Source organism: Peteryoungia algae (genome assembly GCF_030369675.1).
Classification (GTDB): Bacteria; Pseudomonadota; Alphaproteobacteria; order Rhizobiales; family Rhizobiaceae; genus Allorhizobium; species Allorhizobium algae.
Map to the genome: position 1 here is coordinate 1,637,620 of NZ_CP128477.1, position 55,267 is coordinate 1,692,886.

Annotated in this window: 58 protein-coding genes (2 of these 58 running past the window's edge); 30 read left to right on the forward strand and 28 right to left on the reverse strand. The window is 61.9% G+C overall.

Going from position 1 to position 55,267, the window contains the following annotated elements:
- Positions 1–349, reverse strand: the beginning of a protein-coding gene (locus QTL56_RS08020; RefSeq protein WP_229574223.1) for a coiled-coil domain-containing protein. Its footprint begins 740 nt before the window's first position; the window shows 349 of its 1,089 coding nt (coding positions 1–349); it begins with the start codon at positions 347–349; its stop codon lies beyond the left edge, outside the window.
- 200 nt (positions 350–549) lie between these two features.
- On the reverse strand, positions 550–936 hold the full coding sequence (locus QTL56_RS08025; protein WP_245136345.1) for a c-type cytochrome: 387 nt from the start codon (positions 934–936) through the stop codon (positions 550–552).
- 318 nt (positions 937–1,254) lie between these two features.
- Here QTL56_RS08025 and QTL56_RS08030 point away from each other — a divergent pair, with 318 nt between their 5' ends.
- From QTL56_RS08030 to QTL56_RS08065, 8 genes are all read left to right on the forward strand, one after another.
- Positions 1,255–2,145 (forward strand): choline ABC transporter substrate-binding protein, encoded by an 891-nt coding sequence (locus QTL56_RS08030; protein WP_229574936.1) that lies wholly within the window; start codon positions 1,255–1,257, stop codon positions 2,143–2,145.
- Positions 2,146–2,239: 94 nt separating this feature from the next.
- Positions 2,240–3,109: a choline ABC transporter permease subunit gene (gene choW, locus QTL56_RS08035; protein WP_229574227.1), complete on the forward strand. Its 870-nt coding sequence runs from the start codon at positions 2,240–2,242 to the stop codon at positions 3,107–3,109.
- Complete coding sequence (choV, locus tag QTL56_RS08040; protein ID WP_229574229.1) at positions 3,106–4,149, forward strand: choline ABC transporter ATP-binding protein; 1,044 nt, start codon at positions 3,106–3,108, stop codon at positions 4,147–4,149. The genes choW and choV overlap by 4 nt, the downstream gene beginning before the upstream one ends.
- 46 nt (positions 4,150–4,195) lie before the next feature.
- Positions 4,196–4,942 (forward strand): HugZ family pyridoxamine 5'-phosphate oxidase, encoded by a 747-nt coding sequence (locus tag QTL56_RS08045; RefSeq protein ID WP_245136344.1) that lies wholly within the window; start codon positions 4,196–4,198, stop codon positions 4,940–4,942.
- 116 nt (positions 4,943–5,058) lie between these two features.
- Positions 5,059–5,376, forward strand: a complete 318-nt coding sequence (locus QTL56_RS08050; protein ID WP_229574231.1) for an ArsR/SmtB family transcription factor — start codon at positions 5,059–5,061, stop codon at positions 5,374–5,376.
- Between the two features lie 341 nt (positions 5,377–5,717).
- A complete protein-coding gene (aptA, locus tag QTL56_RS08055) occupies positions 5,718–7,046 on the forward strand; it encodes an omega-aminotransferase AptA (protein ID WP_245136343.1) in 1,329 nt (442 codons plus the stop codon).
- A gap of 256 nt (positions 7,047–7,302) precedes the next feature.
- Positions 7,303–7,575: a hypothetical protein gene (locus tag QTL56_RS08060; protein ID WP_229574233.1), complete on the forward strand. Its 273-nt coding sequence runs from the start codon at positions 7,303–7,305 to the stop codon at positions 7,573–7,575.
- Between the two features lie 178 nt (positions 7,576–7,753).
- Positions 7,754–8,860 carry a branched-chain amino acid ABC transporter substrate-binding protein gene (locus QTL56_RS08065; protein WP_229574234.1) on the forward strand — a complete coding sequence of 369 codons (1,107 nt, stop codon included), beginning with the start codon at positions 7,754–7,756 and terminating at the stop codon, positions 8,858–8,860.
- Positions 8,861–9,076: 216 nt separating this feature from the next.
- Here the strand turns inward: QTL56_RS08065 and QTL56_RS08070 are convergent, their stop codons facing one another.
- Genes QTL56_RS08070 through QTL56_RS08080 form a run of 3 tightly spaced genes read right to left on the reverse strand, consistent with a single transcriptional unit; the run spans position 9,077 to position 10,079 of the window.
- Complete coding sequence (locus QTL56_RS08070) at positions 9,077–9,301, reverse strand: hypothetical protein (RefSeq protein WP_245136342.1); 225 nt, start codon at positions 9,299–9,301, stop codon at positions 9,077–9,079.
- A gap of 47 nt (positions 9,302–9,348) precedes the next feature.
- On the reverse strand, positions 9,349–9,759 hold the full coding sequence (locus QTL56_RS08075) for an SRPBCC family protein (protein WP_245136341.1): 411 nt from the start codon (positions 9,757–9,759) through the stop codon (positions 9,349–9,351).
- Positions 9,756–10,079: an ArsR/SmtB family transcription factor gene (locus QTL56_RS08080; protein ID WP_229574237.1), complete on the reverse strand. Its 324-nt coding sequence runs from the start codon at positions 10,077–10,079 to the stop codon at positions 9,756–9,758. The genes QTL56_RS08075 and QTL56_RS08080 overlap by 4 nt, the downstream gene beginning before the upstream one ends.
- 152 nt (positions 10,080–10,231) lie before the next feature.
- On the opposite strand from QTL56_RS08080, the gene QTL56_RS08085 reads away from it, so the two are divergent.
- The 3 genes from QTL56_RS08085 to QTL56_RS08095 all read left to right on the forward strand — a co-directional run bounded on the left by QTL56_RS08085 (position 10,232) and on the right by QTL56_RS08095 (position 12,225).
- The gene (locus tag QTL56_RS08085; protein WP_229574239.1) at positions 10,232–10,633 is read left to right on the forward strand and encodes a rhodanese-like domain-containing protein; all 402 of its coding nucleotides are present in this window, start codon (positions 10,232–10,234) and stop codon (positions 10,631–10,633) included.
- A 190-nt stretch (positions 10,634–10,823) separates the two neighbouring features.
- Positions 10,824–11,189 (forward strand): hypothetical protein, encoded by a 366-nt coding sequence (locus QTL56_RS08090; protein ID WP_245136340.1) that lies wholly within the window; start codon positions 10,824–10,826, stop codon positions 11,187–11,189.
- A 166-nt stretch (positions 11,190–11,355) separates the two neighbouring features.
- Positions 11,356–12,225, forward strand: coding sequence for an aldose 1-epimerase family protein (locus QTL56_RS08095; RefSeq protein ID WP_245136339.1), 870 nt, complete (start codon positions 11,356–11,358; stop codon positions 12,223–12,225).
- 26 nt (positions 12,226–12,251) lie between these two features.
- On the opposite strand, the gene QTL56_RS08100 is transcribed toward QTL56_RS08095, so the two are convergent.
- A complete protein-coding gene (locus QTL56_RS08100) occupies positions 12,252–12,878 on the reverse strand; it encodes a glutathione S-transferase family protein (RefSeq protein ID WP_245136638.1) in 627 nt (208 codons plus the stop codon).
- Between the two features lie 365 nt (positions 12,879–13,243).
- On the opposite strand from QTL56_RS08100, the gene ade reads away from it, so the two are divergent.
- Complete coding sequence (gene ade, locus QTL56_RS08110; RefSeq protein ID WP_245136338.1) at positions 13,244–14,938, forward strand: adenine deaminase; 1,695 nt, start codon at positions 13,244–13,246, stop codon at positions 14,936–14,938.
- A gap of 194 nt (positions 14,939–15,132) precedes the next feature.
- Positions 15,133–15,921, forward strand: coding sequence for a potassium channel family protein (locus QTL56_RS08120; protein WP_245136337.1), 789 nt, complete (start codon positions 15,133–15,135; stop codon positions 15,919–15,921).
- Between the two features lie 4 nt (positions 15,922–15,925).
- Here QTL56_RS08120 and aac(6') read toward each other — a convergent pair whose 3' ends face one another.
- Both aac(6') and bglA read right to left on the reverse strand, forming a co-directional pair.
- A complete protein-coding gene (gene aac(6') / locus QTL56_RS08125) occupies positions 15,926–16,363 on the reverse strand; it encodes an aminoglycoside 6'-N-acetyltransferase (RefSeq protein WP_370660354.1) in 438 nt (145 codons plus the stop codon).
- 11 nt (positions 16,364–16,374) lie between these two features.
- Positions 16,375–18,036, reverse strand: coding sequence for a beta-galactosidase BglA (gene bglA / locus QTL56_RS08130; protein ID WP_245136335.1), 1,662 nt, complete (start codon positions 18,034–18,036; stop codon positions 16,375–16,377).
- Positions 18,037–18,226: 190 nt separating this feature from the next.
- Between bglA and QTL56_RS08135 the strand changes: the two genes are divergently transcribed.
- Positions 18,227–19,321, forward strand: coding sequence for a glycosyltransferase family 4 protein (locus QTL56_RS08135; protein WP_245136334.1), 1,095 nt, complete (start codon positions 18,227–18,229; stop codon positions 19,319–19,321).
- Between the two features lie 9 nt (positions 19,322–19,330).
- Here QTL56_RS08135 and der read toward each other — a convergent pair whose 3' ends face one another.
- From der to QTL56_RS08150, 3 genes are all read right to left on the reverse strand, one after another.
- Entirely contained in the window at positions 19,331–20,758 is a 1,428-nt protein-coding gene (gene der, locus QTL56_RS08140; RefSeq protein ID WP_245136333.1) for a ribosome biogenesis GTPase Der, read from the reverse strand.
- A gap of 39 nt (positions 20,759–20,797) precedes the next feature.
- Positions 20,798–21,469 carry a tetratricopeptide repeat protein gene (locus tag QTL56_RS08145; RefSeq protein ID WP_229574253.1) on the reverse strand — a complete coding sequence of 224 codons (672 nt, stop codon included), beginning with the start codon at positions 21,467–21,469 and terminating at the stop codon, positions 20,798–20,800.
- Positions 21,470–21,578: 109 nt separating this feature from the next.
- Positions 21,579–22,157, reverse strand: coding sequence for an NnrU family protein (locus QTL56_RS08150; protein WP_245136332.1), 579 nt, complete (start codon positions 22,155–22,157; stop codon positions 21,579–21,581).
- A 130-nt stretch (positions 22,158–22,287) separates the two neighbouring features.
- Here QTL56_RS08150 and QTL56_RS08155 point away from each other — a divergent pair, with 130 nt between their 5' ends.
- Positions 22,288–23,304, forward strand: coding sequence for a polysaccharide deacetylase family protein (locus QTL56_RS08155; protein ID WP_245136331.1), 1,017 nt, complete (start codon positions 22,288–22,290; stop codon positions 23,302–23,304).
- A 203-nt stretch (positions 23,305–23,507) separates the two neighbouring features.
- Here QTL56_RS08155 and sbmA read toward each other — a convergent pair whose 3' ends face one another.
- Positions 23,508–24,788 (reverse strand): peptide antibiotic transporter SbmA, encoded by a 1,281-nt coding sequence (sbmA, locus tag QTL56_RS08160; RefSeq protein WP_229574256.1) that lies wholly within the window; start codon positions 24,786–24,788, stop codon positions 23,508–23,510.
- Positions 24,789–25,001: 213 nt separating this feature from the next.
- Between sbmA and QTL56_RS08165 the strand changes: the two genes are divergently transcribed.
- Positions 25,002–25,238 (forward strand): hypothetical protein, encoded by a 237-nt coding sequence (locus QTL56_RS08165; protein ID WP_229574257.1) that lies wholly within the window; start codon positions 25,002–25,004, stop codon positions 25,236–25,238.
- 30 nt (positions 25,239–25,268) lie between these two features.
- On the opposite strand, the gene map is transcribed toward QTL56_RS08165, so the two are convergent.
- On the reverse strand, positions 25,269–26,021 hold the full coding sequence (gene map, locus QTL56_RS08170; RefSeq protein ID WP_245136330.1) for a type I methionyl aminopeptidase: 753 nt from the start codon (positions 26,019–26,021) through the stop codon (positions 25,269–25,271).
- 39 nt (positions 26,022–26,060) lie between these two features.
- Positions 26,061–27,107, reverse strand: coding sequence for an LLM class flavin-dependent oxidoreductase (locus tag QTL56_RS08175; RefSeq protein WP_245136329.1), 1,047 nt, complete (start codon positions 27,105–27,107; stop codon positions 26,061–26,063).
- A gap of 233 nt (positions 27,108–27,340) precedes the next feature.
- Between QTL56_RS08175 and QTL56_RS08180 the strand changes: the two genes are divergently transcribed.
- Genes QTL56_RS08180 through xdhB form a run of 3 tightly spaced genes read left to right on the forward strand, consistent with a single transcriptional unit; the run spans position 27,341 to position 31,950 of the window.
- A complete protein-coding gene (locus QTL56_RS08180) occupies positions 27,341–28,114 on the forward strand; it encodes a 3-hydroxybutyrate dehydrogenase (RefSeq protein WP_245136328.1) in 774 nt (257 codons plus the stop codon).
- 27 nt (positions 28,115–28,141) lie between these two features.
- On the forward strand, positions 28,142–29,611 hold the full coding sequence (gene xdhA / locus QTL56_RS08185; RefSeq protein ID WP_245136327.1) for a xanthine dehydrogenase small subunit: 1,470 nt from the start codon (positions 28,142–28,144) through the stop codon (positions 29,609–29,611).
- Between the two features lie 2 nt (positions 29,612–29,613).
- Entirely contained in the window at positions 29,614–31,950 is a 2,337-nt protein-coding gene (xdhB, locus tag QTL56_RS08190; RefSeq protein WP_245136326.1) for a xanthine dehydrogenase molybdopterin binding subunit, read from the forward strand.
- A 5-nt stretch (positions 31,951–31,955) separates the two neighbouring features.
- Here xdhB and QTL56_RS08195 read toward each other — a convergent pair whose 3' ends face one another.
- Positions 31,956–32,834, reverse strand: coding sequence for a hypothetical protein (locus tag QTL56_RS08195; protein WP_245136325.1), 879 nt, complete (start codon positions 32,832–32,834; stop codon positions 31,956–31,958).
- A gap of 129 nt (positions 32,835–32,963) precedes the next feature.
- On the opposite strand from QTL56_RS08195, the gene xdhC reads away from it, so the two are divergent.
- From xdhC to QTL56_RS08230, 7 genes are all read left to right on the forward strand, one after another.
- Entirely contained in the window at positions 32,964–33,761 is a 798-nt protein-coding gene (gene xdhC, locus QTL56_RS08200; protein WP_245136324.1) for a xanthine dehydrogenase accessory protein XdhC, read from the forward strand.
- Between the two features lie 403 nt (positions 33,762–34,164).
- The gene (locus QTL56_RS08205; RefSeq protein WP_245136323.1) at positions 34,165–35,064 is read left to right on the forward strand and encodes a LysR substrate-binding domain-containing protein; all 900 of its coding nucleotides are present in this window, start codon (positions 34,165–34,167) and stop codon (positions 35,062–35,064) included.
- Positions 35,065–35,200: 136 nt separating this feature from the next.
- Positions 35,201–36,433 (forward strand): urate hydroxylase PuuD, encoded by a 1,233-nt coding sequence (puuD, locus tag QTL56_RS08210; RefSeq protein ID WP_245136322.1) that lies wholly within the window; start codon positions 35,201–35,203, stop codon positions 36,431–36,433.
- Entirely contained in the window at positions 36,433–37,749 is a 1,317-nt protein-coding gene (guaD, locus tag QTL56_RS08215) for a guanine deaminase (protein ID WP_245136321.1), read from the forward strand. The genes puuD and guaD overlap by 1 nt, the downstream gene beginning before the upstream one ends.
- A 7-nt stretch (positions 37,750–37,756) precedes the next feature.
- Complete coding sequence (locus QTL56_RS08220; protein WP_245136320.1) at positions 37,757–38,179, forward strand: hypothetical protein; 423 nt, start codon at positions 37,757–37,759, stop codon at positions 38,177–38,179.
- A 31-nt stretch (positions 38,180–38,210) separates the two neighbouring features.
- Complete coding sequence (locus QTL56_RS08225) at positions 38,211–38,642, forward strand: potassium channel family protein (protein ID WP_229574276.1); 432 nt, start codon at positions 38,211–38,213, stop codon at positions 38,640–38,642.
- A gap of 35 nt (positions 38,643–38,677) precedes the next feature.
- Positions 38,678–39,823: an alpha-hydroxy acid oxidase gene (locus tag QTL56_RS08230; RefSeq protein ID WP_245136319.1), complete on the forward strand. Its 1,146-nt coding sequence runs from the start codon at positions 38,678–38,680 to the stop codon at positions 39,821–39,823.
- A 6-nt stretch (positions 39,824–39,829) separates the two neighbouring features.
- Here the strand turns inward: QTL56_RS08230 and QTL56_RS08235 are convergent, their stop codons facing one another.
- The 6 genes from QTL56_RS08235 to QTL56_RS08260 all read right to left on the reverse strand — a co-directional run bounded on the left by QTL56_RS08235 (position 39,830) and on the right by QTL56_RS08260 (position 43,248).
- Positions 39,830–40,570, reverse strand: coding sequence for a metallophosphoesterase family protein (locus QTL56_RS08235; protein ID WP_245136318.1), 741 nt, complete (start codon positions 40,568–40,570; stop codon positions 39,830–39,832).
- On the reverse strand, positions 40,570–40,926 hold the full coding sequence (gene uraH, locus QTL56_RS08240; RefSeq protein WP_229574281.1) for a hydroxyisourate hydrolase: 357 nt from the start codon (positions 40,924–40,926) through the stop codon (positions 40,570–40,572). The genes QTL56_RS08235 and uraH overlap by 1 nt, the downstream gene beginning before the upstream one ends.
- On the reverse strand, positions 40,923–41,423 hold the full coding sequence (locus QTL56_RS08245; RefSeq protein ID WP_245136317.1) for an ureidoglycolate lyase: 501 nt from the start codon (positions 41,421–41,423) through the stop codon (positions 40,923–40,925). The genes uraH and QTL56_RS08245 overlap by 4 nt, the downstream gene beginning before the upstream one ends.
- Before the next feature lie 5 nt (positions 41,424–41,428).
- Entirely contained in the window at positions 41,429–41,794 is a 366-nt protein-coding gene (locus QTL56_RS08250; protein WP_229574285.1) for a HepT-like ribonuclease domain-containing protein, read from the reverse strand.
- A complete protein-coding gene (locus QTL56_RS08255; protein WP_245136316.1) occupies positions 41,791–42,081 on the reverse strand; it encodes a nucleotidyltransferase family protein in 291 nt (96 codons plus the stop codon). The genes QTL56_RS08250 and QTL56_RS08255 overlap by 4 nt, the downstream gene beginning before the upstream one ends.
- 126 nt (positions 42,082–42,207) lie before the next feature.
- Entirely contained in the window at positions 42,208–43,248 is a 1,041-nt protein-coding gene (locus tag QTL56_RS08260) for a glutamine synthetase beta-grasp domain-containing protein (RefSeq protein WP_245136315.1), read from the reverse strand.
- 394 nt (positions 43,249–43,642) lie between these two features.
- Between QTL56_RS08260 and QTL56_RS08265 the strand changes: the two genes are divergently transcribed.
- On the forward strand, positions 43,643–43,822 hold the full coding sequence (locus QTL56_RS08265) for a DUF2735 domain-containing protein (protein ID WP_229574291.1): 180 nt from the start codon (positions 43,643–43,645) through the stop codon (positions 43,820–43,822).
- Positions 43,823–44,069: 247 nt separating this feature from the next.
- On the opposite strand, the gene uraD is transcribed toward QTL56_RS08265, so the two are convergent.
- On the reverse strand, positions 44,070–44,567 hold the full coding sequence (gene uraD / locus QTL56_RS08270; protein ID WP_229574293.1) for a 2-oxo-4-hydroxy-4-carboxy-5-ureidoimidazoline decarboxylase: 498 nt from the start codon (positions 44,565–44,567) through the stop codon (positions 44,070–44,072).
- Between the two features lie 183 nt (positions 44,568–44,750).
- A complete protein-coding gene (locus tag QTL56_RS08275; RefSeq protein ID WP_245136314.1) occupies positions 44,751–45,239 on the reverse strand; it encodes a helix-turn-helix domain-containing protein in 489 nt (162 codons plus the stop codon).
- Between the two features lie 68 nt (positions 45,240–45,307).
- Here QTL56_RS08275 and QTL56_RS08280 point away from each other — a divergent pair, with 68 nt between their 5' ends.
- Positions 45,308–46,714 carry an MFS transporter gene (locus QTL56_RS08280; protein WP_245136313.1) on the forward strand — a complete coding sequence of 469 codons (1,407 nt, stop codon included), beginning with the start codon at positions 45,308–45,310 and terminating at the stop codon, positions 46,712–46,714.
- Between the two features lie 12 nt (positions 46,715–46,726).
- Here QTL56_RS08280 and QTL56_RS08285 read toward each other — a convergent pair whose 3' ends face one another.
- Complete coding sequence (locus tag QTL56_RS08285; protein ID WP_245136312.1) at positions 46,727–47,584, reverse strand: urea carboxylase-associated family protein; 858 nt, start codon at positions 47,582–47,584, stop codon at positions 46,727–46,729.
- Between the two features lie 115 nt (positions 47,585–47,699).
- On the opposite strand from QTL56_RS08285, the gene QTL56_RS08290 reads away from it, so the two are divergent.
- On the forward strand, positions 47,700–48,572 hold the full coding sequence (locus tag QTL56_RS08290) for a LysR substrate-binding domain-containing protein (protein ID WP_245136311.1): 873 nt from the start codon (positions 47,700–47,702) through the stop codon (positions 48,570–48,572).
- Between the two features lie 8 nt (positions 48,573–48,580).
- Here the strand turns inward: QTL56_RS08290 and puuE are convergent, their stop codons facing one another.
- The 3 genes from puuE to QTL56_RS08305 all read right to left on the reverse strand — a co-directional run bounded on the left by puuE (position 48,581) and on the right by QTL56_RS08305 (position 51,645).
- The gene (puuE, locus tag QTL56_RS08295) at positions 48,581–49,501 is read right to left on the reverse strand and encodes an allantoinase PuuE (protein ID WP_245136310.1); all 921 of its coding nucleotides are present in this window, start codon (positions 49,499–49,501) and stop codon (positions 48,581–48,583) included.
- Between the two features lie 91 nt (positions 49,502–49,592).
- On the reverse strand, positions 49,593–50,300 hold the full coding sequence (locus QTL56_RS08300) for a DUF1045 domain-containing protein (RefSeq protein ID WP_245136309.1): 708 nt from the start codon (positions 50,298–50,300) through the stop codon (positions 49,593–49,595).
- Between the two features lie 136 nt (positions 50,301–50,436).
- A complete protein-coding gene (locus QTL56_RS08305; RefSeq protein WP_245136308.1) occupies positions 50,437–51,645 on the reverse strand; it encodes an NAD(P)/FAD-dependent oxidoreductase in 1,209 nt (402 codons plus the stop codon).
- Here QTL56_RS08305 and mnmC2 point away from each other — a divergent pair.
- The gene (mnmC2, locus tag QTL56_RS08310) at positions 51,644–52,369 is read left to right on the forward strand and encodes a tRNA (5-methylaminomethyl-2-thiouridine)(34)-methyltransferase MnmC2 (protein WP_245136307.1); all 726 of its coding nucleotides are present in this window, start codon (positions 51,644–51,646) and stop codon (positions 52,367–52,369) included. The genes QTL56_RS08305 and mnmC2 overlap by 2 nt on opposite strands.
- Here the strand turns inward: mnmC2 and QTL56_RS08315 are convergent, their stop codons facing one another.
- Positions 52,370–55,267, reverse strand: the 3' portion of a protein-coding gene (locus QTL56_RS08315; protein WP_245136306.1) for a response regulator. It continues 1,086 nt past the right edge of the window; only the last 2,898 of its 3,984 coding nucleotides appear in the window; its start codon lies off the right edge, out of view; the stop codon is at positions 52,370–52,372.

A 55,267-nucleotide genomic window follows, 5' to 3' on the forward strand; every position in this document is an offset into this window, starting at 1 on the left:
TGCGGACGCGCTCGGTGCGCATGCGCTGCGCCTTCTGCTTGGAGAAGATCCCGATGAACTTTTCCATGCCGGAAAAGCTCTTCATGCTTTCGAACTCCGCACCGAAGACATTGGTCGCGTCTTCAAGCCCGATGATCAGGTCGGCGATGTTGGATTCCATCACCTTCTGCTGGCTGAGGACATCGGAAATCCGCGCATTCTCGATGTCGAAATCCTGACCCGTCAGCTTGGAATCGCTCTTGGCGAGCGTATCCAGCACCACCCCGGACTGCTCGATCTTGCCGCGCATCTCCGAGACGATCTTGCGCGTCTTCTCGATCTCGCTGTCGAACGATTGCAAAGTCGCCATGTCGTCTCCCCGTCCCTCATTCCGGCAGCGCGCCGGATTCGTTGCTACCATAGCGCGTTTCCCCGTGCAGGAAAGTATCGCATCGCACAGGGACCGTTGCCTTCACCCGATATGGATGGCCGCAGCGGCCACACAAGAGGCGCCAGCAGAGAAATGCGACAGCCGCGAAACGGCTGCCGCATCGGGGTCTTCGACTTGGGTCACTGCCCGCCGGCAGCGGGATCCTTGAGATAGGCGATGATGTTGACGAGATCCTCGTCCTTCTTGACGCCGGCATAGGCCATCTTGGTGCCCTTCACGACGGCCTTTGGCGCCTTGAGATATTGAGACAGTGTGGCCTCGTCCCAGACCTTGCCCTGGCCGAATTCGGTCATGGCCGGCGAATATTTGTAGCCCGCGATCGAGGCGATCGGGCGGCCGACGACACCTTGCAGATGCGGGCCGACCTTGTTCTTTGCCTCGGTCGCGACGTGACAGGCCTGGCAGGCCTTGAACGCCTTGGCGCCGGCGACCGGATCACCGTCGGCAAAAGCGGGCAACGGTGTTGCCGTCAGTGCGAGCAGCACGATCAGTGAAGACGTCTTCATCGAAACTCCTATCTCCCAAAAAGGCGCGTAGGCGCCGCGCCCATCGCATCACCTGTTCGCATGAGATGCAAGGCGACGCTTTGACGCCCATCAAGTCCCGAACTTTTTTTTGCAGTGCCGCAGCGCCCTGCCCGCCAAGGCGCTCAAGTCGCAAACAGGGCCGGTGCCGCGGCGCAAACGCACGGGCATCCTTGCAATTCTCTGGTATTGAATGTTGACTTGGGAACATTAAAAAAAAACGGGAGTCTTTCAATGACGCATCTCTCCACCTACCGCCGCACACTCGTGGCCGCCGTTTCACTCTTCGCCGTCTCGGCGATGCCGCTTTCGGCTCAGGAAGCCGCAAGCTGCTCCAGCGTCCGCTTCTCGGATGTCGGCTGGACCGACATCACCGCGACGACCGCAACGGCCTCCGTTGTCCTGAAGGCACTCGGTTACGAGCCGACCACGACGGTCCTCTCCGTCCCGGTGACCTATTCCTCGCTGAAGAACAAGGACATCGACGTTTTCCTCGGCAACTGGATGCCGACCATGGAAGGCGACATCGCCCCCTATCGCGAAGACAAGTCGGTCGAGATTTTCGGGCCGAACCTCGAAGGCGCGAAATACACGCTCGCCACCAATGCCAAGGGCGCTGAACTCGGGATCAAGGACTTCGCCGACATTGCGAAGAACAAGGATGCCCTGGATGGCAAGATCTACGGCATCGAGCCCGGCAATGACGGCAACCGCCTGATCCTCGACATGATCGACGGCAACAAGTTCGAACTCGGTGACTTCGAAGTCGTCGAATCCTCCGAACAGGGCATGTTGGCCCAGGTCGCCCGCTCCGAGAAGGATGACGTTCCGGTTGTCTTCCTCGGCTGGGAACCGCATCCGATGAATGCCAATTTCAAGCTGACCTACCTGTCCGGCGGCGACGATGTCTTCGGGCCTGATTTCGGTGGCGCGACCATTTTCACCAACACCCGCGCCGGCTACACGGCCGAATGCCCGAATGTCGGCAAGTTCGTCACCAATCTGAAGTTCACGCTCCAGATGGAAAACGAGATCATGGGCAAGATCCTGAATGACGGTCAGGATGCCGAAGAGGCTGCAAGCGACTGGCTGAAGGCCAATCCGGCCGCCATCGAGCCCTGGCTCGCCGGCGTGACCACCAAGGACGGCGGCGACGGCCTCGGCGCTGTGAAGGCGGCGCTGGGCCTCTGATCCCTGTCCATCGATCGTGGAACCGCGCGGCTGGCAAGGTGATCCGGCCGCGCGGACTCCCAGGCATTGAACCTGTGGCCAATCGGGGACAAACATGGAATTTCTGACAGACAACAAACTGCCCATCGGACCCTGGTCGAAGAATGTCGTCGACTGGCTGACCGACAACGTCGATTTTGTATTCGACTTCATTGCGGACATTCTGAGCGCGTCGATCGATGCGATGCTCTTCGTTCTCCAGGGACCGTTTCTCGATGACACCCCGGTCGAAAGCTTCTACCCGCTTTTCATGATCCTGCTGTTTTCGCTGGTCGCCTGGCTCATGCGCCGATCGCTTGGCGTGGTCGCTTTCACCTTTCTCGGCCTTCTGCTGATCTACAATCAGGGCTACTGGAAGGAGACGATGGAGACGTTGGCGCTGGTGCTGGCCGCGACATGTGTCTGCATGGTCATCGGCCTGCCGATCGGCATCGCCTGCGCCCGCCGTCCCTGGCTCTATGCCGGCGTCCGTCCGGTGCTTGACCTGATGCAGACGATCCCGACCTTCGTTTACCTCATTCCGGCCCTCATCCTCTTCGGGCTCGGCATGGTACCCGGCCTGATCGCGACCGTGATCTTCGCCATCGCCGCCCCAATTCGCCTCACCCGCCTCGGCATCATTTCGACGCCGCCCTCGCTGGTCGAAGCGGCAATTGCCTTCGGCGCCACGCCGATGCAGGTGCTGCGCAAGGTCGAATTGCCCTTCGCCATGCCGCAGATCATGGCCGGCCTCACCCAGACGATCATGCTCTCGCTGTCGATGGTCGTCATCGCGGCGCTGGTCGGCGCGAGCGGTCTCGGCGTGCCTGTCGTCCGCGCACTGAACACCGTGAACATCGCCCGGGGCTTCGAAGCAGGCCTCTGCATCGTGATCCTCGCCATCATCCTGGACCGGATCTTCCGCATGCCTGGAGAAGACGCATGACCGACGCAGTGATCTTCGACAATGTCGACATCGTCTTTGGCAACAATCCGCAGAATGCCCTGCAAATGCTCGATCAGGGCAAGAGCCGCGACGAGATCGGCGCCGAAACCGGCCTCGTGCTCGGCGTCGCCCATGCTTCGCTGACCGTCAAGGAAGGCGAAATCCTGGTCCTGATGGGCCTCTCTGGCTCGGGCAAGTCGACGCTGCTGCGCGCCGTCAACGCACTCGCCCCCGTGGTTCGCGGCAATGTCAGCGTGCGAACCGAGAACGGCTATGTCGATCCCTACAAGGCCTCGGCCCAGGTGCTGCGCGACCTGCGCATGCACACGGTCTCCATGGTCTTCCAGCAGTTCGGGCTCCTGCCATGGCGGACGGTTGCCGACAATGTCGGCTTCGGTCTCGAACTCGCCGGCGTGCCGGAAGCGGAACGCAGGGAAAGGGTCGCTGCCGAGCTCGAACTCGTCAATCTGTCGACCTGGGCCGACCGCAAGGTGAACGAGCTGTCGGGCGGCATGCAGCAGCGTGTGGGCCTCGCCCGTGCTTTTGCGACAGGCGCCCCGATCCTCCTGATGGACGAACCCTTCTCGGCGCTGGACCCGTTGATCCGCACGCGCCTGCAGGATGAGCTGCTTGAATTCCAGGCCCGGCTGAAGAAGACCATCCTCTTCGTCAGCCACGATCTCGACGAGGCCTTCCGCATCGGCAACCGCATCGCCATCATGGAAGGTGGGCACATCATCCAATGCGGCACGCCGCAGGAGATCGTCCAGAACCCGACCAACCAGTATGTCGCCGATTTCGTACAGAACCTGAACCCGATCAACATGCTGACGGCATCCGACGTGATGCGCCCCGGCACCGGGGGTCAACAGAGCCAGGTAACGGGGACGACGTCACCGCTGACGCCGCTGGTCGAGGTGCTGGATGCGCTCGCGCGTCAACCCGGCACGATCGGAGTCGTTGACAACGGCGCCGTGATCGGCACGATCGATGCTCAGGATGTGGTGAGCGGATTGACGAAGCACCGTCGCAAGGCCTGAGGAGGCCTGCACGCAACCCGTCCAAGGTGCATGCAGGAGCCACGACATGAATGACAAGCCCCAGGTGATCAGGGACACGGACGACAATGCGCGCCGCCAGGCGCGCATTTTGCTGAGGGGCGCCCGCTTTGCGGCGATCGGCGTGATCGACCCGGAAACCGGCTTTCCCTCCGTCAGCCGCGTCCTGCTCTGCATGGACCGTGATGGCGCGCCGGTCATACTGGTCTCGAGCCTCTCTGCCCATACGACCGCCCTGCTTGCCGATCCGCGCGTATCCTTGCTGACCGGCGAGCCGGCCAAGGGCGACCCACTGGCCCATCCACGTCTGACGCTGCAATGCACAGCAGAAAAGGTCGAACGCGAAAGCGAGGCCCATGCAAGGCTGCGACGCCGATTCCTTGCCCGCCATCCCAAATCACAGCTCTACATCGATTTTCCCGACTTTCGATTCTTTCGCCTGCGACCGGAACGGGCGAGCCTCAACGGAGGCTTCGGGCGTGCCTATCATTTGAGCAGACAGGATTTTCTCATCCCGGAAACGGACCCGGAGGTCGCATTTGACGAAGAGGCTATACTGCAAGAATTAGGGGGCAGGCATCCCGATCTGGCAGGGCGTCTCGCCACCGACTTTCATGCAGCACCCGAGGGTGATTGGCGCATATCGGGGATTGATTCGCAGGGAATCGATCTTGTTTTCAAAGACTTGCTGATCCGCCACGAATTTGTGACGCCCGTCACAAATCCACAGGACATGCTATTAGAGTTACCTAAATCAGTATACGCAGTACCTTAAATTTAGGCATATACAATTGTGATGGCGCTGGTAGAGTTTGGCCTCTAGTTAAGTGATGTATTTTCAACGACTGCCATTCCCCCCCAGGTCAATCGACCAAGGAAAGTTGAACTGAGATGAAAACAAAAGCACTGTCCGAACAGTCGACCGTCGCGGCTGGCTTGCTCTCCGCCATGGCAAACCCGAAGCGACTCATGATCCTCTGCAGCCTCGTTGAGGGTGAGGTTCCTGTCGGCGTTCTGGCGACCCAGGTGGGCCTGAGCCAGTCGGCTCTGTCGCAGCACCTGTCGAAGCTTCGAGCACAGAAGCTCGTGAAGACCCGGCGCGACGCGCAGACCATCTATTATTCCTCGACTTCCGAGTCGGTGATCAAGATCCTTTCTACCCTGGAAAGCATCTATTGCCCTCCGGTAGCGAGCAAGTCCGCCGCTTGATGACAGCGCTCCCAAAGGCGTGACGATCCGGAACGGAGAACCCGTCCCGGCGCGCTGGCGAGCCTGATCTCTTGCGACTTGAGAAATCGAGAAGCCCCGTGGGCGAACGCCCACGGGGCTTCTTGCATTTTTGCCGAAGCGCGGCGCCGGCGGCAGACCACCGGCAGCGTCCTTCCATCACCCGAATTCAGCGATCCATGACCATTGTTGATGCACCCTTGCCGGTGGGTTGACCATGCCTTGCGCCCTGCTAACGTGGCGGCGCAATCAACGGATTTCGGCCTTAGCGGCTGACAGCCGGGAGAGTGGCCGCCCGCGACCAAAGGGCCATGGAGAACACGATGTCTAACCGCCTGAATTCCACGCCGAACGACCTGCGCGCCTTCTGGATGCCGTTCACCGCGAACCGCCAGTACAAGAAGGAGCCACGCCTTTTCGTCGGCGCCAAGGACATGCACTACACCACCCATGACGGCCGCCAGGTGCTTGATGGCACCGCCGGCCTCTGGTGCGTCAATGCCGGTCACTGCCGCCCGCTGATCACGGAAGCGATTCGCGAGCAGGCCGGCGAGCTCGATTATGCGCCGGCCTTCCAGCTCGGCCATCCCAAGGCCTTCGAACTGGCCAACAGCCTGATCGACATTGCCCCCGACAACATGGCGCATGTTCTCTACACCAATTCCGGTTCTGAATCGGTGGAGACGGCGCTCAAGGTGGCGCTCGCCTATCAGCGCGTGAAGGGACAAGGCTCCCGCACCCGGCTGATCGGCCGCGAACGCGGCTATCACGGTGTCAATTTCGGTGGCATCTCCGTCGGCGGCATCGTCTCCAACCGCAAGATGTTCGGCACGCTTCTGACCGGCGTCGATCACATGCCGCATACCCACCAGCTGGCAAAGAACGCCTTCACCAAGGGCATACCGGAGCATGGCGGCGATCTCGCCGACGAGCTGGAGCGCATCGTGACCTTGCACGACGCATCGACGATTGCCGCTGTCATCGTCGAGCCGGTTGCCGGCTCCACCGGCGTGTTGATCCCGCCGAAGGGCTACCTGCAGCGCCTGCGCGAGATCTGCAGCAAACACGGCATCCTGCTGATCTTCGACGAAGTCATCACCGGTTTCGGCCGCCTCGGCGCCCCGTTTGCGTCGCAGTATTTCGACGTGAAACCCGACATCATGATCACCGCCAAGGGCCTGACCAATGGCGTCATCCCGATGGGTGCGGTCTTCGTGACGGCCGAGATCCACGACGCCTTCATGACCGGCCCCGATCACATGATCGAGTTCTTCCACGGCTACACCTATTCCGGCAATCCGATCGCCTCGGCCGCAGCCCTGGGCACCCTCGACACCTATCGCGACGAGAACCTGCTTACCCGTGCGGCCGACATCGCGCCCTATTGGGAAGAGAAGCTGCATTCGCTGCGCGATTGCCCGAATGTCATCGACATCAGAAATCTCGGCCTGATCGGCGCGATCGAATTGAAACCGATCGACGGCGAACCGACAAAGCGCGCCTTTAACGCCTTCCTCGAGGCCTACAATGACGGCCTCCTGATCCGCACGACGGGCGACATCATCGCGCTGTCGCCACCGCTGATCATCACCCATGAGCAGATCGACGAACTGTTCGACAAGCTGCGCAAGGTGCTGATGAACAACATCTGAACCCTGCCTTGCAGGCACTCCCAAAGCGGCCCTTCGGGGCCGCTTTTTTGTCGGGGCTTGCGCGAGGCTGACCACGCGGCGCGCGCCATGCTTGTCCACTGATCCGCCATCCCGTATCTTCCGGGGAATCGCACGTTCGATCCTGGCGCAGATGACCGCGAAAGGCTCGAACGACGACTGAAAGCCCATCCGGAAGCGATATCTCCGACATCAGGTCGCGAATGCCGCAACCGGATCAGGTCCCGGGAGGATTTCCGTGGTCGACCTCTTCAAGCGCATGTTCGGTAAAGACGTGTCCCCTTCCATACCTCGAACTGCGATTGCCCCGGAGCCGGAGGCGATTTCGGCGGCCCGCGCCGACGAGGCCCGCCTTGCGGCGCGCCGGGCGCAGATCAGCAATGATCTCTTCGAATTGCAGCAGATCGCCATGGCCGAACTGGCGCTGCGTCGCGAACAGGATGCAGCCGCGGAAAAGGCTGGATTCGAGTCGGAAGGCCAGGGTCTCGGCGGTCGCGTCCTCAGCCTCTGACAGACGTCCAGGCGCGAGTTTATCCTGCCCTGACAAAGCTGTGGCGTGATCACACGCCGCAGCATCAGGTCTTTTGTCGCAGCCGGTTTTTGTCTAAACCAACCGTGGGGAGCAACAAAAGAACCCGAATGGCGCGAAAACCGACATAGATCGCTCGCGCCAACCCAAGGAGCAGGACATGAAAATCCATTTTCTCGCCAGCGCGGCTCTGGCCGCGTTGATCGCTGCAGCCCCCGCCGCCCGTGCCGACATCGTTCTCGGGCTCATGGCGCCACTGACGGGCCCGCTGGCCGCCGTCGGCGCCCAGGTGAAGAACGGCGCCGAGACCGCGGTCGAGGAAATCAACAAGAAGGGCGGCATCAACGGCGAACAGGTTTCGCTCAAGGTCGCCGACGATGCCGGAGAGCCCAAGCAGGGCGTATCGGCTGCCAACCAGCTGGTCGGTGACGGCGTGATGTTCGTCGTCGGTCCGGTGACCTCGGGCGTTGCCGTTCCAGCCTCCGACGTCTTCGCCGAAAACGGCGCCCTGATGGTAACCCCGACCGCAACCGCGCCCGATCTCACCGCCCGTGGCCTGTCGACGGTCCTGCGCACCTGCGGCCGTGACGACCAGCAGGCGGAAGTGGCCGCGGCCTACGTCGTGGCCAACTTCAAGGACAAGAAGGTCGCGATCCTCAATGACAAGGGTCAGTACGGCAAGGGTCTCGCCGACGCCTTCAAGGCAACGCTGAATGCCGCCGGCATCGAGGAAGTCTTCAACGACGCCCTCACCCCGGGCGAAAAGGACTTCAGCGCGCTGACCACCCGTCTCAAGGCGGAAGGCGTCGAAGTGATCTATTTCGGCGGCTATTATCCGGAAGCCGGCCTCCTTTCGCGCCAGCTGCAGGACATCGGCGTAGCCGCGACCCTGATCGGCGGTGACGGCCTGTCGAGCACCGAATTTGCCACCATCGGCGGCGAAGCTGCCAATGGCGTCATCTTCACCAATGCGGCCGATGCGCTGAAGAACGAAGACAGCAAGGCAGCGTCTGCTGCCCTTGCCGCCAAGAACATCCCGGCCGAAGCGTTCACGCTCAACGCCTATGCTGCCGTCGAAGTGATTGCCGCCGGCATCACAAAAGCCGGCAGCGCAGACGACGCTGAAGCAGTTGCGGCAGCCCTCAAGGACGGTACGGAAATTCCGACCGCCATCGGCAAGCTCACCTATGGCGAAACCGGCGACCTCACCTCGCAGAGCTTTTCGCTCTACAAGTGGGACGGTGGCCAGGCGGTCGCCGCCGAGTAAGCCTGCAGACGATCAGACACAGGAAAGGCGGTCCGGAAGGGCCGCCTTTTTTGGTCTGGGAATCTGGGGCCTTGTCATTGCCGCAGCCAATCGCGGCTGAGCACCAATTGTGCATTGGCCGAGCACAGGATGCATTCGGCGTCGAACAGGAGATCGGGGCATCGGCGGCGGTATGTGCGTCCATGAGACAGTACGCAGGCCCTGACCACGGCTGCATCAATGAGACAAGGTGTTCTTCTGCCCTGCCGCTTTGCGCCGATAGGGCAGCAGAAAGAGATAGATGCCCGTCGCGAGCAACGGCAGCAGTGGCACGAGCGCCAAAAATCCGATCCATTGCGGTGAACCCGGGATCATCATGGCGACGATATTGGCGACGACGGCTATCGTGAAGGCCAGCGAGAGCCATCGGTGCCATTGGCGAATACGGTGACTTGCGGACATGGCAATCCTTTCATGAAAGAACGACGGTGATAGTGATGGGGCCGTGTCTACGCGACCCGGCCGAGGACGGCTTCGAGGCCGTCGAAATAGCGCGGCCAGCCCATTTTGGCGCCGCCATAGAATTGCGGCTGGTCACGTCGGAAGCCGGTCTGCTCCATGCGAAGGAGCGTTCCAGACGCGCTCGGGGTGAGTGTCCAGGTCACGAGACTCTTCAAGGCTCCGGAGTTCCAGCTATATGCGAGACGTCTGGCAGGCTCGACCACCTGGACCTCGCAATCGACCGAGCCCCAGTCGGCGCAGAGCGTGAAGCGATGGCCGACCTCCGGGGCAAATGCGTTCTGCATCAGCCACTCGGCGATGAGTTCGGGCTGGGTGAGCGCGCGCCAGATCTTTTCTGGCGCATGGCGAAACTCCCGCTCGACAACGACGGAGAGACTTTCTGTGCTGCGGTCGGTCATTGGTCCATCCTGTCTAGGAGATCATCGAGCGCATTGAAACGAGCCTCCCAGAAGCCTTCCATCTGTCGCGCCCACGCGACAAGCGGATCGAGACCCTCACTGCGCACGCTGTAGTGGCTCTGGCGGCCGCTGACCCGGTCCTCCACCAGACCCGCGCGCTTCAAAACGGCGAGGTGCTTGGAAACGGCAGGCTGCGAAACGCCAGCACCAGCGGTCAGCGCACCGACGGTCTGTGCGCCATCGCGGCAAAGTCGTTCGAATAGCCCCCGTCGGGTCGGGTCGCCCAGGGCGGAAAAGAGACTGTCGGTCGAGATATCCATGCGAAATCCATAACTCCGTGGCTATGGATCTCTTATAACCGTAGAGTTATTTGATTGTCAATCCGGCACTGCGACCACCTACGCGATCAACGCCGGTGACAGGGTTCACGGCTATGTTAGACTTCGTCCCGATGGCGGGCCGAGGAGCTGAGATGAAAAAGGGATACAAAACCTTGTTGGCGGAAGCAGAGGATTTGGTCGAGGCTGTTTCGCCGAGCGAAGCCGGCAGGCTCCTTGGCGCGAGCAATGTCGTTTTCGTCGACCTGCGCGACCCCCGCGAGCGCGAAAGAGAGGGAACGATTGCGAATGCCTTTTCCTGCCCGCGGGGCATGCTGGAATTCTGGATCGATCCCGAAAGCCCCTACCACAAGCCTGTCTTTGCCGAAGACAAGCTGTTCCTGTTTTTCTGCGCCAGCGGCTGGCGCTCGGCGCTCGCCACAAAGACGGCAATGGAGATGGGGCTGGAAACGGTTTGCCATCTCGAAGGCGGCCTGACCGCCTGGCGAAACGCCGGACTGCCGGTGGAGCCCGTGGCGGCGAAGGTGAAGACATGAGCGCTGTCGGCCGCCGGTTGAACGCCGGCAGCAATTGCCCTATCTTGAAGCCTGAAAGCCGCACGACCGCAGCCCCTTGCGAATGACTGCATCAGGCCTGGTCGATCAAGCGCCGCCGCCCGCCGCCGTCGTGTCGATGACATCATGTCAAAGGCCGGGGGCCAAGGGCACGTCTCGTCAGGAGACAATCATGGTCGAACGCATAAGCCGCACGTCCAGCAGTGAAGCCTCCAGCCAGACGGAAGCAGGGTCAACTCTGAACCTCGATTCCGATCCCATGAGCGCCTGGGTCGCCTCCCGTCAGTCGAAGATCAATCATGACATCGAGGAGCGGCATCGCCAGGCCGAAGAAGAGCGGGCGCGCAACGGCGCGCCAAGTGACAATGGTGAGACCCGACACGCGCTATCGCCGCGCCAGTGGCCTGATCCCTCGGAGACGCCCGATCCGCTCGCAGATGGCAATGATGAACCGCGCCTTTCCGGAGAGAGCGAGCGCATCGGCACCCAGAACTTCGACGAGGACACGCCCTTCGGCAACCGCGTCGTGATCGTCTGACAGCGTGCCGCCGCCTATCGCTTGCGCCGTGAGGTCGATATCGACTGAGCCGACAAACGGCTGAGCCGCACAGGCACATTCGCCCGCGACCATCCGGCCCCGACACATCCGCGTCGCACTTTGCCGGCAATCCCTCTAGGATGCCGCCAAACAGACGAGGACCGCCATGCCCCATACGATTCGCATCGAAAACGCAGACCTCATCGTCGAGGTATCCACGCTCGGCGCGGAGATGCAGTCCCTGAAGACGGCCGACGGCCGAAACTGGCTGTGGAACGGCGACGCGACCTGGTGGACCGGGCGCTCGCCGATCCTCTTTCCGATCGTCGGCAAGGCGCCGGGGGATATGCTGGCGGTCAATGGCACGACCTATCCCATGGCCCAGCACGGCATCGCACGGCGCCGCGAGTTCACGCTCGTCGAGCAGAACACGAACGCCTGCTGCCACGAACTCGCATCCACATCCGAGACCCGCGCAGTCTACCCCTTCGATTTCCGCCTGACGCTGGAGCACCGCCTCGACGGCCGCAAACTGTCGGTGACTGCCACTGTCGAGAACACGGGCGACACACCCCTCCCCTTCGGCATCGGCTTTCACCCCGCCTTTCTCTGGCCGCTCCCGGGCGCGGAGAACAAACTTCATGCGGTGACACTCGACAATGGCGCCGAGCCCGGCGTGGTGCAGCTCGAAGACGGGCTGATTGGAAAAACGCTGCCGACCTCTCCCTTCAAGGCCGGCCGGCTCGAACTTTCGCATTCGCTGTTCGACAACGATGCGCTCATCTTTCCGGAAGGCGGGGGAACCGCCCTCACCTACGGCGCCGAGGGCGGCCCCTCGCTCTTCTTCACCTTCCAGAACCTGCCCAATATTGCGCTCTGGCAAAAGCCCGGCGCGCCCTTCCTCTGCATCGAGCCCTGGCATGGCATGGCGGCGCATGCCGGCGGCACGGCGGAACTGGTCGAACGGCCTTACACGCTGGCGCTGGCGGCGGGAGATGCGATGCGGTTCGGGTTTTCAGTCGAGATCGGTCGCTGAATGCATGTCGCGGTGATGCGCCGTCATCACCCGCCGGCGCTTGGCCTCGCGGGGAACGGCTCCCGCCAGGCGGGGATCGTGTTGAGCTGATCATGCCAGCGCTTGATATGTTCGAAGTCGTCAAGCGGCAATCGCGCTGACCTCCAATAGGGTAAAGCCGCGGCCAGTGCGAAATCCGCAACGGACAGGCGATCGGCGACGACGAAGATCCTATGTGCGAGATGGCTGTCCAGTACCTGAGCAAACTGCCGGAGCTGGAGTTCGGCTTGCTCGACGACAGCAGGATCAGGAGCTTGCCCGAACAGCGGCCTAAGTTCGTTTTCGAACCACAGTGTCGCCGCATGCAACGTGAAATGACTCGCGTCCCAGCTGAGCCAGCGCATCACATCGGGTTGTCGGTCGTCCTTCGGCCAGAAATCCGCGCCCGTCATGTCCGACAAGAAACACATGATCGCATTCGCCTCCCACAGGCTTTGTCCGTCGCCATATTGCAGAACCGGGACTTTCCCATTGGGATTGAGCGCCAGGAACTCCGGCGTTCGCTGCTCGCCATTCGCCAAGTCGACGCGCACAAATTCGAGATCCGCATTGAGATAGCGCGCTGCAGCGCAGGCTTTTCGTGGGTTGAGCGTCTCGCAATAGAATAGCTTCATGGCGGTCATCGGAACTCACCCCCTCTATCCGTATCCGATAGGATCTCGGCCAGCCGTTCGAACGCCCCAGCCGTACTATCGAAGAATGCCTGGCGAACCTTCATCAGCGTGCCGCCATCCTATTCGACCAGATCCACGGTCACAACTGTCTCCGGTGATCCTCGACCATCGGGCAGTTCCCAGGCATGGGTAGACACCAGCTTTTAAGGTGGAAATACCTCCAGATATTCGCCGCTGACCCAGTGCTCTTCGGCGCAGCAGAACGATCGGCATTCGCGTAACCCGAGCAGGTGCTAAACCGGAGTTTCGTTTGACGAGCCTTGCCACTAGACTGGTACCTCACAGATGGAATCGGAGACGCATGCATGACCGACCTCACACGCCGCATCGACCAGGGCACCGGCCGCGAGCCGGCGGATATCGTGCTGAAGGGCGGGCGCTTCTTCGATCTGGTCACGGGCGAGCTCGTCACCTCCGATATCGCGATATCCGGCGAGACAATCATCGGGACCATCGAGGATTATGAAGGTCGCGAAGTCATCGACATCACGGATAAGATCGTCGTGCCCGGCTTCATCGACACCCATCTGCACATCGAGAGTTCGCTGGTCACCCCGCATGAATTCGACCGTTGCGTCCTGCCTTATGGCGTGACGACCGTCATCTGCGATCCGCATGAGATCGCCAATGTGCTGGGCACGGAAGGCATTCAGTTCTTCCTCGATTCATCCGAACAGACGATCATGGACATCCGCGTCCAGCTCTCCTCCTGCGTGCCGGCGACGCACCTGGAAACCTCGGGCGCGGATCTGCCGATCGAACGTCTTCTGCCTTTCCGCGACCATCCGAAGGTCATCGGACTTGCCGAATTCATGAATTTTCCGGGCGTGATCCACAAGGATCCGATCTGTATGGCCAAGCTCGAGGCCTTTCAGGACGGCCATATCGACGGCCATTCGCCGCTGCTCTCGGGCCGGGACCTGAACGGCTATCTCTCCGCCCGCATCCGCACCGATCACGAATGCACGACGGCGGCCGAAGCCATGGAAAAGATCCGCAAGGGCATGCATATCCTTGTGCGCGAAGGCTCGGTGTCCAAGGACCTGCACGCGCTGATGCCGATCCTCACCGAGCGGCTGTCGCCATTCCTGGCGCTCTGCACCGATGACCGCAACCCGCTCGACATCGCCGAACAGGGGCATCTCGACTACATGATCCGCGAGGCGATCAGACATGGCGTCGAGCCGCTCGCCGTCTATCGTGCCGCGTCGATCTCGGCCGCCCGCGCCTTCGGCCTGCGCGATCGTGGCCTCGTGGCGCCAGGCTGGCGCGCCGATCTCGTCGTCATCGACTCACTGGAGAACTGCAAGGCCGAGATGGTGTTTTCCGCCGGTCGCCGGGTGACCGACGCCCTCTTCGCCGCACGCAAGGACGTGGCTCCGGTCGGCCTCGACAGCGTCCAGGCGCGTATCGTCAAGGCCGCCGATTTCGGCGTGCCGGTCGCGGAAGGCGAGACGCCCGTCATCGGCGTGATGCCCGGCAAGATCATCACCGAACACCGCCGTTACCGCCTGCCGACCTCGGGCAACCAGACCGCCGTCGATCTCGAAAACGATGTGATCAAGGTCGCCGTCATCGAGCGTCATGGCAAGAACGGCAACCATGCCAACGGCTTCGTTCAGGGTTTTGGCCTGAAGAAGGGCGCGATCGCCTCGACCGTCGGCCATGACAGCCACAATATCTGCGTCGTCGGCGTCTCCGAGGAAGACATGGCGCTCGCGGCAAACAGGCTGGGCGAAATCAAGGGCGGCTTCGTCGTGGTGGAGGATGGCAAGGTGACCGGCGAAATCCCGCTCCCCGTCGCCGGCCTGATGAGTCTCGAACCCTATGAGAGCGTGCGCGACACGTTGCACGACTTGAGAAAATCGGCCTATGCCCTTGGAACGACTCTCGAAGAGCCATTCCTCCAGGTCGCTTTCCTGCCACTACCGGTCATTCCGCATTTGAAGATTTCCGACAAGGGCATGGTCGATGTCGACCAGTTCAGGCTGATCGGGTGAGGATGGGATCTGGGTCTGGATCCGCTCCCTTGTCGACCATGACAAACTGGCCTGTCATTGATCACAACGTGGTAAAAGGCCCATGGTCCTGCCGCATCACGCAGGAACATAGGAATGTCTACGCCGTTGTCGGCGCAGGTGAAGACCAGACGCTTGTCGTCATGCAATTCTGTTCCCACTTCTGACGAGGCTCCATGGTATCCGACACCGAGAACCATCAGACAATTCCCCTGCGCCAGCGCCTGACGCGCCTGTACTACGGGCGCTCCACCGGCGCCATCCGCTTCCAGTTCGCACTGATGGTGATCGACCTCGCCATCATCGGCTTCTTCCTTGCCGGCCCCTATCTGCGTGACCGGCCGAGCTACCTCATCCTGGATTATGCCATCGCGGCCTGGATCGCGGTCGAGATCCTTGCCCAATTGGCGGCCTCGCGCACGACCCGCGGCTTCCTGATGCGGCCGATGACCTGGGTCGACATCTTCGTGCTCGGCACGCTGCTCTTTCCGCAATGGCTGTTCAACTTCGCCTTCCTGCGCGTTGCCCGCATCTGGGCAGTGGCCCAGCGGCCGATCTTCACGCTGATGCTGCGCAGGCTGGGCTTGAAGGAACAGACGGATGTGGTCACGTCCTTCATCAACCTCTTCGTCTTCCTCTTCCTGGTGACGGGCTTCGTCTATACCTTCTTCTTCTATGCTGAAGATGCCGGTACCGGCTTCATCGATGCGCTCTACTTCACCGTGGCAACGGTGACGACGACCGGCTTCGGTGACATCACCCTGCCCGGCCCCTTCGGCAAGCTGACGTCGATCGTGACCATGATCATCGGCATCTCCCTGTTCGTTCGGCTGGCCCAGTCGATTGTCCGCCCCTACAAGGTGACATTCCCCTGCCCCGAATGCGGATTGCAGCGGCACGATGCGGACGCGGTCCACTGCAAGGCCTGCGGCCACACACTGAACATCCCCGACGACGGGCTGTGATCGTTCAAAGTGCCTTGCGGAAATAGACGACACGCTGCGTTTCGTCGAAACCGAGTGCCGCATGCATGGCATGGGACGTCGTATTGTCGAGACTGGCATCGGAGCCGAGTTCGCTCAGGCCCATCGACCGCGCCCAATCGCTGACGGCCGACACAAGCAATCGCGCAACTCCGGTCCGGCGTGCAGATGGCAGAACGATGATGCCTTCAAGGAAGGCGACAGGCGATGTCTGGCAGCCGTTGACATAGTCGAAGCGGATACTGGCCTCGGCAAGCCCGATGGCCCGTCCGTCAGGATCGAAACAGAGGAAGGCGACGAGCCGCTCCGGCTTCTCCAGCGCCTCGGCGATTTCCCCCCGATGACCGTCGAGCGCGAGGTGCGGCCAGAGCGCATGGCGCAGATCGGTCCAGGCATCAAGATCCCGAGGCCCGGCTATGCGCACGAAATGCCCCGTCACGACACCCTCGCGCAGATGCCGTCGAGCGGTCCGAGCCTGATCTCGCCATCAACCACCGTGCCCTTCAGGCCGGGCATGGAGAGGATTTCCTGCACGGTATCTCCGTTGGGGACCGTCAAGATCTGCGGTCCGCGCCGCAGATTGAAGACGAAGAGAAGACGTTCGGGACCGTGCGTCCGGACAAAGGCAAGCACATCCTCATTGGTCGCGACGAAATGCATGTCACCGTCGAGCAGTGCCTCGTGCTGCTTGCGAAAGGCGAGCGTGGCACGGTAATGCGCAAGCACCGAGCCTGCATCCTTCTCCTGGGCATCGACAGCGAGTGACAGGTGCTCGACCGGCACCGGCAACCAGGGCTTCGCGCTGGAAAAGCCGGCATGAGCCTTGCCCTTTTCCCAGACCATCGGCGTGCGGCATCCATCGCGCCCCTTGAAGGCCGGCCAGAAGCGGATGCCATAGGGATCGCGCAGATCCTCGAAGGTCAGCTCCGCCTCCGGCAAGCCCAGCTCCTCGCCCTGATAGAGGCAGATCGAGCCGCGCAGGGCCGCAAGCACGGAGGCCGCAAGCTTGGCCACCGCCACCCGCTCGCCGGCTTCCTGGACGAAGCGGCTGACATGCCGTGTCACATCATGATTGGAAAAGGCCCAGCAGACCCAGCCGTCCTTCACCTGCTTCTGGAAGCTTTCGACGCAGTGGCGGATATGGCTCGGGGTGAAGTCGGGCCCGAGCAGGTCGAAGGTGTAGCACATGTGCAGCTTGTCGCCGCCGGACGTATAGGCCGCCACCGTCTTCAGGGAGCGTGCCCCGTCGCCGACCTCGCCGACCGTGGTGCGATGCGGATACTGGTCGAGCAGCGCCCGGAAGCGTTTGAGGAACTCGATATTCTCCGGTTGGGTCTTGTCGTAGAGATGGCTCTGCATGCCGTAAGGGTTCACATCGGGCGCATCGAGCCCGGCCTCTTCACTGTCGGGCACGTGGGGCGGATTGTCCCTCAGTTCCTTGTCGTGGAAATAGTAATTGACCGTATCGAGCCGGAAGCCGTCAATGCCCCGGTCGAGCCAGAACTTCACCGCATCCAGAACCGCGTCCTGAACCTCGCGATTGTGGAAGTTGAGGTCGGGCTGCGAGGCAAGGAAGTTGTGCATGTAATATTGCTTGCGAACGCCGTCCCATTCCCAGGCGGGACCACCGAAGACCGACAGCCAGTTGTTGGGCGCGGTACCATCGGGTTTGGCAGCGGCCCAGACGAACCAGTCGGCTTTCGCATTGTCGCGGCTGGTGCGGCTTTCCTTGAACCAGGGATGCTGGTCGGACGTGTGCGAGATCACCTGATCGATGATCACCTTCAGCCCGAGCCGCTTTGCCTCCGTCATCATCTGGTCGAAATCGGCAAGCGTCCCGAACATCGGATCGACGTCGCAATAGTCCGACACGTCGTAGCCCATGTCCGCCTGCGGCGAAGTGAAGAAGGGCGAGAGCCAGATGGCATCGACCCCGAGGGAGGCGATATAAGGCAGCCGCTCGATGATGCCCTTGATATCCCCGATACCGTCGCCATCCGTATCCTGGAAGGAGCGCGGATAGACCTGATAGATGACGGCACCCCGCCACCAGTCGGCAGTCTTGGAACGGGCGGCCTTGGAGTGAGACTTGGTCATGGGCGTGTCCTTCGGCGGGAATCGATCTCGAACGGCGTCGAACTCTAGGCAACCGACTTGTGTCGCCAAAGTCAAACGCCCCTCTGCGCGCACTGACATGAAGCTGTAATCTTCCCCTCCCATAAGGCGGGAAGAGCTTGTGAAGCAGAATCGCCGCTTGGGCGGCCGATCGGATGAGGGCGGACACGCCATGCCGAGACTGACCATCGTCACCGATGCCTGGCACCCGCAGGTGAACGGTGTCGTCCGCTCCATAGAGACCACCAACCGCGAGCTGCACAAGATGGGCATCGAGGTGTCGATGATCACTCCGGAGCAGTTCCGCAGCATTCCGATGCCGACCTATCCGGAAATCCGGCTGTCGCTCGCGCTTCCCGGCCGAATCGGCCGCATGATCGAGGCGCAGCAGCCGGATTATGTGCATATCGCCACCGAAGGCCCGCTGGGGCTCATGGCGCGGCACTGGTGCCTGCGCAACAAGCGCCCCTTTTCCACCACCTATCACACCCGGTTTCCGGAATATGTCGCGGCCCGCCTGCCGGTACCGCTGTCCTGGCTCTATGCCTTTGTACGCTGGTTTCACAATCGCGGCGGCGCCTGCATGGTGGCCACCGAGAGCCTGCGGCGGGAACTGGCCGCTCGGGGCATCAATAATCTCTGCCTCTGGAGCCGCGGCATCGACACCGCTCTCTTCCGCCCGCGCGAAAAGGCCGAAAGACCCTTCGGCCTTGCCCGCCCGGTCTTCATGACGGTCGGCCGCGTCGCAGTGGAGAAGAACCTTCCGGCCTTCCTCGATCTCGACTTGCCCGGTTCGAAAGTGGTCGTGGGTGATGGACCGGCCCGCGCCGACTTGCAGGCACGCTATCCAGATGTGCTGTTCACCGGGGTAAAGCATGGAGAGGATCTGGCCCGCGCCTATTCGCAGGCCGATGTCTTCGTCTTCCCGTCGAAAACCGACACCTTCGGCAACACGATCCTGGAAGCGCTCGCTTCGGGCGTGCCCGTGGCCGGCTACCCGGTGACCGGGCCCATCGACATCATCCCGGCAGGTTCAAACGCGGGCGCACTCGATCACGACCTCGCAATCGCCTGCATGGCAGCCCTGAAAGCGTCGCCTGCTTCGGCCCGCGGGCTGGCCGAGACCTATTCCTGGCAAGCGGCCACCGAACAATTCTTCGACAATGTCGTGGAAGCCAAGGAGCAGCGCCGCAAGCGGGGCCTGCGGCAGCGTTTTGGAGCCCGCCCGGCAGAGCTGGACGCCCACGGACATCCCGCCACCGAGTGACAGCCCGGATCAGCGGCGCCTCTTGCGCCCTTCGAACGGGTTTTCGCCCGCCTTGAAGTGGATGCGGATCGGCACGCCCGGCATGTCGAAATCGGCGCGCAGACCATTGGTCAGGTATCGCACATAACTTTCCGGAAGCGCATCGGGACGCGTGCAGGAGATCATGAAGGCCGGCGGGCGGGCCTTGACCTGGGTCATGTATTTCAGCTTCAAGCGACGGCCGGAGACCGCCGGTGGCGGATGCTGGGTCGTGACAGCGTCGAGCCAGCGATTGAGCTTGGCGGTCGAGATGCGCTTGTTCCACACCTTGTCGGTGTCGATGATATTCTGCATCAGCTTCTCGAGCCCGTAACCGGTCTGGCCGGACATCGGGATGGCGCGGATGCCGCGCGCCTGCGGCAGAAGCCGCTCGGTCTTCTCGCGCAGTTCCGTCAACAACGCCTGTGGATCGTCGATCAGATCCCACTTGTTGAAGGCGAGCACCGCAGCGCGGCCCTCACGCAGGCAGAGGTCGACGATCTGCAGGTCCTGCTTTTCGAACGGAATGGTCGCATCGAAGACGATGACGACAGTTTCGGCAAAGCGGATAGCGCGTAGCGCATCGGCGACGGACAGCTTTTCGAGCTTTTCCTGCACGCGCGCCTTCCGACGCATGCCGGCGGTGTCGAACATCCTGATGGTGCGGCCGCGCCAGTCCCATTCAACCGAGATCGAATCGCGGGTGATGCCTGCCTCGGGGCCCGTCAGCAGCCGGTCCTCACCGAGGAAGCGGTTGATCAGTGTCGATTTTCCGGCATTCGGGCGGCCGACGATCGCAACGCGCAGCGGCTTGGTTTCGTCATATTCGGGTTCAACCTCGTCTTCTTCGCCGTCGAGGTCATCGTCCTGCGGAAGAAGGACATTCGTCTCGGCGACATCCTCGTCCTCGGGAAAGGCGCGTTCCTCGCCGATCGCTTCGACGATCGCGTCGCGCAGGTCGATCATGCCCTGGCCGTGTTCGGCTGAGATCGGCACCGGTTCGCCGAGTCCCAGAGTATAGGCGTCGTAGAAGCCCGCATCCGAGCCGCGCGCCTCCGACTTGTTGGCCACCAGCACAACGGGCCGTCCGCGACGGCGCAGCATTTCGGCAAGCGCCTGATCGACAGGCGTCAGGCCGTACTTGGCATCGACGACAAACAGCGTCAGATCGGCCTCGTCGATGGCCATTTCCGTCTGGGCGCGCATGCGCCCCTGCAGCGTCTCAGGCCCGGCCTCTTCGAGACCGGCCGTATCGATGATGGTGAAACGCAGGTCCACGAGCTTGGCCTCGCCCGGACGGCGGTCACGGGTGACGCCGGGGGTATCGTCGACCAACGCCAGCTTCTTCCCGACGAGGCGGTTGAAGAGCGTGGACTTGCCGACATTCGGGCGACCGACGATGGCGACTGTGAAACTCATGGGAACGCTAGCTTTCCGGCCTTCAAGGCCTTGTTGTTGTTACGGCGCCTTGCCGGAGGCCTTGATGTTGTCGAGCATCATCTGGGCCCGGTTGGCGACATTGCGCGGGGCTTCCGCGTCTTCGATGATCTGTTCGAACCACTCGCGGGCGCGGGTCATGTCACCGGCCTTGTAAGCGGCAAGCCCCAGCGCTTCGCGGGCGGCATGACGCATGGCATTGGTCGGCGTCGCCATGGCTTCAACCATGGCAGAGACGTCTTCGTAGGAACCGGTATCGACGAGCAGCCAGGCTGCCCGAACCTTCGCCGTGTTGCGCACGGCATCCGGGATCGCGGCATCGTCGCCGATCGACTTGAAGGACGCGATGGCGCCGGCGGGCTCTCCCTTTTCGGCCAGGACCGAAGCGGCGCGAAAACGTGCCAGGATTCCATAAGCACCGTAACCGTCCTGTTCCAGCGCCTGCAATGCGGCTTCCGCCTCATCGCGCTTGCCCTGGTCGGCCAGCGTCAGTGCCGCGAGGAACTTGTCGCCGGCATCTGATGCCTGGGTCGAGTCCCAGTGGGTCCAGAGCCGATGGCCGGCCGTGCCGAGAACGATCACCACGGCAGCACCGATGATCAGGCGGCTGTAGCGCTTCCAGGCATTGCGCACCTGGTCGGAGCGGAGCTCCTCGTTCACTTCGCGGATAAAGCTGTCGTTCTGATCAACCATTCATACCCCCGGACAAATGCCGGCCTTTCGATACAGTCTCATGCGTGAGCGGCCTTCTAGCCGATTTTTGCCCGCTTGTAAGGGGAAAACCGCCAACAGGCTTAAGCCGTCACATGGCGAGTGGTGCAACACCGATCAACAATTTGTGCAGCCACATGGTGATGACAGCCCAAACCACGATACCGCCGACCACGGCAATCGCATCCCAGCGCGCCGAAACGAAGGGCTTGAGCACCAGATCACCGTCTCGAACCCGCCGCTTGTAGTTGATCCTGAGAACAACGCCCCAGGCAAGGAGCGCGACAAACAGGAGAACCGAGGCCAGATCGCCATTGGCGAGCAGATGGGCGGCGGCCCAGATCTTGATCGACAGCACGATCGGATGCTTGGTCCTCGTCGCGATATGTCCGGCCGGCAGGAAACCGGCGACCAGACAGATCATGGCAAACAGCATCAGCGTTGTCGTCAGATGGTTCATGCCGGCAGGCGGGAACCAGAGATTGATGAACGGCGCTGTCGCATAGCCCCAGATCAGGATGATCAGCGACAGGAGGCTCATCACCGAATTGATCACCCGCCAGCCGGTCTCGCCGAAGCGCTCGATCATCGACAGCCGAAAACCGGGCGCGACGACGCGGATCAGATGGGTGGCGAGAAACAGGATGATGCCGAGAATGAGAAGCGTCATGGATCAGAACCTTTCAGGTCGAGTTGCCCAAAGCCTTACTGGTCTGGCGTTCGAATTTCCAGAGCGTTCAAAGCTTCGCCGCATTTGGATGGGACGCAGCACGCCTTGTTGATTGCCGGGTGTTTTTGCGATGTTGCGATACTTGATGGCCTTTTCCCTTGCCCTGGCCGCCACGACGGCGCTTGCCGAAGCCCCGGCCCCTGCGTCAAATGGCGCTGGCAGGGACAGGCCGAAGCAGATCCTGCTCGTTTCTTTCGATGGCGCGCATGACAACCGGCTCTGGGCGCGAAGCCGCGAGATTGCAAAGCGTGCCAATGCGCATTTCACCTATTTCCTTTCCTGCACCACACTTATCCCGCGCGCCCGCGCCGGCGACTACAAGGCTCCGGGCATGAAGGCCGGACGCTCGAATATCGGCTTTGCAACCGATGTCGAGGAGGTCGCCGTCAGGCTCGACCACATCTGGAATGCCAAAACGGAAGGCCACGAGATCGCCAGCCACACCTGTGGCCACATCGACGGCAAGGGCTGGACGACGGCCGAGTGGCAGACGGAATTCAAGACCTTCGACAGGGTTCTTCTCAACGCGTGGAAGGACAATGGCCTCGCCGACCGTGAACCGAAGGACTGGGCGGACTTCGTGAAGAACGACATCACCGGATTTCGCGCGCCCTATCTTTCCGCCCCTGACAGCCTGTTCCAGGCCGAGCGCGAGCACGGCTTCCGCTATGATGCAAGCGTGGTGACCCATGACCCGGCCCTGCCGGTGACAAAGGGCGGCCTTGCCGGATTCGGCCTGCCGCTGATCCCGGAGGGGCCGAAAGAGCGGCGCATCATCGCCATGGACTACAATCTCTTCATCCGCCATTCGGCCGGCATTGACCATCCGTCGAAGGGCGACGAATTCGCCGGGCGCAGCTACGAAGCCTTCAGGCAAGCCTTCGATCGTCAATATCGGGGAGATCGAATTCCGCTGCAGATCGGCCTGCACTTCGTCGAGATGAACGGCGGCGCCTATTGGGCGGCGATGGAACGGCTGGTGGCCGAAGTCTGCCCCCTGCCCGACGTCGCCTGCGTCACCTATGCCCAAGCGCTTGCCATGCTGGAAGACCGGGATGGCTCCACGACCGCGCCCGGCGCCATGTGATCGCGTGACAGGTTTGCTTGCCCGCCGGCACGCCCGACAAGCGGCCACTCAACCTTGAGGAACGGCATGCAGATCGGCTGCGGCCATCGGCCTGTTGCGCTTCCCCAATCGGGACAGAGCGCTCTTCATGAAGCCGATGAAAGTGAAAGGCCGCGCCGGTTTCCCCGCGCGGCCTTTCCCTTGCCAGAGATACCGGCCTGAGGTCAGTACGGACGATCCGCAGCGATCTCGCCTTCGGCGGCCTCGCGCTCGAGATAACGCTGGTCGATCTCGGGAAGCGGGTCACCATCGATGGCAGCCTCGAAAGCCGCGAGACGCTTGTGGATCGACAGAAGCTCGATGATCGTCGACCAGTAGCTGACGAGATACTGGAAACTGTCCGTGACCTGACCGAAGGCCGTAGCGATCTGCTGCCAGAGGCCCATGGTGATCTTGCCGGCAACAATGGTCGGGATCAGGATGAAGGTCAGGAAAATCGCGTCCAGCTGCCCATACGTATACCGGGCGACGTTGAAATAGGTGTAGTGCCAGTACATGCGGAAATAGTTGCGGCGAACATTGGAGAAGAGTTCGCGCACCGTCACCGGCTGGGCCCGATCCCCATCGTCCTCGCCATAGACGAGTTCCTTGCGGAAGGCCGCCTCGACGCGCTGGTTGCGGAACTGCAGGCCCGGCAGACGGATACCGGCGACCATCAGCAAGATCGTTCCGAACGCCGACCACAGGATTGCAAGCCAGAACAAGGCATGCGGAACGGCACCGATGATCGGCAACTCGCTCACATTTTCCGACATGCGGAACAGGATCGGCAGGAAGACGACCAGCGTCATGACCGAATTGATCAGGGCGACGCCGAGGCCTTCGAGGATATTGGCGAAACGCATCGTGTCTTCCTGAACACGCTGCGAAGCACCTTCGATGTGACGCAGCTTGTCCCACTTCGACATGTAGAAGTCGTTCATCGCATTGCGCCAGCGGAAGACATAGTGGTTGGTGAAAAAGGCCGTGAACACCGAGAGCGTCACGCCGACCATGCCGATTTCGAGGAATCGCAGCTGCAGCTCATAAAGCTGGCCAGCGGTGACGGTCCCGTCCCCGTTCAGCGCCTTCTGGAAGAGGTCGAAGAAGGGACCGCGCCAGTTGTTGACCGCGACCGAGATCTGCACGCTGAAATAGGCGATAAAGATGATGAAGGCCGAGCCCCAGATCGACCAGTTGGTCCAGGGATGATCCTTGGCGATCACCTGCCAGACGGCCCCGAAGAGCACCACGAAAATGGTGAAGTAGAGGTAGAACCACAGATTGTCGGGCGTGAAGAAGAAGGCGAGCCCGACCGGCGGCTGCTGCCCTTCGGCGAGCGGCGGCAAGCCGATCGCGGCACCGATCTGCGGGCCAACAGAGTACCAGACGATGATGCAGACGAGAGTCCACACAGCCGCCGAGGTGAAGAACAGCCTGGGCCGGGGAAAGAAGGAATGAAACACGCGGGAAACCTTCGTGAAGGAGAAGTCCTGTAGAGTCTGGCGGAACCTAGGGCAGAAGGTACCGTCCAGCAATGGCATCGCCAAATTGTGGCGGAATTACCCCCGCGAAAATTACGGGTTTGTAAGAATAGGCAAAGCCTGGAGATTTACGCTTCCCTTGCCTCCCGCCCAAAAATCGCTAGGGAAGTCCCAAAGCTTTTTCAGGAGTGCACCATGAGCGACCTCAGCCTGCAGCAGGCGATCGACAACATCTACACCTCGATCAACAACGACAATGAAGAAATCGACCTTCACATTGCTGCCCTGAAGGCCGCAATGTCCCGGGAAGGCGTCAAGGAAGCGGTGTTCGAGCCAGGCAAGCTTGCCCAGTCAAACCGTCAGGGCCGCAAGATCATGCAGTCCTATTTCAAGAAGAAGGGTGTTGCGGTCGGCTTTGCGAAGTCGGAATAAGCCAGCAATCCTTGCGATCAAACGCTCGCCTCAATCGGCGAGCGTCAGCACCAGCGGGCCGTTTTTCGTCACCACGATCGTGTGCTCGAACTGCACGGTGGGCGCCCGCGGCTCGCTGTAGAGCGTCCAGTTGTCCTTGTCGCCATCCTCGGCCCATTGGCCACCGAGCGAGAGAAACGGCTCGACGGTAAAGACAAGCCCCTCCTCCATGATCCGTGTTTCGTCCGGATCCGGCCAGGTCGACAGCTCGGTCGGCTCCTCGTGCAGCGAACGGCCCACACCGTGGCTCGCGAGATTGGTGATTAGCGTGTAGCGGTTCTTCCTGGCAAAGGCACCGATCGAATTGCCGATATCGGCCAGCGGCCGCCCGGTCTTCACCTGGTTCAGCCCGACCCACAGCGCGCGCTTGCCGTCACGCAGCAGCCGTTCCTGTTTTGTCGTCACCGGCGGAACGATGAAGGAGGAACCGGTATCGCCGAAATAACCGAGCTTTTCGGCCGAGACATCGATGTTGACGAGGTCACCCGCCTTGATCACCCGGTCGCCCGGAATGCCGTGGGCAATCTCTTCATTGACAGAGATGCAGGTGGCGCCGGGGAATTTGTAGCAGAGCTCCGGCGCCGACTGCGCGCCGTTTTCCTCCAGAACCTTGCGGCCGATCAAATCCAGCTCGCGGGTCGTGATCCCAGGCTCCAGCGCCGACGCCATCACCTTGACCGCCGTCGCGCAGATGCGCCCGATGTCTTTGAGATGGACGAGGTCCTCTTCGGTTTCAACGATCATGCTGGTCCTTCGCTGCTTCTTCGGCTGAGGCTTTCGTGCTTACGCAGCCGACGCCTTCTCCGTCAACGCCTTGCGCACCAGGGGCGCTACTTTTGTGCCATACAGCTCGATCCCGCGCATGATCTCGACATGCGGCATGGGGCCAATCGCCATCTGCATCAGGAAGCGGTCATTCTTGAATATGCCGTGCATGGCAACGATCTTTTCGGCCACGGCCTCGGGATCGCCGACAAAGAGCGCACCTTTAGGCCCTCGCGAGGCATCGAACTGCGCCCGGTTGGTCGGACCCCAGCCGCGCTCGCGGCCGATCCGGTCCATCACGACGGCCTGGGGCGCATAGAAGATGTCGGCGGCAGACTGGGTCGTGTCATGAATGAAGCCGTGCACATTGATACTGGCTTTCAGCATCGACGGATCGACGCCGGCTTTCGCCGCACTCTGACGGTAGAGATCAAACATAGGCGCAAAGCGATGCGGCTCGCCGCCGATGATGGCGAGCGCCAACGGCAGGCCGAGATAGCCGGCCCGCGCGGCCGATTGCGGCGTGCCGCCGATCGCAATCCACAGCGGCAGCGGATCCTGCAGCGGCCGCGGATAAACGCCACGGCCGTGAACTGGCTTGCGGGTCTGGCCCTCCCAGGTGACGATCTCGTTTTCGCGGATTTCCATCAACAACTGCAGCTTCTCTGCAAACAGCAGGTCATAGTCTTCGAGGTCGTAGCCGAACAACGGGAAGCTCTCGATGAAGGAGCCGCGGCCGGCCATCATCTCGACCCGGCCATTGGAGAGGAGGTCGACGGTGGCATATTGCTGGAAAACGCGAACCGGATCATCGGAAGAGAGAACCGAAACCGCGCTGGTCAACCGAATGTTTTTTGTCTGCACGGCAGCGGCCGCGAGGATCGTCGCCGGCGAGGAGGCCATGTAATCGGGACGGTGATGCTCCCCGAGACCGAAAACATCGAGGCCGACTTCGTCCGCCAGCCGGATTTCGGCCAAAAGCTCATCGACGCGGCGCTTGGCTTCCGCGCCCTTGTTTGCGGCATTCGGATCGACATCCGCGAAGGTGTATAGGCCGAGTTCCATGGGTTTTCTCTCGCTGTATCGTTGTGCCAGAGATAGATGGTGATGCGACGTCCTGCAAACCGCGGCGGGGTGACGGACTGTTTCGAAGTGACGAACGAACAGGTCTCAGCATCCGCTTTGCCGGACCTCAAGCAATGCAGCCCTCCGCCAAAATCGCGATTGCCAGTGCTCCGCCTTTAAGCATAACTTCGCACACGTATTGCGTCGCAAAAGGCCTAAAAAGGGAGAATGGCATGGCAAGAACCGTCGTCGTCACCGGATCGACCAGTGGGATCGGGCTCGGCATTGCCAGAGCCTTCGCAGCCGAAGGCGCGAACCTCGTTATCAACGGCTTTGGCCCGGCTGAGGAGATCGAGGCAAACCGCAAGGCGCTCGAAGCCCATGGCGGCAAGGCGATCTATCACGGCGCCGACATGACCAGACCGGCAGAGATTGCCGACCTGATCGCCACTGCCGAGACGGCTTTTGGCGGCATCGACGTGCTCGTCAACAATGCCGGAATCCAGCATGTGTCGCCGGTCGAGGATTTTCCCATCGACAAATGGGACCAGATCATCGCAATCAACCTGACCAGTTCCTTCCACACGATCCGCGCCTGCGTGCCCGGCATGAAGGCGAAGAAAAAGGGCCGCATCATCAATGTCGCCTCCGCCCATGCGCTGGTGGCCTCGCCCTACAAATCGGCCTATGTCGCCGCAAAGCACGGGATCATGGGCCTCACCAAGTCCGTTGCCTTGGAACTGGCAGAATTCGGCATTACCATCAACGCCATCTGCCCCGGTTACGTGTTGACGCCGCTCGTGGAAAAGCAGATCCCCGATACGGCCAGGGCCCGCGGCATTTCCGAGGAAGAGGTGAAGACGGATGTGATGCTGCGTCTGCAGGCGACGAAGGAATTCGTGGCCATCGAGGAGGTAGGGGCCACCGCCATCTTCCTCGCCAGCGATGCAGCCAGGCAGATCACCGGCACCTCCATTTCGATCGACGGCGGCTGGACCGCGCAGTAACGCGGCATCCGCACACAAAGGCAGTTCATGACCAGCATTCGTTTCATCCTGAACGGCGAAGACATCGCCCTTTCCAGCCTCGACCCGACCGAGACGCTGCTCGACTTCCTGCGCCTGAAGCGCCGGCTGACGGGCTCCAAGGAAGGTTGCGCGGAAGGCGATTGCGGCGCCTGCACGGTCCTGGTCGGACGCCTCGTCTCGGGACGGCTCGTATATGAAACGGTCAATGCCTGCATCCGCTTCGTCGGCTCGCTGAACGCAACCCATGTCGTGACGGTCGAGCATCTGGCGGCGAAGGACGGCACGCTGCATCCTGTGCAGCAGGCCATGGTCGATTGCCATGGCTCGCAATGCGGCTTCTGCACCCCGGGATTCGTCATGTCGCTCTACGGGCTTTGGCTCACCTCGGAGAACCCCAGCCGCGCCGAAATCGAGCGGGCATTGCAAGGCAATCTCTGTCGCTGCACGGGCTACGAGCCCATCGTCAAGGCCGCCGAACAGGTGGCTCGCATCCGGCCATCTGCCCTCTTCGACCCGCTGGAACGCGAACGCGCCGAAATCATCGCGCGGCTGGAAGAGCTGGTCAGCCATGAGACCATCCTGGTGAATGGCTGCGATGGCCGCACCCTGGTGGTGCCCGGCAGCGTCGAAGCCCTGGCGAACACCCTCGCCGCCCATCCCAAGGCAACCGTCGTCGCCGGTGCGACCGATGTCGGCCTCTGGGTTACCAAACAAATGCGCGTTCTCGATCCCGTGGTCTTCATCAATCATCTGGAAGACCTGCAAAGGACCACCGTCAAGCCCGAGGGCATCACGCTGGGCGCCGGCGTCAGCTATTCCAGCGCTTTCGAGATCCTGCGCCGGGAAATTCCAGCCTTCGGCCGCCTGATCGAGCGCATCGGCGGCCAGCAGGTGCGCAACATGGGCACGATCGGCGGCAATATTGCGAACGGCTCGCCGATCGGCGACAGCCCTCCGGCGCTGATCGCACTGTCGGCCACCGTCACGCTGCGCTCGACCTCAGGCACACGAACCATGCCACTCGAGGACTTCTTCATCGACTACGGCAAGCAGGACCGGCAGCCGGGCGAATTCGTCGAAAGCCTCTTCGTCCCGCGTCCCAAGGCGACAAGCCATGTGGCCGTCTACAAGATCACCAAGCGCCGCGACGAGGACATCTCGGCTCTTTGCGGAGCCTTCCATCTGGAGACCGATGCTGATGGCGTGGTCACCCACATCCGCATCGCCTTTGGCGGCATGGCAGGCACGCCAAAGCGGGCACGGTCGGTAGAGGCAGCACTTTATGGAAAGCCGTTTACCCAGGCGACGGTCGATGCCGCGCGCGACGCCTTCGACCGCGACTACCAGCCCCTCACCGACTGGCGCGCCACGGCCGACTACCGTCAACTGACGGCGAAGAACCTGCTGACGCGGTTTTTCCTCGAAGTGTCCGGCACCCCGCAGGAACTGCAGCGCTTCGCGACGGAGGAGGCTTGATCATGGACAAGGCGACCTACGAGACGACGAAATACATCAAGGGGCCGATGCACCAGTCGCTCAGGCATGATTCAGCACACAAGCATGTCGCCGGAAGTGCCGAATATATCGACGACATTCCCGAACCCGCAGGCCTGCTGCACGGCGCGCTCGGCATGGCCGACCGCGCCCATGCGGAGATCCTGACAATCGATCTTTCGGCGGTGAAATCCTATCCGGGTGTCGTCTGCGTACTGACGGCAGCCGACATTGCCGGCGTCAACGACGTCTCCTCCGGCGGCCGGCACGACGAGCCGTTGATCGCAACGGACAAGATTGAATTTCACGGCCAGACCATCTTCGCCGTGATCGCCGAGACCCGCGACATAGCCCGGAAGGCGGCCCGTCTCGCCAAAGTCGACTACCGCGACCTGCCCTTCTGGACCGATATCGATGGCGCACTTGAAAACGACGCGCCGCTGGTGACGCCGGGCATGACGCTGAAGCGCGGCACGCCGGAGACGGAACTCGACAAGGCGGCCCACCGCATCCAGGGCTCGATGCGCATTGGCGGCCAGGAGCACTTCTATCTTGAAAGCCATATCGCGCTCGCCATCCCCGGCGAGGACGACGACGTCACCGTCTGGTCCTCGACCCAGCACCCTTCCGAGATCCAGCACATCGTCGGCCATGTTCTCGACATTCCTTCCAATGCCATCACCGTGAATACACGACGCATGGGTGGCGGCTTCGGCGGCAAGGAAACCCAGGGCAACCAGTTCGCAGCACTGGCGGCCCTGGCCGCCAAAAAGCTGAACCGCGCCGTGAAAATTCGCCCTGACCGCGACGAGGACATGGGCGTCACCGGCAAGCGCCACGATTTCAAGATGGATTTCGACGTCGCCTTCGACGGCGACGGCAAGATCCACGCGATCGAGGCGAACTTCGCCGCCCGCTGCGGGTATTCCTCGGATCTGTCCGGCCCGGTCACCGACCGTGCCCTCTTCCATGCCGATTCCAGCTATTTCTACCCGCATGTGACGCTGACCTCGCAACCGCTGAAAACGCATACTGTCTCCAACACCGCCTATCGCGGTTTCGGAGGGCCGCAGGGCATGCTCGGCGGCGAGCGCGTGATCGAAGAGATTGCCTATGCACTGGGCAAGGATCCGCTGGAGGTGCGCAAGGCCAATTTCTATGGCGAGAAGGGCTCGGGCCGCGACGTGACGCCGTACCACCAGCAGGTGGAAGACAACATCATCCTGAAGGTCGTCGAGGAACTCGAAACCTCGGTCGATTATCAAGCGCGTCGTCAGGCGATCATCGACTTCAACAGGACAAGCCCGGTCATCAAGAAGGGCATCGCGCTCACGCCGGTGAAGTTCGGCATCTCCTTCACCATGACCGCTTTCAACCAGGCCGGCGCACTCGTCCATATCTATCAGGACGGCTCGATCCATCTGAACCATGGCGGCACCGAAATGGGCCAGGGCCTCTACACCAAGGTCGCCCAGGTCGTCGCCGACTGTTTCCAGGTGGATGTCGACACGGTGAAGATCACCGCCACCACGACCACCAAGGTGCCGAACACCTCGGCCACCGCCGCCTCCTCCGGCTCCGACCTGAACGGCATGGCCGCCTTCGACGCCGCCCGCCAGATCAAGGAACGGCTGGTCGCGTTTGCCTGCGAGAAATACGGCGTCCCGTCCGCCGACGTCGAGTTTCTGCCCAACCGCGTGCGCGTTGGCGAGCAGATCTTCTCCTTTGGCGACTTCGTCAAACAGGCCTATTTTGGCCGCGTCCAGCTCTCGGCAGCGGGTTTCTACAAGACACCGAAGATCCATTGGGATCGCGCCGCCGGTCGCGGCACGCCCTTCTATTATTACGCTTATGGTGCGGCCTGCTCGGAAGTCTCGATCGATACGCTCACCGGCGAATATCTGATGGACCGCACCGACATTCTCCACGATGTCGGCAAGTCGCTGAACCCGGCCATCGATATCGGCCAGATCGAGGGCGGCTTCGTTCAGGGCATGGGCTGGCTGACGACCGAAGAACTCTGGTGGGACGGCAAGGGCAGGCTTCGCACCCACGCGCCCTCCACCTACAAGATCCCGCTCGCCTCCGACCGGCCGAAAATTTTCAACACGAAGCTCGTGCCGTGGTCGGAAAATACCGAACCGACCATTGGCCGCTCCAAGGCCGTCGGCGAACCGCCCTTCATGCTGGCGATCTCGGTGCTCGAAGCGCTCTCAATGGCTGTGGCCTCGGTCGCGGAATACCGCGTTTGCCCGAAGCTGGACGCTCCCGCCACGCCGGAGCGCGTGCTGATGGCGGTGGAGAGGTTGAAACGGGCTTGATGGGCTCAGCGCATGGCCGCTCTCAGCACGTAGAGGAAGGCTGCAAGGATCAGGGCCGGTAGAACAAGCAGCTTCACCAGATAGGCGGTCGCAATGCCGATGGACGCGGTGAACAGGTCTGCGGAAATGGCAACGCCATCCTGGATGACCTGCGCGTTCGCGGCAGCCGTGGCTGCCATGTCGGAGGCGGCCTGCAGGGTTCCGCTAAATGCAGAGCCAAGCCGGTCGAACATGCCGTCATCCGCCGGCACGATCCTGTCGGTGGGCGAAAGCACGCCGGCCGTCGCGGCGACGTCGCCGTCCACCGACGCATGCTGACCCTGCATGCGATCGAAGACCTCTGTGGCCTGGCTCCAGGCCCTGTCGGTGATGGCGTCACCCGCATAAAAGGCGATGGTGTAGGATGCGGGCAGCAGAAGGGCGCCCAGAACTCCAAGCGCGATGATCGCCCGGGCGAGACGGTCCATCATGGGCGGCACTTGCCGGGCCGTCAGGGTCAACGCCGCGCAAAACAGCGAACAGACCGCCAAGCCGACGGAAGCCACCTTCGCGACCGGCACGAGTACCAGCGACAAGATGCCGGAGACGATGGCAAGGCCGAACAGAAAATCGACCAGGCGTTCAATGGTATTGATGACAGGCTGGAGCAGTTGGCCGGGGCTTGCGGTCACGGAGGCCACGCCCACCCCGCCGGTAATGTCGGCATCGCGCGCAACGCTCATCACCGAATTTGCCACCCGCAGCGTGCCAAAGAGAGCGCCGCTGCCGATCATCACGTCCCGGCTGAAGCGCGCGGCGACATCCGCCAGCGGATTGACGAGGAAAAGCGCCACGGCGAAAACCGCAACGAGCAGCCAGACGATCAGGCCTTTGGTTCTGGTCATTGAAGCTCCCATGTCTTCGACGCGGAACCATAACACGTCAGTCCCGTTACAGGCGCGGTGAAACCCAGGGGAATAAACCCCAAGCCCTGCTGTCCAGTTCCCGGTATTGAGTGCTAGGATCGCATCATCATGACCGCTACCACCCTCCCCGCCTTTCTCGCCACCCATTCCAATTCCGTCCTCGTCGAGGTTGCCGAGACCAAGGGCTCGACCCCGCGCGACATGGGCACGCTGATGCTGGTGTCACCAAATGCGCTTTGGGGCACGATCGGCGGTGGGCATCTGGAGTTTATGGCGATCGAGCACGCCCGAAGGCGTCTGGCAGGCGCAGAGGTGGCCGAGACACTCGACGTGCCCTTGGGACCGGAAATCGGCCAATGCTGCGGCGGCCGCACGCTTTTGTCCTTTCGTGCGGTCGATGCATCCGTCACTTCAGACCTAATAAGGCGCCTCGCCGATGAACGCGCCGGGTTTCCTGAAGTCATGCTCTTCGGCGCCGGCCATGTCGGGCTGGCCCTGACCCGGGCGCTTAGCCCCCTACCGTTGAATGTCACCCTCATCGACTCGCGGCCAGAAATCGACGGTGAGGTCCCTGATGGCATCACATTCCGCCGCGTCGCCATGCCCGAGGCTGAGGTGGCGCGGGCAAAACCGGGCGCTGCCCTGGTCATCCTGACCCATGACCATGCATTGGATTTTCTGATCTGCAGGCAAGCGCTCGCCCGCAGCGATCTCGCCTATGTCGGCATGATCGGCTCGAAGACCAAACGCGCCACCTTCGCCTCCTTCTTGGAGCGCGAAGGCATGGGACGCGCTGCCCTCGAACGACTGACACTGCCGATCGGAGGGAGCGCGGTGAAGGACAAGCGCCCGGCGGTGATTGCCGCGATGGTGGCGGCAGAACTGGCAGGCGTTCTGCTCGTGTGAGCAAGCGTCGATCTTTCTCGAGCCGTCTTTCAAGCAGACTGCACAGCTCACTGAATTCGCATGCGATTCTACAAAGGGCCCGGCAAGATGAAGTCGCGCCGGCGCCGGCCGCGCCAGTCATGCAATGCGCAGTCCGCAGGCGGCTCGCTCGCGAGACCAATATCCCGCCGCAAGTCCGGCGGCAGGTCTTCCAGGCGCGTCCGCCGCCGCGTCCGCCCGGCGAGAAGCCGGTCACGAAACCATGTTTCGATGCCTTCAGTTGCAGGCACGAGTCGTCCGATCGCGGATACCATTTTCGCCTCCACGCGCTTGATGTCATTCTTGTCTGATGGACCGATCATGCCTGTGATTGCGAGGCGGATCCAATTCAATTAGGCTTGCGATGGATAAAGAGAGCTGATCCATGAAACTGTCGCGCCAACTCCCGCTGAACGCCATTCGTGTCTTCGAGACGGCCGGACGCCTGATGAGTTTCACGCGGGCCGGCGAAGAACTGGGCATGACCCAGACAGCCGTGAGCTATCAGATCAAGCTCCTCGAGGACTATGTCGGCGAGCCGCTTTTCTGGCGTCGTCCGCGCCAGATCGGATTGACCGAAACTGGGGCGCGCCTGCATCCGAAGGTGACGGAAGGCTTTGAGTTGCTGGTCGACGCCGTGCAGCAGGCTAAGCGCAGTGCCGTCGAGACACTTGAGATCCATTCGGTGCCGACCTTCGCTTCCAACTGGCTGGCCCGCCATCTCGGCAGTTTTCAGCTCGCCCATCCTGATATCGCGGTGCGCCTGCTGCGCGTCAGCAAGTTCGAAGACCTCGCGACCAAGAGCGCTGACGTCGCGATCCCCTGGGGGAATGGCCCTTGGCCGGGCACCATCGCACATCCGTTGATCCGGCTGGACTTCACACCGATGCTGAGCCCGAAGCTGGCGGAAAGCATCGGCGGCGTGCATGAACCGGCCGATCTTTTGAAGCTGCCGATCATCAGTCCCGGCGACCCCTGGTGGCCGCAATGGTTTGCCGCCGTCGGCATTCACAATCCCACCCTGATCGACACCAAGCTGCACAGCTACGAGGCGCAGGATCTGGAGGCCAATTCCGCAATTGCTGGCTTTGGCGTTGCCATCATCAGCCCCTTCTTCTTCAAGGAGGAGCTGGCCTCGGGCCGCCTGATCCGCCCGTTCGAGCTCGCCTGCCCAGCCAATGCGCCCATCCAGCTTGTCTATTCCCACTCCAGACGCAACGCACCGAAGATCAGGGCCTTCCACGCCTGGATCACGGCCACACTCGAAGCCGAAAAAGCGCCCTGATTTCACGGGTTTCTGCGAAAGAAAAGAATCCCTGCATAAATCGACCTTCACGACCCCGCCCGAACGTGAGAGGGCTTCCCTTGCAAAGCAATATTTTCCACACTAGGCGGTCGGGAGGACAACAGGGGAACTCCGAATGTATGAATACGCGATCGCCTGGGAATGGCTGAACTTCGCCGTCCGCTGGCTGCATGTGATCACGGCGATCGCCTGGATCGGCTCGTCCTTCTATTTCATCGCGCTGGACCTCGGCCTGGTGAAGCGTCCAGGTCTGCCGGTCGGCGCCTATGGCGAGGAGTGGCAGGTGCATGGTGGTGGTTTCTACCATATCCAGAAATATCTGGTTGCCCCCGCCTCGATGCCGGAGCATCTCACCTGGTTCAAATGGGAGAGCTACGCCACCTGGTTCTCGGGTTTCGCGCTGTTGGCCGTGGTCTATTATGGCGGCGCCGACCTCTTCCTCATCGACCGCACGGTGCTCGACATCGAGTCCTGGCAGGCGATCGGCCTGTCGCTGGCGTCGCTGGCCGTCGGCTGGATCCTGTACGACCTCCTGTGCAAGTCACCGCTCGGCCGCAACACCTGGGGCCTGATGGCCCTGCTCTACATCGTGCTCATCGCCATGGCCTGGGGCTACACCCAGATCTTCACCGGTCGCGCCGCCTTCCTGCATCTCGGCGCGTTTACCGCGACGATCATGTCGGCCAATGTCTTTTTCATCATCATTCCCAACCAGAAGATCGTCGTGGCCGACCTGATCGCGGGCCGCACCCCCGATCCGAAATACGGCGTGATCGCCAAGCAGCGCTCGCTGCACAACAACTACCTGACGCTGCCCGTCATCTTCTTCATGCTGTCGAACCACTATCCGCTGGCGTTTGCCACGGAGTTCAACTGGATCATCGCGGCCCTCGTTTTCCTGATGGGCGTCACCATTCGCCACTGGTTCAACACCACTCATGCCCGCAAGGGCAAGCCGACCTGGACCTGGCTGGTGACGGTGCTCATCTTCATCGTCATCATGTGGCTGTCGACGGTGCCAAAGGTGCTGACCGGCGAGGAAGACCAGGCGGGCCTTTCGACCCGTGAACAGACCTTTGTTGCAAACGGCCATTTCGAAGCCGTGCGCGATGTCGTACAGGGCCGCTGTTCGATGTGCCACGCAGTCGAGCCCGTCTGGGACGGCATCGCGCGGGCACCGAAGAACGTGAAGCTTGAAACGGACGGCGAGATCGCCGCCCATGCCCGTGAAATCTATCTCCAGGCCGGCCGCAGCCATGCCATGCCGCCTGGAAACATCACCGATCTCTCGCCCGAAGAGCGCCAGTTGCTCGTCGCCTGGTACGAGACGACGGTCGAAGGCAAATGATGACACCTGAGATCCTGATCCGCGGCCGCCTCCTCTCCTTTACGAGGGCACCCGACCATGCCGGCGACCGCGAGAGCTATCTCTATAAGGAAGATGGCGCGCTGCTGGTCCGTGACGGCAAGATTGTTGCCACCGGCGACTACGCGGACGTAAAGGCAAAGGCCGGCGCGGATACAACCGAGATCGACCACCGCCCGCACCTGATTCTGCCCGGCCTGATCGACTGCCACGTGCATTTCCCGCAGATGCAGGTGATCGCGTCCTATGCCGCCAACCTGCTGGAGTGGCTCGACACCTACACCTTCCCCGAGGAATGCCGTTTCGTCGAGAGCGCCCATGCCGAGCGGATCGCGACCCAGTTCTTCGACGAATTCCTGCGCCAGGGCACGACGACCGCAGTTGCCTATTGCTCGGTGCACAAGACCTCTGCCGACGCCTTCTTTGCCGAGAGCCAGAAGCGCGGCACGCTGATGATCGGCGGCAAGGTGATGATGGACCGCAACGCCCCGCAGGGCCTGCTCGACACGCCGCAACTCGGCTATGATGAGACCCGCGCCGTCATCGAACAGTGGCACGGCAAGGGCCGCAACCACGTCGCCATCACGCCCCGCTTTGCGATTACATCCACGCCCGAGCAGATGGCGATGACGCAGACGCTGGCGGAAGAATTTCCCGACCTGCATATCCAGACGCATCTGTCCGAGAACCACGACGAGATCCGCTATACCTGCGAACTCTATCCGGACGCCAAAGACTATACGGACATTTACGCCCGCTACGGCCTGCTCCGGAAAAAGGCTCTCTTCGGCCATGCGATCCATTTGTCGGATCGCGAGGCGGATGCCATGGCGGACAGCGGCGCGGTCGCGGTTCATTGCCCGACCTCGAACCTCTTCCTCGGCTCCGGCCTCTTTCCGCTGAAGGCGATGAAGCGGCGCGAAAAGCCTGTCGCCATTGCGGTCGCTACCGATATCGGCGGCGGCTCGAGCTATTCCATGTTCAAGACCATGGACGAGGCCTACAAGATCCAGCAATTGCTGGGTGAGCGCTTGAACCCGCTTGAGAGCTTCTACCACATGACCCTTGGCAATGCGGTGGCGCTCGATCTCGCCGACAGGATCGGGACGCTCGACGAAGGCACCGATGCCGATATCGTCGTGCTGAATGCCGCCGCGACGCCAGCCATGCGGCTCCGGATGGAGACGGTGACCTCGTTGAGCGAAGAGCTTTTCCTCTTGCAGACGCTCGGCGACGATCGTTCGGTGGTCGAAACCTATATCGCCGGCAGGGCATCCAAGCCCGGGGCCATGGTGTGAGGGTCCAGTGAGCGAAAGCGGCTATTCCAGCACCCCTCTTCCGAAGAAACTCGGATTGAAGCCGGAATTGGCCACGCTCTTCATCGGCTTGCCGGACAGTCTCGCCTATCTGGCTGGGGGCATACCGGCCGCCCGGTGCGCGCCCGATCTGGCCGCAGCCGCGGGCCGGGACCTGGATTACGTCCATGTTTTCGAGACATCGCGCGCTGCGCTGGAAGATCACGCGTCGCAGCTCAAGTCCGTGTTGAAGCCAGCAGGCATGCTGTGGATCTCCTGGCCGAAAAAGACATCACGCGTCCCCACCACCATCACAGAGGACGCCCTCCGCACCATCTTCCTGCCGACGGGACTGGTGGATGTGAAGGTCTGCGCGGTCGACGGCATCTGGTCAGGGCTGAAATTCGTGCTACGCAAGGAGTTGCGGTCGTGAGAGGAGATGCGGCCGGGGAGAGCGTCTATCGATGATCGCCAATCTGGCTATCGGCACACTTATGATTTCGCTGACGGTGGTGGTCCACACCTTCGGCCTCATGGCCGTGACCCATGCCATGGCCTGGATCACCGACCGGATTCGTCTGCATGGCCACAGAAGCCGGTTGCTGGCCATGAACACGGTCGTTATCGGCGTCTTTGCGGTCCTGACGGCGGAAGTCTGGCTCTGGGCCGCCGGCTTCATGGTGATTGGCGTCGTCGATGATTTTGAGACGGCCTTGTATTTCTCCACCACGACATTTTCCACCCTGGGCTATGGCGATGTGGTGCCCAACCCTGAATGGCGCATGCTGGCGGCTCTGGAAAGCGTCAACGGCTTCCTCCTGATCGGCTGGTCAACAGCCTACCTCATCGCCGCCGGCATCCGCGTCGGCCCCTTCAAATCCGGCGAGCACTTCTGATGACCGACTGTCGTCAATCCCGAAAGGCATAAGATATGGCCCCCATTCTCGAAATCTCCGACCTGAAGGATCTCGCTCGCCGCCGCGTGCCGAAACTTTTCTTCGATTATGCCGACAGCGGCTCCTACACCGAGAGCACCTACCGGGCGAACGAGAGCGATTTCGCAAAGATCAAACTTCGCCAGCGCGTCCTGGTCGACATGAGTGGTCGCACGCTCGAGACGACCATGATCGGCGAGAAGGTCAAGATGCCGGTGGCGCTGGCGCCGACGGGTCTGACCGGCATGCAGCATGCAGACGGCGAAATGCTGGCCGCCAGGGCGGCTGAGGAATTCGGCGTGCCCTTCACCCTCTCGACCATGAGCATCTGCTCGATCGAGGATGTGGCTTCCGTCACCACCCGCCCCTTCTGGTTTCAGCTCTATGTCATGCGCGACCGCGATTTCGTGGTGAACCTGATCGAGCGCGCCAAGGCGGCCAAATGCTCGGCACTCGTTCTGACCGCCGACCTGCAGCTGCTTGGCCAGCGCCACAAGGATATCCGCAACAGCCTGGCAGCCCCGCCGCGGCTGACGCCCAAACATCTCTACCAAATGGCGACACGTCCACGCTGGTGCTGGAACATGCTGCAGACGAACCGCCGCACCTTCCGCAACATCCACGGCCACGCCAAGAATGTCACCGACCTCTCATCGCTGCATGCCTGGACAGCCGAACAGTTCGACCCCAAGCTCTCCTGGAAGGATGTGGACTGGATCCGGAAACAATGGGGCGGCAAGCTGATCATCAAGGGCATCCTCGACGTCGAGGATGCCAAGATGGCGGCGAAAACCGGCGCCGATGCGATCGTCGTCTCCAATCATGGCGGCCGTCAGCTGGACAGTGCCCATTCCTCGATTTCCATGCTGCCGAAAATCGTCGCCGCCGTCGGACACAAGGTCGAAGTGCACATGGATGGCGGCATCCGTTCCGGTCAGGATGTGCTGAAAGCCGTGGCACTGGGTGCCAAGGGCACCTATATCGGCCGTCCCTTCCTCTATGGCCTCGGCGCCATGGGCAAGCAGGGCGTCACCAAGGCTCTTGAGATCATCGCCAAGGAGATGGATGTCACCATGGCGCTCTGCGGCAAGCGACAGCTGTCGGATGTCGACAAGAGCATCATCGCGGAAAGCCCGTTCTGAGCCGGTTCAAGCGATCCAGCCACTCGACAGCGCACTGACCCAATCCATCATGCCATGGCGGCGCGCAAGCTCTGCCATGGCGAGATTGTCGTAGCGCACAAGCCGGAAACCCGGCTGCCAGCCACGCGGGCTCCTTTCGAGGATCGCATAGCTGGCAAATGGCGTCCCGGCCTGGGCCTTGTGATAGACGGGCACGTCATAATCGAAGCCGGGGCAGCCGACGCTACCGGGATTGACGAGCAAGCGACCATCCGAGAGCTGAACCGCACGCGGGATATGGCTGTGGCCGCAGAGAAGGAGCGGCGCGTCGATGCCCTCTGCGAGGGCCTCGATCTCTGCGCGCGGTTTCAGATGGAATATGCCGTCCGCAGACAATGTCTCGGTCCAGTACGTATTGTCATCCTGCGGCGTCGCGTGACAGAGAAACACCTCGTCGCCCATATAGGCTGTCTCCGGCAATCTGCGGATCCAGTCGAGATGGCTGGCGGACAATTGTGGGTAACTTGGTTTTTCCCAGTCTCCCATGGCCTCGAAAGGCCGATCGACCAGGGCTCGATCGTGATTGCCGCGCACCGTCAGCGCATTGAGCGGCATCAGGAGATCAGCCGTCAGACCCGCCTCGAGTGGCCCGGAAAAACTGTCTCCGAGATTGACGATCTCATCGATCCCCTGTGCACGGATATCGGCAATCACGGCCTGGAGCGCCAGATGATTGCCGTGGATGTCAGCGATCGCGGCGAAACGCATCAGCTGCCCCGATAGGTCGAATAGCCATAGGGCGAAAGCAGCAGCGGCACATGATAATGCGCCGTGGTATCGGAAATCCCGAAGCGGATCGGGATCACGTCGAGGAAGGGCGGATCGGTAAGCGTGGCTCCCGTTCCCTTGAGATAATCCCCGGCGTGAAAGAGCAGTTCATACTGCCCGATCTGAAACTCGTCCCCGGCAAGGATCGGACCGCCATCGACACGACCATCGTCATTGGTGAAGAGGGTCTTGATCAGTTCCGCCTCTTCGCCGTTCATCCGCATCAGCTGGATGCGCAGGCCCTGAGCGGGCTTGCCGAGTGCTGTGTCGAGCACATGGGTGGTGAGGCCGGTCATATCTGGGGCTCCCGAATCACGAAGGGGGTGTCGAAGAAGAACTCTTCGAGATTGTTGCCGGGTCCGTCACGATCCACAACCAGGAAATCGCAGACCGCACCGATCGCCATCAAGGGATGGTGCCAGGTGTTGCGCCGATAGTTCACCCCCTGATGCGGCGCCGCCAGAAACACCTGGGGCTCCCCCGGCTTGCCATCCTCATCGGGCGAAACCGCGACAAGGAACGGTCGCCCCGACAGCGGCGAGAAACTCTGACTGCCGAACGGATGCCGCTCCATCATGTCTACCGCATAGGGAAAGGCGCGTGGCTGTCCGCGAAAGATATTGACGATCACCCGCGCCCCCTCGCCTGTCGCTTCGGGCGAAAAGAGCGCATGAAACCGCTCGGTCGTGCCGCCATTGATCAGCCGCATGGTGGCGGGATCGGCCTCGATCACCTCGCCGAATGGCGCAAAGGCGGAGGCCGTCAGCGGACGGATGGGGAGTTCGATGGGCAAAGGGGCTATTCTCCCTGGAGATGCGGGTGGCGAAGCTGGTGGATCTGGCGAACCAGCTTCGGAAGGTCAGACTGAACCGTATCCCAGACCTGACGCCAATCCAGCCGGTCATATTGATGGACCACAAGATTACTTAGCCCCCGCATCTGTGCCCAGGCGATCTCGGGTTGCTCAGAAGCAATATCGGGAAACCTGGCCTGGATACGGGCGGCGGCTGCAGCAATCAGAACGAAGGTCATGGCCACCGCGCGCTGGCGCAACAGATCGTCCTCGAACGCCTCGAAACTGACCCCACCGAGGAACCCTATGGCTTCGGCCGCGGCCTCCTCCATGTCTATGAGATTATCGAGCAGCCGCTCTTCGGGAGTCATATGGCGCGCGCCTCGGCGAGGATCCGCTCCCGCATCCGCTCCTTCAAGCCGCCCGAGGAGGCGATGTCTACCCGGCAGGGCAGCAGGTCTTCCATCTCAGCCTGTAGCCCGCCAAGATCGAACAGCGTCATGCCGGGGAGGCCATCCACCAGGATATCGAGATCGCTGTCCGGACCGTCCTCGCCTCGTGCGACAGAACCGAAGACGCGAGGGTTTGCCGCCTTGTGCCGTGCCGTCGCTTCGCAAATCGCCTGCGTGTTCGTCTCCAGCACTACTGACGGTCTCATCGCAGATCTCCCTGGACGCGATCGTAAAACAAACCCGAAGCCCGAGAAAGCTCCACATCGAGCCCCCCAAATGAAAACAGCGCCGGCGTTTCCACCGGCGCTGCAATCATGAGGCGTGATCTGAAATCAGGCCGCGTTCTTGGCGTAATCGGCCGTCGGGACTTCGGCGATCGTCTTCAGGACGACGGAAGCGATCTGGTAGGGGCAGCCCTGCGAGTTCGGGCGGCGATCTTCCAGGTAGCCCTTGTAGCCGTTGTTGACGAAGGAGTGCGGAACGCGGATCGAGGCGCCACGGTCGGCAACGCCGTAGGAGAACTTGTTCCACGGAGCCGTCTCGTGCTTGCCGGTCAGGCGCAGATGGTTGTCCGGACCGTAGACGTCGATGTGATCCTGCCAGTTCTTGGCGAAGGATGCCATGAGGGCTTCGAAATACTCCTTGCCGCCCACTTCGCGCATGAAAGTGGTCGAGAAGTTGCAGTGCATGCCCGAGCCGTTCCAGTCGGTATCACCGAGCGGCTTGCAATGGAATTCGACGTCGATGCCATAGGTCTCGCACAGACGCAGCAGCAGGTAGCGGGCGATCCAGATCTGGTCGGCGGCCTTCTTGGAGCCCTTGCCGAACACCTGGAATTCCCACTGGCCCTTGGCGACTTCGGCATTGATGCCTTCGTGGTTGATGCCGGCTTCCAGGCACAGGTCGAGATGTTCTTCGACGATCTCGCGGGCAACCGAACCGACATTCTTGTAGCCGACGCCGGTGTAGTACGGACCCTGCGGAGCGGGATAACCCTGCTCGGGGAAACCGAGCGGACGGCCGTTTTCGTAGAAGAAGTATTCCTGTTCGAAACCGAACCATGCGCCTTCGTCGTCGAGGATCGTGGCGCGGCTGTTCGACGGATGCGGGGTGACGCCATCGGGCATCATGACTTCGCACATGACGAGAGCGCCGTTGGTGCGAGCAGGATCGGGATAGATGGCGACCGGCTTCAGCACGCAATCCGACGAGTGGCCTTCAGCCTGCATCGTGGAGGAGCCATCAAAGCCCCAGAGCGGCAGCTGTTCCAGGGTCGGAAAGCTGTCGAATTCCTTGATCTGCGTCTTGCCACGCAGGTTTGCTACCGGCTTGTAGCCATCGAGCCAGATATACTCGAGCTTAAACTTGGTCATGGTGCTCTCTCTTCAGTCTCGCGCCATTCATGCGCAACAGAGGGGTGATTCTCCGGTTCGCCCGGGAGTCGGAAATGAAAAAGCAGGAAGCGTGCCAGTTTGCGGAGAGAGGGCGAGATTCGGCCATTTTGTCGCAGAACGGCGGCAAAAGCGCGAAGAGTACAGGCCTTTCTTTAATAGAATGACCGCACATTCAGGGAACTGAAGGCGCCTGTCAGGTGTTCTCAGCCCGCGAAAGATCACGAAAGCGCTGTGATGATTTTAAATTCATCACCACTTCCGCTTCAATATTGCCTATATAATAGGCGATTTGCACTTTTCATGTGCATTTGCGTTTTGGACGTGGTAAGCATGAAGCACTGAGAGAACTATCGGTGAAACGAGAGGTAGTAGCATGGCAACGAACATCGTTCGGGAATCGGCGAAGATCTACGAATTCCCGGTGCGTGACCTGGCCCGGCTGAACGCCATGCGTGAGCGCCAGACGCCGAAGCCTGTGATCTATGAGAGCGGTTCGGCGAGCTGGTATCACGAAGAAGCGATCCGCGAAGCCGAACGGGCGCCGAAGCAGTAAGCGCCATCATGGCGACAGGATGCCGTCCGCATTGCGGACGGACGGAAAACATGCGCTGAGCGGGCCAGAGCCCGCTCTTTTTTGCATTCTGCGACTGCCCTTGCAGTGATGTAGGTCGACGGAACTCCATCCGATCACCCAAGATCGTGCAGCGCGCCCGAGATCCAATCTTGTCGAAATCCCCGCATCAAAATCCGACCAGGCGCTCCTATACGCCGTGGTCGGTTCAGGCGAGGTCCCAAACAGTTCAACGCGCTTCTGGCAGCAGGCTTTCGAGACGAAGCCGGGCGATTTTTTCCACCTGCTGGCAAGCGGTTTCGAATTCCTGGTCGCGGCCGTTTGCAATGCGCGTTTCAAAAGCCTGTAGAATGTCGTCCTTGGTCAGCCCCTTCACCGCAATGATGAAGGGAAAGCCGAAGGTCTCGACATAGGTCGCATTGAGCTCAGTGAAGCGGGCATGCTCTTCGGCGCTCAAGCGATCGAGACCGGCACCGGCCTGCTCTCGTTTACTGTCGTCCGTCAGCTCGCCTGATATGGCGAGCTTGCCCGCGAGATCGGGATGCGCCTTGAGGACGCCGAGCCGCTCGTCCGGACTTGCCGTGCGAAACATGGCGGCCATCGCATCATGTATGTCGAGCGCCGTCAGCGGCTCCTCGATCATGCCGGCATCGAAGGCGCGTTCCGCGATAAAGGGCGAATGCTCGAATACCCCGCCGAAACGCTGAACGAAATCAGCTCTGTCCATTCAGAATTCCACTTAAAAAATAGCGCATCACCCGGTTGGGGCGATGCAGGGGGAAGGTCCTTGCGAGGTGCCGCGAAGCGATTCGCAGCAAGGATTAGCCGAGCCTCCGAGGCTTGTCGAGTTTCCGCACAGGACAATGGCGGCGATGCGCGCCAGCGCTTCGTGATCAAGACGGGATGAGGATCATCGGCCCCTGGATCGCGGCAGCGTTGCAACCGGGTCGCAGGAAAAGGCGGTACCGGACATCTCCGGCGCCATGGTCGCTTTCGACACTTTCTGCCTGGACGTCGAGGATACCCTCAGCAGACGCTGAAACTTCGGGCAGTCCATGTGCGACTCCGCCTTGCATTGAGCCACATGTCGCAGGGCGTTGCGCAGGGTCGTCAACTTGCGGATCTGCGCGTCCAGCTGGTCCGCCTTGCCATGCAGGGTCATCCGCGAAAGCTCCGGCATGCCGTCGGGACCAAACATGCCCCTCATCTCCTGCAGCGAAAAGCCGGCTGTCTTGCCGAGCGCAATCAGCGACAGCTGCATCAAGGCGCGAGGCTCGAACTGTCGACGCAGGCCATGACGGGCGACCGACCGGATCAGCCCCACCTCCTCGTAATACCGCAGTGTCGCGGCCGAGACCCCGGCCTTCTGTGCCAGCTCGCCAATATCGAGAAATTTCATCCTTGACCTCAAGTCGACTTGAAGTGGCAAGCTATCTTTCTCCCCTCCACGACACAACGAGAATCGTCATGAAAGCCTCACCTGCCACTTCTCTAAATCCCGCCCTTGTCATTCTCGCCGGCAGCATGCTGGTCGGGTCGCTTGGCATAAGCCTCGCGACGGTTGCCTTGCCGGCTTTGGCAAGAGCTTTCGCGGCGCCCCTCCAGTCGGTGCAATGGGTCATCATTGCCTACCTCGTCGCAGTCACCGCCAGCATCGTCGCGCTCGGCAGGCTGGGCGACCTCTTGGGACACATACGGGTCCTGATCCTTGGCCTCGCCGTCTTCGCCCTTGCATCATTGGCCTGCGCATTCGCTCCGACACTGTCGAGCCTGATTGCCGCCCGCATCTTCCAGGGTCTCGGCGGCGCCGTTCTGATGGCACTGCCAATCTCGATCATCCGCACAGTCGTCCCCAGGGAGAGAACGGGGTCGGCAATGGGCCTGCTCGGTACGATGTCGGCGGTCGGCACTGCACTTGGACCATCACTCGGCGGCATCACCATCGAGCACTATGGCTGGCGTGCCGGCTTTGTCACCGTAGGCCTCGTGGCATTTATGCTTCTCGCCATGGCCGTCATCGTTTTTTCCCGCCAGCCCCGGCGCGAAACAACGGCGTCTGCAGCGATCGACTGGTTCGGAAGCCTCCTGCTGGCCCTGGCCTTGTCGGCCTATGCCTTGTCGATGACGTCGGCGGGGGATGTGCTCGATGCACGGATGCTTTTCCCGCTCACGGCCGTGCTCGCCGCCCTGTTCGTCTGGCGCCAGATGGTGACCACAAGCCCGCTGGTGCCGATCGTCCTTCTGCGCAACAGCCGGATCGGTCTGTCACTGGCCATGAATCTTTTTATCAGCACCGTCATGATGTCGACGCTCGTCGTCGGGCCTTACATGCTGTCGCTCGGGCTCGGCCTCGACGAATCCGCGATCGGGCTGGTCATGGCGGTCGGGCCGCTGACGGCTGCACTGTCGGGGCTGCCGGCCGGTCGGCTGACCGATCGTTTCGGCGCGGCCCGCATGCTGCCGGCCGGCCTCGCGCAGATCGTCGCCGGCCTGATTGCCCTCGCCCTCCTGCCGCAGTGGCTCGGCCTCTGGGGCTATGGCCTTGCTCTGGTCCTGCTCACGCCGGGCTTCCAGATCTTTCTCGCAGCCAGCAATACCGTGACCATGCAAACCGTGGCAGAAGACCAGCGCGGCGTGCTGTCGGGCCTGCTCGGCCTGTCGCGCAACCTCGGCTTCGTGACTGGTGCTTCGGCGATCTCGAGCCTGTTTGCCCTCAATCTCGGTGACGTCGAACTCGCAAGGGCCGATCCGTCGCTGATCGCGCACGCCTTCAGGCTCACCTTCCTGATGGCAACCGCCCTGCCGGTCACGGCTCTCATGGCCGATCTCGTCAGAGGGCGCGTGGCGGGCCCAGGCAGCGCAAAGCAGATCTAGGCTCTGCCAGGTTCAGACCTGCAGCTGGTAGCCGTTCCGCTCCGGGAACGGCCAACCGGCCAGCAGCGCCATATCCGGCCGGTAAATCTCGACCTTCAGCGGATAGCATGCCGCCACATCGCTCGAATGGCTCGTGCTGCAATCACCGCCCGGGCAGGCCGAGAGCGCGCCCAGCAGATCGATCTCGGCGAAGATTTCGAGAAAATCGCCAGGACGCACCGGGCTCGCCTTCATGAAATACTGTTGCGTGTCGCGGGTGAAACCGGTGCACATGAAGACATTCAATACGTCATGCACATGCGGTTCGGCCGACTTGATGTCGATACCCTGGTGATGCGAAAGCGCCCGGCAGAGATTGGAATGGCAGCAATGGTGATAGTCGCCGCCGGACAAGAGCCGGTTTGTATAGGGGTCGCAGCGCGTGCCGATCACGTCATGCACGCCTCCGCCGAATTCGTCGAAACCATACCAGCCAAGCGTATCGTGACTGATCGTCGCCATGGGGCGCAGCGATGGAAGGTTGCTCCAGAGACGGTTGCCGGTGGTCACATGGGTGGCATGAAGCGCCCGCGTCTTGCCGGAAAAGAACCGCTCGGAAAGGTCGTTGGCGTTCCAGAGGTTGAGGTCTCCTACCTGCGGCCCCTCGACGCTGACGATGCGGAAGAAATGCCCCTTCGGCACCTCGAACGTATTTCCCTCGCGCGGCGGCACGATGACTTCGCCGACCTTTTCCATCGTCGCCCGGGCGCGCTCCAGCACGCTCATGTCGGGGGCCTCAAGTGCTTCCACCGGATAGCAGACGACGGGCTTCACCGCGCGACGCTCGGCAGCATCGGCGGGAACGGGGATAGTGGCGTTGAGGGGCGACATGGCGGCTCCGGGGATGCGCATCAGGATTAGAGAGAGGCAAGTTGCCCCACTTGCCCCACCAAGACAACCGGCTCTCTTCTTGCCCCATGACCAAGTCTGGCTTAGTCATGAAGTGATGAAACTCCCACCGCTTCCCACACTCCGCGCCTTCGAGGCCGCCGCCCGCCGCGAAAGTTTCCTGCAGGCCGCAACCGAACTCGGCATGACGGCGGCGGCCGTCAGCCAGCATGTGAAGGCGCTGGAGGATTGGCTGGGGCTTGCCCTGTTTGAGCGCCGCACGCGCGGCGTGCGACTGACAGCAGATGGTCGCGAACTCGGGGCCGCCTGCTCCGAAGGCCTCGGTCATATCGCTCGCGCGGCAGAACGTCTGACGGCCCGCCGCAGCGGACTGCGCGTCAGCCTTGCCTGCAAGCCTTCCGTTGTGAACCACTGGCTTGGACCCCGCCTCCCCCGTTTTCGTGCCACGCATCCGGAGATCCAGGTATCGGTGGTCTATCCGCTCGGCGCATTGACGCCGGACGAGGCCGGTACCGATCTCCTGATCCGCCACGGCACGCGACCGCCGGGAAGGGCGGAACGTATACTGGAGGCCGCAACTCGCCCGACCTGTTCGCCGGTTTACCTCGACCAGCACGGGCCGATCATCACGCCGGCCGACCTTCTGAAGCAGCATCTGCTGCACGATGCGACCGAGGCTGCCTGGCACGCCTGGTTGGCGGCTCGCGGCGTCGCGGGCCCAACGCCCACAGGACCTCTCTATGCCGATTTCAACCTTCTGGTCAGTTCGGTGCTGTCAGGCCTCGGCATTGGCCTTTGCCCGACCGCGCTGATCGCCGATCAATTGGCCGCGGGCACGTTGAAGGTCCTGTTTGACGAGCCCGCCGATGAAGACAAGGCCTATTGGCTGCTGTCAGGCGCCGATCTGCCCGAACCAGCCGCGGTCTTGCGCGACTGGCTGCTGGCGGAGAGCTCTGACCACAGTCCGTAAGCGGGATCTCACCAGGCCGGTTTGTGATGCGCGTGCCAGTGCTCGGCAATCTCGATGCGCTTCGGCAGCCAGACCTTCTCGTGACCAGTCACATAATCCACGAACCGCGCCAGCGCCGCTGCCCGTCCCGGGCGTCCGACGAGCCGGCAGTGAAGGCCGACGGACATCATCTTCGGGCTGCCGTTTTTACCCTCCTCGTAGAGCACGTCGAAGGCATCCTTGAGATAGGTGAAGAACTGATCGCCGGAATTGAAGCCCTGCGGCGTAGCAAACCGCATGTCGTTCGTCTCGAGCGTATAGGGGATGATCAGGAAGGGCTTGCCCTCCAGATCCGGCACCCAGAACGGCAGGTCGTCGGAATAGTTGTCGGAAGAATACATAAAACCGCCCTCCTCCATCACGATGCGCAGCGTGTTGTCAGAAGGCTTGCCCTGATACATGCCGCGCGGATGAGAGCCGGTCAGTTCCGTGTGAAGTCGCACCGCCTCGCGGATATGCTCGCGCTCGACATGTTCAGGAAAATCCTTGTATTCGAGCCAGCGATAGCCGTGGCTGGCGATCTCCCAGTCCGCCTCCTTCATGGCGGCAACGGCATCCGGGTTGCGCGCCATGGCGAGCGTCACACCATAAACGGTGACCGGCACACGGCGCTCGGTGAACAGGCGCCAGAGCCGCCAGAAACCGGCACGGGAACCGTATTCGTAGATCGATTCCATGTTGAGATTGCGCTGGCCCGGCCAGGGCTGCCCGCCGACGATTTCGGAGAGGAGGCACTCCGATGCCGGATCGCCATCGAGAATGCAGCTCTCCCCGCCCTCCTCATAATTCACCACGAACTGTACCGCGATCCGGGCCTCGCCCGGCCATTTCGGATCGGGAGTGTTGCGGCCATAGCCGATCAGGTCGCGGGGATAGGGAGCAGTCGTCATCGGTTCACCTCTCGTGTCTTGACGCGAGGCTATTGGCGACGACGGCAGCTGTCGAGATGGAAAACGCAGCGCATATTGCAGCGCGAAGACGTCAGGCGATCCTGCGGCTCGAAACCCGGCCGAGCGGATGCAGCGAATGCACGGTGAACGGTGCGCCGCGCTCCGCCTCGACGAAGAGCGCGAGATTGGTCACCATGACGGGCCCGGCCAGAACAGGATCGAAATGCGCCTTCAAAGCCTGCTCGATTCGGGGAAAATCCCGTGCCAGAAGCGGCCCCGTCAGCGTCATGTGGAAACGAAATTCGTCCATCACATAAGGATGGCCCCAGCGGCTGAGATTGCCGAATTGCGGGGCCGACAGCCGCTCGGGATTGCGTCGCTCGATCTCTCGTTCGGACAGCGGGGCACGGAAACCGTCAAAGGTCTGGACGATCGACGCCGCGAGATAGTCGATGGACGGGCATGGCCGCTCGACAATCAGTCCGTAGACGTCACCGATGCGACCGACAGCGAGCCCCTGGAGCATCACAGGGTCCATGCGACCCGCAAAATGCATCAGTTGCCGCAGCAGCGCAGACTCCGTGGATCCTTCGCTCAGGCGAAACGGCGCCTTGAACGTCGCATGGAACCCGAACCGGCGCGGAAGGGCGGTATGAAATGCGATCTCGTGCACGCCGAGCCCTTTGAGCCCCGGATGCTCTTCTGCCTCTCCGGAAAACACGTTGCGGCCAAGCCACCGCGCCGCGGCCTCGGCAAGCGGATCATTGGCAGGCGGTGTAAAGCAGATGGCATAACGCATGTCGAGCACCTCGCACTGGCCCGCTTCGGCACTTTAGCAAATGCCGTTTCAACCCGGTGGATAGGTGATTTGCATGACAGTATCACGAAGCGGGAAAGGCGCACCCGGGACTGCCGGGCAGCGAAGCCCTGTCAGCTCAGGGTCGTTCGGCAAATCCCTCACCGGCTACGCGATGATCAGCCACGGAAAGGTGATGGGCAAACGAGAAGCTGTCAGGCAGGGGAAGCGCGCGTCCGGCGATCGCATCGAGTGCCGCATCCGCCAGCAGATGGGCAATGCCGAAGCTGACCTTGTAGCCGCCGGTCAGCGCGTGAATGTGCCCGTGCTCCGGATGGGGTCCGACCATCGGATCGCGGTCGACGGCCTTGGGCCGAAGGCCCGCCCAGCGCTCGACCACGGCGGCCGTTTCCAGCACAGGCGCCAGCTGTCGCGCCTCGGCGATCAGCGCATCGAGCAACCCATCCGTGGAAAAGGCATTGCTGAACTGGTTCTCGCTGGTGCTGCCGATTGCGACATGCCCACCTTCATGCGGCACGACATAAAGCCCGTCGAGATAGAGTAGTGGCAGGTCGTCCACGAGATCCACCTTCAGCAGCGCGGCTTGCCCCTTCACGCCCCGGCCAAGGGGCTTGGCAAGTGCCGGCCCGAGGGTGTCGAGGAGCGGGAAGGATCCGACACCGGCTGCGACCAGAAGGTTTCCGAAGCCGACCGAAGAACCATCGGCGAGCGTAAGCCTCCGGGCGCCTGCATCGATCGACTGCACGGCGACGCCTTCAAGCACACGCACGCGCGCCGTCTGCTCCAGTCGAGCCCGCAGTGCTGCAATGAGCGCGCGCGGCGACACGCGTCCAGCAAAGCCGTCGTGCACCAGGCCCGCCTCGCAGAAACTGCGTGATGGCCAGCCGGCCCAGGGACTTTCCTCGATCACGGTCCAGTCGAAGACACGGCCCCTTTGCCGCCAGTTCGTCCCGGCTTCCTGCGAATGCCGTTCGGCGATCGGCCGCAGATGCGGTTTCGGCAGAGGGATGAGCCTCCCGCAGCGGCGATAGCCCGCCGACAAGCCGGTCTCGGATTCGAGACCGGCAATTTCGACCTCCAGCGAAACCAGCCCGTCGAACTGCAGCTGTTTTTTCTCGTTCCAGCGATCTGGCATATGGGCCATCAGCGCGCCGAGCAGCCCGCCGCTGGCACCGCTACCGGTTCTTTCGCCATCGATCAGGATCGTATCGATGCCCCGGCGCTCGGCTTTCAGCGCCGCCCAGAGGCCCATGACACCGCCGCCGACGATCACGAGGTCTGCCTGCAATTGACCTGACATCGCTGCCGATTTATCGGACATGGTCATGACCCATTCGAATTCCACACCGGACACTGGCGACGCTCAGGCACCGCTCACTTGGCATGACGGCGATATGCCCTTTTCCACAGCCTTTGGCGATCATTTTTATTGCCAGACCGATGGCCGGCTGGAATGCGGCCATGTCTTCCTGGCCGGAAACGGCCTGCCGGAACGCTGGCGGGAGACGCAGCAATTCACCATCGGCGAACTGGGCTTTGGAACCGGGCTGAACGCCTGCGAGACCTGGCGCCAGTGGAAGGAGCACCGTCTGCCCGGCGCTCATCTCCATTTCGTATCCTTCGAACTCCTGCCCATGCAGGCCGGTGAGATCGACCGGGCCCTGTCCCGCTGGTCGCAGATAGATGCCGAGCGTCAGGCACTTGTCACCCTCTGGCCCGAAGATCCTTCCGGTGTCGTGGAAATCGATCTCGATGCGCAGACGCGGCTGTCCGTCGTCTGCGGCGATGCGCTCGAAAATCTCTCGGCCAGTTCCCTTGCTTTCGACGCCTGGTTCCTCGACGGCTTCGCGCCATCTCGCAACAGTGCCATGTGGTCGGCCGAATTGATGCAGCGGGTTTTTGACACGACGACATCCGGCGGCAGCTTTGCGACCTACGCCGCGGCTGGCTTCGTGCGGCGCAATCTCATCGCGGCAGGCTTCGACGTCGAGCGGCGTCCGGGTTTCGCCGGCAAGCGGGAAATGCTCTGCGGCATCAGGCATGCAGCCTGATCACCCATCGGCTCGAACGAGAGCGGCGACCGGCCTGCCGCTCCATTCTTCGATCTTGCGTAGGAGGAGTTCCGGCGAAATCGGCTTGGACAGATAGTCGTCCATGCCCGCCGCAAGGCAGGCCTCGCGATCGCTGTCGAGCGCGTGTGCCGTAACGCCGACGATCGGTATCCGGCGCCCCGTCCCCTGCTCCGCCGATCGGATCGCCTGCGTCGCCTGATGGCCGTTCATGACCGGCATCGAGACATCCATCAGGATCAGATCCGGCGGCTCGCTTGACCAAGCCTCGACCGCCTCCTCGCCATTGCCGACGATGCGATAGGCGATCCCGCTTCCGGTGAGGATCTGCCGGAAGACGATCTGATTGACGGCATTGTCCTCGGCAATCAGCACTCTGAGGCCCGTTGCCACCGAGCCGCTTTCGACGGATGCGGGTTCGGCCGGCAGTGCGGAGGAGCGGGTCGCGAGAACCGGCTGTGGCGAAGGTCGCAGGCGCTTGGAGTTGACTCCATGCACACGGGCGGTGCGCACGACATCGATGATCGCCCCGCGCAATACGTTCGCCCGCGCCGGCTTCATCAGATGGGCCTGAACCTTGAGGCTTTCGAACAGACGGTCGTCGCCCACCATGTCCATGGAAGTGAGGAAGATCAGGGCGATCCCGTCAAAGCGGCAATCGCTGCGAATCGCCTGCGCCACATCGAGACCATTCATGTCGGGCATCTGGTAATCGATGATGACGGCGTCGATCTTCAGCCCTTCCGCATGCGCCGCGCCAAGGATCTGCAGGCCGGTCGGTCCGTCGGGAACCGCAAGGCCGTCGAAACCCCACATCTGGAGCTGCTCGGTGACGATCCGGCGATTGACGGCGTTGTCGTCGATGACGAGCACCCGGGCATCCTTGACCGTCGCCGGCAATTCCTTCTGCCTTCGACGCTCGGCAACGATGGTAAGCGGCAGTTCGACGGAAAAGGTCGAACCCTTTCCGACTTCCGAGGAAACGTTGAGCCTCCCGCCAAAAAGCTTGACGAGACCGGCCGTGATTGCCAGCCCCAGTCCGGTGCCCTCGTGGCGTCGTGTCGAGGATGTGTCGACCTGGGAGAATTTCTCGAAGATCTTTGCCTGCATCTCGGGCGGAATGCCGATGCCGGTATCCTCGATGCGAAGGGTCAGGAGGGAATGCCCGTCTTGCGTTCCGCTGGTCGACACGGCGACATGCACATGGCCCTTCTCGGTGAACTTGACCGCATTGCCGAGCAGGTTGGTGACGATCTGCCGGAAGCGTCCGGGATCGCCCATGAAGGTGTGTGCAACCGACTCATCGCCGGAGACGAGGAGTTCTATGTCTTTCTCGGCGGCAGCGGATGACAGAAGGGTCGCCACATCCTCGATCGCTTCAACCGGATCGAAGGGCGATTTCCTGAGCTTCAGCTGGCCTGCATCGATCTTGGAGAAGTCGAGGATGTCGTTGATGATGGTGAGCAGCGCATTGCCCGATTTCACCATGATGTCGACAAACGTCTTCTGCCGGCTGTCGAGCTCGGACTTGGACAGGAGCTCCGCCATGCCCAGGACCCCGTTCATCGGCGTGCGGATCTCGTGGCTCATATTGGCCAGAAAGTCGGATTTGGCCTTGTCGGCCGCCTCGGCGCGGGCGAGCAGCACTTCCAGTTCCGCTTCGCGCGCCTTCAATTCGGTGAAGTCGGTCAGAACGACGACGCAGCTGCGATCGCCCCCGAAGGTTGCTTCGAGCTTGACCCAGGTCTTGCCCTCCACCAGCAAGTTCGTCGAGAGCGCGTTCGAGTTCTGCATGGCAGCCTGCCACTGTTGCAGAACCACATCCGCCTCTGTACCGAAATCGCCGCGCGCCGCACAAAACTCGAAGATCGGCCGCCAGCTCTCGCCTGCGACCAGCATATCGTCAGGCAGGTCGAGAATGCGGGCAAAGGACGGATTGACCTCCGCGATACGGCCGTGCTCGATCATCATCAAGCCCTGCGACATCAATCGCATGGATTCCTGCACAAAGCCGCCCAGGCGTTCCAGCTGCTGCTGCGCCTCGGTAATGTCCCGTTCGCGCTGCCGGATCTCGGTCAGATCCGAATAGGTGAGCAGGATCTTGCGGTCGTGCAGGCGCGTGATCGTCGCCAGCACGAACTTGCCGTCGTCGTATTCCAGCTCGGTGACACGCGAGCCTTCGAGCACATCGAACTGCGCGAGGCGACGGCGATAGCCCTCCTCGAACTCTACCCCGGGCCATGTCCAGCCGCGTTTGTGGTTTTCCTCGCAATAGGTGCGGAAGGGAAGGCCACGCAGCGGCAGCTCATCCGGCCACTTCCAGATTTCCCGGCACTTCTCGTTGGCGAATTCGACCATGTAGTCACAGTCGATGATGACAACCCCGACCGGCATGACCTGCAGCATCGCGACCATGCTGCTGTAGAGGGCTTCAGTCCGCTCCTGCGCCTTGAGAAGCGCCAGCTGCCCCTGTTTGAGGACGGTGATGTCGTTCACCGACCCGACCACATAATGCTTGTTCTCGGCGGTGGTGATCCTGCTGAGGCGCGTGATGACCGAGATCTCCTGATCGTCGCGGACGACGATTTCGCGGTTCTTCTCGATCATTTCGCCAGTAGCGAGGATTCGGAGGTTCTCCTCCATCATCATCTGGCCGTATTCGGGCCAGAGGTCCACCTCCGTCAGGCCGTAAACGTCCTCGCGACGCTGGCCGTGAAGCTCTTCATAGGCCGTATTCACATAGATCATCCGCCTGTTGGTGTCGCGAATGAAGACCGGCACCGGCATCTGTTCGAGCGTCGCGCGATAAAGAAGGGTCTCCTCCTCGCGCTGGACCATGTCCGAAACATCGGAATAGGTCAGAAGGATACGGCCGCCATC

What these genes read in the sequence shown, in the direction of transcription:
- QTL56_RS08025 (WP_245136345.1), bottom strand. Translation starts at nt 936, where the DNA reads ATGAAGACGTCTTCACTGATCGTGCTGCTCGCACTGACGGCAACACCG.
- QTL56_RS08030 (WP_229574936.1), top strand. Translation starts at nt 1,255, where the DNA reads ATGCCGCTTTCGGCTCAGGAAGCCGCAAGCTGCTCCAGCGTCCGCTTC.
- choW (WP_229574227.1), top strand. Translation starts at nt 2,240, where the DNA reads ATGGAATTTCTGACAGACAACAAACTGCCCATCGGACCCTGGTCGAAG.
- choV (WP_229574229.1), top strand. Translation starts at nt 3,106, where the DNA reads ATGACCGACGCAGTGATCTTCGACAATGTCGACATCGTCTTTGGCAAC.
- QTL56_RS08045 (WP_245136344.1), top strand. Translation starts at nt 4,196, where the DNA reads ATGAATGACAAGCCCCAGGTGATCAGGGACACGGACGACAATGCGCGC.
- QTL56_RS08050 (WP_229574231.1), top strand. Translation starts at nt 5,059, where the DNA reads ATGAAAACAAAAGCACTGTCCGAACAGTCGACCGTCGCGGCTGGCTTG.
- aptA (WP_245136343.1), top strand. Translation starts at nt 5,718, where the DNA reads ATGTCTAACCGCCTGAATTCCACGCCGAACGACCTGCGCGCCTTCTGG.
- QTL56_RS08065 (WP_229574234.1), top strand. Translation starts at nt 7,754, where the DNA reads ATGAAAATCCATTTTCTCGCCAGCGCGGCTCTGGCCGCGTTGATCGCT.
- QTL56_RS08070 (WP_245136342.1), bottom strand. Translation starts at nt 9,301, where the DNA reads ATGTCCGCAAGTCACCGTATTCGCCAATGGCACCGATGGCTCTCGCTG.
- QTL56_RS08075 (WP_245136341.1), bottom strand. Translation starts at nt 9,759, where the DNA reads ATGACCGACCGCAGCACAGAAAGTCTCTCCGTCGTTGTCGAGCGGGAG.
- QTL56_RS08080 (WP_229574237.1), bottom strand. Translation starts at nt 10,079, where the DNA reads ATGGATATCTCGACCGACAGTCTCTTTTCCGCCCTGGGCGACCCGACC.
- QTL56_RS08085 (WP_229574239.1), top strand. Translation starts at nt 10,232, where the DNA reads ATGAAAAAGGGATACAAAACCTTGTTGGCGGAAGCAGAGGATTTGGTC.
- QTL56_RS08090 (WP_245136340.1), top strand. Translation starts at nt 10,824, where the DNA reads ATGGTCGAACGCATAAGCCGCACGTCCAGCAGTGAAGCCTCCAGCCAG.
- QTL56_RS08095 (WP_245136339.1), top strand. Translation starts at nt 11,356, where the DNA reads ATGCCCCATACGATTCGCATCGAAAACGCAGACCTCATCGTCGAGGTA.
- QTL56_RS08100 (WP_245136638.1), bottom strand. Translation starts at nt 12,878, where the DNA reads ATGAAGCTATTCTATTGCGAGACGCTCAACCCACGAAAAGCCTGCGCT.
- ade (WP_245136338.1), top strand. Translation starts at nt 13,244, where the DNA reads ATGACCGACCTCACACGCCGCATCGACCAGGGCACCGGCCGCGAGCCG.
- QTL56_RS08120 (WP_245136337.1), top strand. Translation starts at nt 15,133, where the DNA reads ATGGTATCCGACACCGAGAACCATCAGACAATTCCCCTGCGCCAGCGC.
- bglA (WP_245136335.1), bottom strand. Translation starts at nt 18,036, where the DNA reads ATGACCAAGTCTCACTCCAAGGCCGCCCGTTCCAAGACTGCCGACTGG.
- QTL56_RS08135 (WP_245136334.1), top strand. Translation starts at nt 18,227, where the DNA reads ATGCCGAGACTGACCATCGTCACCGATGCCTGGCACCCGCAGGTGAAC.
- der (WP_245136333.1), bottom strand. Translation starts at nt 20,758, where the DNA reads ATGAGTTTCACAGTCGCCATCGTCGGTCGCCCGAATGTCGGCAAGTCC.
- QTL56_RS08145 (WP_229574253.1), bottom strand. Translation starts at nt 21,469, where the DNA reads ATGGTTGATCAGAACGACAGCTTTATCCGCGAAGTGAACGAGGAGCTC.
- QTL56_RS08150 (WP_245136332.1), bottom strand. Translation starts at nt 22,157, where the DNA reads ATGACGCTTCTCATTCTCGGCATCATCCTGTTTCTCGCCACCCATCTG.
- QTL56_RS08155 (WP_245136331.1), top strand. Translation starts at nt 22,288, where the DNA reads ATGTTGCGATACTTGATGGCCTTTTCCCTTGCCCTGGCCGCCACGACG.
- QTL56_RS08165 (WP_229574257.1), top strand. Translation starts at nt 25,002, where the DNA reads ATGAGCGACCTCAGCCTGCAGCAGGCGATCGACAACATCTACACCTCG.
- map (WP_245136330.1), bottom strand. Translation starts at nt 26,021, where the DNA reads ATGATCGTTGAAACCGAAGAGGACCTCGTCCATCTCAAAGACATCGGG.
- QTL56_RS08175 (WP_245136329.1), bottom strand. Translation starts at nt 27,107, where the DNA reads ATGGAACTCGGCCTATACACCTTCGCGGATGTCGATCCGAATGCCGCA.
- QTL56_RS08180 (WP_245136328.1), top strand. Translation starts at nt 27,341, where the DNA reads ATGGCAAGAACCGTCGTCGTCACCGGATCGACCAGTGGGATCGGGCTC.
- xdhA (WP_245136327.1), top strand. Translation starts at nt 28,142, where the DNA reads ATGACCAGCATTCGTTTCATCCTGAACGGCGAAGACATCGCCCTTTCC.
- xdhB (WP_245136326.1), top strand. Translation starts at nt 29,614, where the DNA reads ATGGACAAGGCGACCTACGAGACGACGAAATACATCAAGGGGCCGATG.
- QTL56_RS08195 (WP_245136325.1), bottom strand. Translation starts at nt 32,834, where the DNA reads ATGACCAGAACCAAAGGCCTGATCGTCTGGCTGCTCGTTGCGGTTTTC.
- xdhC (WP_245136324.1), top strand. Translation starts at nt 32,964, where the DNA reads ATGACCGCTACCACCCTCCCCGCCTTTCTCGCCACCCATTCCAATTCC.
- QTL56_RS08205 (WP_245136323.1), top strand. Translation starts at nt 34,165, where the DNA reads ATGAAACTGTCGCGCCAACTCCCGCTGAACGCCATTCGTGTCTTCGAG.
- puuD (WP_245136322.1), top strand. Translation starts at nt 35,201, where the DNA reads ATGTATGAATACGCGATCGCCTGGGAATGGCTGAACTTCGCCGTCCGC.
- guaD (WP_245136321.1), top strand. Translation starts at nt 36,433, where the DNA reads ATGACACCTGAGATCCTGATCCGCGGCCGCCTCCTCTCCTTTACGAGG.
- QTL56_RS08225 (WP_229574276.1), top strand. Translation starts at nt 38,211, where the DNA reads ATGATCGCCAATCTGGCTATCGGCACACTTATGATTTCGCTGACGGTG.
- QTL56_RS08230 (WP_245136319.1), top strand. Translation starts at nt 38,678, where the DNA reads ATGGCCCCCATTCTCGAAATCTCCGACCTGAAGGATCTCGCTCGCCGC.
- QTL56_RS08235 (WP_245136318.1), bottom strand. Translation starts at nt 40,570, where the DNA reads ATGCGTTTCGCCGCGATCGCTGACATCCACGGCAATCATCTGGCGCTC.
- uraH (WP_229574281.1), bottom strand. Translation starts at nt 40,926, where the DNA reads ATGACCGGCCTCACCACCCATGTGCTCGACACAGCACTCGGCAAGCCC.
- QTL56_RS08250 (WP_229574285.1), bottom strand. Translation starts at nt 41,794, where the DNA reads ATGACTCCCGAAGAGCGGCTGCTCGATAATCTCATAGACATGGAGGAG.
- QTL56_RS08255 (WP_245136316.1), bottom strand. Translation starts at nt 42,081, where the DNA reads ATGAGACCGTCAGTAGTGCTGGAGACGAACACGCAGGCGATTTGCGAA.
- QTL56_RS08260 (WP_245136315.1), bottom strand. Translation starts at nt 43,248, where the DNA reads ATGACCAAGTTTAAGCTCGAGTATATCTGGCTCGATGGCTACAAGCCG.
- QTL56_RS08265 (WP_229574291.1), top strand. Translation starts at nt 43,643, where the DNA reads ATGGCAACGAACATCGTTCGGGAATCGGCGAAGATCTACGAATTCCCG.
- uraD (WP_229574293.1), bottom strand. Translation starts at nt 44,567, where the DNA reads ATGGACAGAGCTGATTTCGTTCAGCGTTTCGGCGGGGTATTCGAGCAT.
- QTL56_RS08275 (WP_245136314.1), bottom strand. Translation starts at nt 45,239, where the DNA reads ATGAAATTTCTCGATATTGGCGAGCTGGCACAGAAGGCCGGGGTCTCG.
- QTL56_RS08280 (WP_245136313.1), top strand. Translation starts at nt 45,308, where the DNA reads ATGAAAGCCTCACCTGCCACTTCTCTAAATCCCGCCCTTGTCATTCTC.
- QTL56_RS08285 (WP_245136312.1), bottom strand. Translation starts at nt 47,584, where the DNA reads ATGTCGCCCCTCAACGCCACTATCCCCGTTCCCGCCGATGCTGCCGAG.
- QTL56_RS08290 (WP_245136311.1), top strand. Translation starts at nt 47,700, where the DNA reads ATGAAACTCCCACCGCTTCCCACACTCCGCGCCTTCGAGGCCGCCGCC.
- puuE (WP_245136310.1), bottom strand. Translation starts at nt 49,501, where the DNA reads ATGACGACTGCTCCCTATCCCCGCGACCTGATCGGCTATGGCCGCAAC.
- QTL56_RS08300 (WP_245136309.1), bottom strand. Translation starts at nt 50,300, where the DNA reads ATGCGTTATGCCATCTGCTTTACACCGCCTGCCAATGATCCGCTTGCC.
- mnmC2 (WP_245136307.1), top strand. Translation starts at nt 51,644, where the DNA reads ATGACCCATTCGAATTCCACACCGGACACTGGCGACGCTCAGGCACCG.
- QTL56_RS08305 (WP_245136308.1), bottom strand. Translation starts at nt 51,645, where the DNA reads ATGACCATGTCCGATAAATCGGCAGCGATGTCAGGTCAATTGCAGGCA.